General features: G+C 73.4%; 40 protein-coding genes. 27 read left to right on the top strand and 13 right to left on the bottom strand.

The window, feature by feature from the left end; all coding sequences use genetic code 11:
- Positions 1-28: 28 nt before the first annotated feature.
- Together ACIQUR_RS27355 and ACIQUR_RS27350 are read right to left on the bottom strand one after the other, a co-directional pair.
- Positions 29-730, bottom strand: a complete 702-nt coding sequence (locus ACIQUR_RS27355; RefSeq protein WP_403669468.1) for a YoaK family protein — start codon at positions 728-730, stop codon at positions 29-31.
- 93 nt (positions 731-823) lie between these two features.
- Positions 824-2845, bottom strand: coding sequence for a serine hydrolase (locus ACIQUR_RS27350; protein ID WP_403669465.1), 2022 nt, complete (start codon positions 2843-2845; stop codon positions 824-826).
- A 146-nt stretch (positions 2846-2991) separates the two neighbouring features.
- Between ACIQUR_RS27350 and ACIQUR_RS27345 the strand changes: the two genes are divergently transcribed.
- The 7 genes from ACIQUR_RS27345 to ACIQUR_RS27315 all read left to right on the top strand — a co-directional run bounded on the left by ACIQUR_RS27345 (position 2992) and on the right by ACIQUR_RS27315 (position 16618).
- Positions 2992-4098 carry an NAD(P)H-dependent flavin oxidoreductase gene (locus ACIQUR_RS27345; RefSeq protein ID WP_403669462.1) on the top strand — a complete coding sequence of 369 codons (1107 nt, stop codon included), beginning with the start codon at positions 2992-2994 and terminating at the stop codon, positions 4096-4098.
- A 12-nt stretch (positions 4099-4110) separates the two neighbouring features.
- Positions 4111-5679, top strand: a complete 1569-nt coding sequence (locus ACIQUR_RS27340) for an acyl-CoA synthetase (RefSeq protein WP_403669459.1) — start codon at positions 4111-4113, stop codon at positions 5677-5679.
- Between the two features lie 59 nt (positions 5680-5738).
- Positions 5739-6842 carry a calcium:proton antiporter gene (locus tag ACIQUR_RS27335; protein ID WP_403669456.1) on the top strand — a complete coding sequence of 368 codons (1104 nt, stop codon included), beginning with the start codon at positions 5739-5741 and terminating at the stop codon, positions 6840-6842.
- Between the two features lie 264 nt (positions 6843-7106).
- Positions 7107-7985, top strand: coding sequence for a helix-turn-helix domain-containing protein (locus ACIQUR_RS27330; RefSeq protein WP_403669453.1), 879 nt, complete (start codon positions 7107-7109; stop codon positions 7983-7985).
- A 122-nt stretch (positions 7986-8107) separates the two neighbouring features.
- Entirely contained in the window at positions 8108-9853 is a 1746-nt protein-coding gene (locus ACIQUR_RS27325; protein ID WP_403669450.1) for a hypothetical protein, read from the top strand.
- Positions 9850-11454: a hypothetical protein gene (locus ACIQUR_RS27320; protein ID WP_403669447.1), complete on the top strand. Its 1605-nt coding sequence runs from the start codon at positions 9850-9852 to the stop codon at positions 11452-11454. Before ACIQUR_RS27325 ends, ACIQUR_RS27320 begins: the two co-directional genes overlap by 4 nt.
- Positions 11435-16618, top strand: a complete 5184-nt coding sequence (locus ACIQUR_RS27315; RefSeq protein WP_403669444.1) for an FtsK/SpoIIIE domain-containing protein — start codon at positions 11435-11437, stop codon at positions 16616-16618. The genes ACIQUR_RS27320 and ACIQUR_RS27315 overlap by 20 nt, the downstream gene beginning before the upstream one ends.
- A gap of 364 nt (positions 16619-16982) precedes the next feature.
- Here the strand turns inward: ACIQUR_RS27315 and ACIQUR_RS27310 are convergent, their stop codons facing one another.
- The 3 genes from ACIQUR_RS27310 to paaK all read right to left on the bottom strand — a co-directional run bounded on the left by ACIQUR_RS27310 (position 16983) and on the right by paaK (position 20131).
- Positions 16983-17807, bottom strand: coding sequence for a sulfurtransferase (locus ACIQUR_RS27310; protein WP_403669441.1), 825 nt, complete (start codon positions 17805-17807; stop codon positions 16983-16985).
- Between the two features lie 59 nt (positions 17808-17866).
- Positions 17867-18739 carry a YhjD/YihY/BrkB family envelope integrity protein gene (locus tag ACIQUR_RS27305; RefSeq protein WP_403669438.1) on the bottom strand — a complete coding sequence of 291 codons (873 nt, stop codon included), beginning with the start codon at positions 18737-18739 and terminating at the stop codon, positions 17867-17869.
- 99 nt (positions 18740-18838) lie between these two features.
- Positions 18839-20131, bottom strand: a complete 1293-nt coding sequence (gene paaK / locus ACIQUR_RS27300; RefSeq protein ID WP_403669435.1) for a phenylacetate--CoA ligase PaaK — start codon at positions 20129-20131, stop codon at positions 18839-18841.
- 228 nt (positions 20132-20359) lie between these two features.
- Here paaK and ACIQUR_RS27295 point away from each other — a divergent pair, with 228 nt between their 5' ends.
- Positions 20360-21283 carry an alpha/beta fold hydrolase gene (locus tag ACIQUR_RS27295; protein ID WP_403669432.1) on the top strand — a complete coding sequence of 308 codons (924 nt, stop codon included), beginning with the start codon at positions 20360-20362 and terminating at the stop codon, positions 21281-21283.
- Positions 21284-21469: 186 nt separating this feature from the next.
- Here ACIQUR_RS27295 and ACIQUR_RS27290 read toward each other — a convergent pair whose 3' ends face one another.
- On the bottom strand, positions 21470-23101 hold the full coding sequence (locus tag ACIQUR_RS27290; protein WP_403669431.1) for an acyl-CoA synthetase: 1632 nt from the start codon (positions 23099-23101) through the stop codon (positions 21470-21472).
- A gap of 186 nt (positions 23102-23287) precedes the next feature.
- Between ACIQUR_RS27290 and ACIQUR_RS27285 the strand changes: the two genes are divergently transcribed.
- The 5 genes from ACIQUR_RS27285 (at position 23288) to ACIQUR_RS27265 (ending at position 27662) form a co-directional block, all read left to right on the top strand.
- On the top strand, positions 23288-24088 hold the full coding sequence (locus ACIQUR_RS27285) for a crotonase/enoyl-CoA hydratase family protein (RefSeq protein ID WP_403669428.1): 801 nt from the start codon (positions 23288-23290) through the stop codon (positions 24086-24088).
- A gap of 44 nt (positions 24089-24132) precedes the next feature.
- Positions 24133-25104 carry an OB-fold domain-containing protein gene (locus ACIQUR_RS27280; RefSeq protein ID WP_403669425.1) on the top strand — a complete coding sequence of 324 codons (972 nt, stop codon included), beginning with the start codon at positions 24133-24135 and terminating at the stop codon, positions 25102-25104.
- Positions 25104-26165 carry a thiolase domain-containing protein gene (locus ACIQUR_RS27275; RefSeq protein WP_403669422.1) on the top strand — a complete coding sequence of 354 codons (1062 nt, stop codon included), beginning with the start codon at positions 25104-25106 and terminating at the stop codon, positions 26163-26165. Before ACIQUR_RS27280 ends, ACIQUR_RS27275 begins: the two co-directional genes overlap by 1 nt.
- On the top strand, positions 26158-27324 hold the full coding sequence (locus ACIQUR_RS27270; protein WP_403669419.1) for a thiolase domain-containing protein: 1167 nt from the start codon (positions 26158-26160) through the stop codon (positions 27322-27324). The genes ACIQUR_RS27275 and ACIQUR_RS27270 overlap by 8 nt, the downstream gene beginning before the upstream one ends.
- Positions 27325-27434: 110 nt before the next feature.
- On the top strand, positions 27435-27662 hold the full coding sequence (locus ACIQUR_RS27265) for a DUF397 domain-containing protein (protein ID WP_403669416.1): 228 nt from the start codon (positions 27435-27437) through the stop codon (positions 27660-27662).
- Between the two features lie 38 nt (positions 27663-27700).
- Here ACIQUR_RS27265 and ACIQUR_RS27260 read toward each other — a convergent pair whose 3' ends face one another.
- A complete protein-coding gene (locus ACIQUR_RS27260; RefSeq protein WP_403669413.1) occupies positions 27701-28063 on the bottom strand; it encodes a carboxymuconolactone decarboxylase in 363 nt (120 codons plus the stop codon).
- A 520-nt stretch (positions 28064-28583) separates the two neighbouring features.
- On the opposite strand from ACIQUR_RS27260, the gene cseB reads away from it, so the two are divergent.
- The 4 genes from cseB (at position 28584) to ACIQUR_RS27240 (ending at position 34530) form a co-directional block, all read left to right on the top strand.
- Positions 28584-29315, top strand: a complete 732-nt coding sequence (gene cseB, locus ACIQUR_RS27255; RefSeq protein ID WP_403669410.1) for a two-component system response regulator CseB — start codon at positions 28584-28586, stop codon at positions 29313-29315.
- A gap of 5 nt (positions 29316-29320) precedes the next feature.
- Entirely contained in the window at positions 29321-30613 is a 1293-nt protein-coding gene (locus ACIQUR_RS27250) for an ATP-binding protein (protein ID WP_403669407.1), read from the top strand.
- A gap of 582 nt (positions 30614-31195) precedes the next feature.
- Positions 31196-31975, top strand: coding sequence for an ABC transporter ATP-binding protein (locus ACIQUR_RS27245; RefSeq protein ID WP_403669405.1), 780 nt, complete (start codon positions 31196-31198; stop codon positions 31973-31975).
- Positions 31969-34530 carry an ABC transporter permease gene (locus ACIQUR_RS27240; RefSeq protein ID WP_403669402.1) on the top strand — a complete coding sequence of 854 codons (2562 nt, stop codon included), beginning with the start codon at positions 31969-31971 and terminating at the stop codon, positions 34528-34530. Before ACIQUR_RS27245 ends, ACIQUR_RS27240 begins: the two co-directional genes overlap by 7 nt.
- A 652-nt stretch (positions 34531-35182) precedes the next feature.
- Here the strand turns inward: ACIQUR_RS27240 and ACIQUR_RS27235 are convergent.
- Positions 35183-35773 carry an HAD family hydrolase gene (locus ACIQUR_RS27235; protein WP_403669399.1) on the bottom strand — a complete coding sequence of 197 codons (591 nt, stop codon included), beginning with the start codon at positions 35771-35773 and terminating at the stop codon, positions 35183-35185.
- Positions 35770-36660 (bottom strand): epoxide hydrolase family protein, encoded by an 891-nt coding sequence (locus ACIQUR_RS27230; RefSeq protein ID WP_403669396.1) that lies wholly within the window; start codon positions 36658-36660, stop codon positions 35770-35772. Before ACIQUR_RS27230 ends, ACIQUR_RS27235 begins: the two co-directional genes overlap by 4 nt.
- 179 nt (positions 36661-36839) lie before the next feature.
- On the opposite strand from ACIQUR_RS27230, the gene ACIQUR_RS27225 reads away from it, so the two are divergent.
- The 4 genes from ACIQUR_RS27225 (at position 36840) to ACIQUR_RS27210 (ending at position 41919) form a co-directional block, all read left to right on the top strand.
- Positions 36840-37817, top strand: a complete 978-nt coding sequence (locus tag ACIQUR_RS27225) for a threo-3-hydroxy-L-aspartate ammonia-lyase (protein WP_403669393.1) — start codon at positions 36840-36842, stop codon at positions 37815-37817.
- A gap of 10 nt (positions 37818-37827) precedes the next feature.
- Positions 37828-38232: an ACT domain-containing protein gene (locus ACIQUR_RS27220; RefSeq protein WP_403669390.1), complete on the top strand. Its 405-nt coding sequence runs from the start codon at positions 37828-37830 to the stop codon at positions 38230-38232.
- Positions 38233-38444: 212 nt separating this feature from the next.
- On the top strand, positions 38445-41318 hold the full coding sequence (locus tag ACIQUR_RS27215; RefSeq protein ID WP_403669388.1) for an ATP-binding protein: 2874 nt from the start codon (positions 38445-38447) through the stop codon (positions 41316-41318).
- A gap of 100 nt (positions 41319-41418) precedes the next feature.
- A complete protein-coding gene (locus ACIQUR_RS27210; RefSeq protein ID WP_403669385.1) occupies positions 41419-41919 on the top strand; it encodes a hypothetical protein in 501 nt (166 codons plus the stop codon).
- A gap of 85 nt (positions 41920-42004) precedes the next feature.
- Here the strand turns inward: ACIQUR_RS27210 and kstD are convergent, their stop codons facing one another.
- Together kstD and ACIQUR_RS27200 are read right to left on the bottom strand one after the other, a co-directional pair.
- On the bottom strand, positions 42005-43765 hold the full coding sequence (gene kstD, locus ACIQUR_RS27205) for a 3-oxosteroid 1-dehydrogenase (protein ID WP_403669381.1): 1761 nt from the start codon (positions 43763-43765) through the stop codon (positions 42005-42007).
- Positions 43766-44023: 258 nt separating this feature from the next.
- On the bottom strand, positions 44024-45148 hold the full coding sequence (locus ACIQUR_RS27200) for an aminoglycoside phosphotransferase family protein (protein ID WP_403669378.1): 1125 nt from the start codon (positions 45146-45148) through the stop codon (positions 44024-44026).
- 252 nt (positions 45149-45400) lie between these two features.
- Between ACIQUR_RS27200 and ACIQUR_RS27195 the strand changes: the two genes are divergently transcribed.
- On the top strand, positions 45401-46894 hold the full coding sequence (locus ACIQUR_RS27195; protein ID WP_403669375.1) for a hypothetical protein: 1494 nt from the start codon (positions 45401-45403) through the stop codon (positions 46892-46894).
- Positions 46895-47048: 154 nt separating this feature from the next.
- On the opposite strand, the gene ACIQUR_RS27190 is transcribed toward ACIQUR_RS27195, so the two are convergent.
- Both ACIQUR_RS27190 and ACIQUR_RS27185 read right to left on the bottom strand, forming a co-directional pair.
- Positions 47049-48473 carry a PP2C family protein-serine/threonine phosphatase gene (locus ACIQUR_RS27190; RefSeq protein ID WP_403669373.1) on the bottom strand — a complete coding sequence of 475 codons (1425 nt, stop codon included), beginning with the start codon at positions 48471-48473 and terminating at the stop codon, positions 47049-47051.
- A gap of 215 nt (positions 48474-48688) precedes the next feature.
- On the bottom strand, positions 48689-48940 hold the full coding sequence (locus ACIQUR_RS27185; protein ID WP_403669370.1) for an SCO4226 family nickel-binding protein: 252 nt from the start codon (positions 48938-48940) through the stop codon (positions 48689-48691).
- Between the two features lie 400 nt (positions 48941-49340).
- Between ACIQUR_RS27185 and ACIQUR_RS27180 the strand changes: the two genes are divergently transcribed.
- The 5 genes from ACIQUR_RS27180 to ACIQUR_RS27160 all read left to right on the top strand — a co-directional run bounded on the left by ACIQUR_RS27180 (position 49341) and on the right by ACIQUR_RS27160 (position 57028).
- Positions 49341-51557, top strand: a complete 2217-nt coding sequence (locus ACIQUR_RS27180) for a molybdopterin cofactor-binding domain-containing protein (RefSeq protein WP_403669367.1) — start codon at positions 49341-49343, stop codon at positions 51555-51557.
- 100 nt (positions 51558-51657) lie between these two features.
- Positions 51658-52116 (top strand): (2Fe-2S)-binding protein, encoded by a 459-nt coding sequence (locus ACIQUR_RS27175; RefSeq protein ID WP_403669365.1) that lies wholly within the window; start codon positions 51658-51660, stop codon positions 52114-52116.
- Between the two features lie 371 nt (positions 52117-52487).
- The gene (locus tag ACIQUR_RS27170) at positions 52488-54167 is read left to right on the top strand and encodes a helix-turn-helix domain-containing protein (protein WP_403669362.1); all 1680 of its coding nucleotides are present in this window, start codon (positions 52488-52490) and stop codon (positions 54165-54167) included.
- A gap of 319 nt (positions 54168-54486) precedes the next feature.
- Positions 54487-56406 carry an APC family permease gene (locus ACIQUR_RS27165; protein WP_403669359.1) on the top strand — a complete coding sequence of 640 codons (1920 nt, stop codon included), beginning with the start codon at positions 54487-54489 and terminating at the stop codon, positions 56404-56406.
- 76 nt (positions 56407-56482) lie between these two features.
- A complete protein-coding gene (locus tag ACIQUR_RS27160; RefSeq protein ID WP_403669356.1) occupies positions 56483-57028 on the top strand; it encodes a hypothetical protein in 546 nt (181 codons plus the stop codon).
- Positions 57029-57671 lie beyond the last annotated feature (643 nt).

The following is a 57671-nucleotide window of genomic DNA, read 5'->3' as shown; positions in this document are numbered from 1 at the left end:
GGCCACGCCCCCTGGCGCCCGTACGCCGTCAGCGCGTGTACACCCTCGGCACGCGCAGGCCCGCCAGCCCGGCGGTCAGCGCCAGGGCCGCCGCCACGAGGAGCGGGACGTGCAGCGGGAAGCCGGCGCGGACGAAGGCCGCGCCGGCCAGCCCGCCGGCGAACATCGAGGCGACCGACAGGGCGCGCCGGGCGGTGGCCCGCGCCGTGCCGAAACTCGGGTCCCGCCCGATCAGGGAGCCGCTGAGGAAGCCGGTCATCGCCCGGGTCACCAGCGTGGTCGGCATCCCGGGCACCGCGACGCGCATGGCGGTGACGTTGCGCAGTCCCATGGCGGCCGACAGGACGGCGATGGCGGCCAGGTGACGCCCCGAGGGGGCCGACCGCACGGGCTCCAGGTCCCAGGCGACGGCCGCCGCGACGCACACCAGGACGGCCTCGGTCAGCATCGCGATGATCATCCACCGCAGCCGGTGGGCCTCCAGCCGCCACTCCACGCGCGCCGCGAGGACCGCGCCGAAGACGAAGGCGCCGAGCGAGGTGGTGGGCGCGACGACCGACAGACCGCCCTCGCCGAGGGTGCCGAAGGCGAGGAAGAGCACGTTGCCCGTCTGCATGCCGGTGAACACCGGGCCGAAGCCGAGCAGGCTGGCCGCCTCCACGACGCCCGTGGCGACGGTGAGCAGTGCCAGCAGCGGGGCCAGCCCGGCCGTCGGCCTCGTCGTGTCCACCTTCGCCCTCCCGGCCGGGGTTTCGGTGCCGACAGTCTCGGGCCGGTGCCGGGCCGGGCGGGGCCGCGGGGGCGGCGGCACGCCGCCAGCCGCTCAGTCGGCCGAACGTGTCCAGCCGGCGGCCCGGATCCGGGCCGCGTCGGCCGGGCGGTCCTCGGCGAAGAGCGTTCGGTCGCCCGCGCGCACGCGCAGGCCGTCCAGGTACACCCCGCGGCCCACGTACCGTCCCTCGGCGGAGTGCCGGAAGCGCAAGCGCAGTTCGCGCCCCGCCCAGGCGTCCAGCGGGGCGGCCAGCCGGTGCCAGACGCGGCCGGACCAGCCGCCTACCCGGCCCCCGGGCCAGGCCTGGGGGCCGCCGCCGGCCGCGGGCGTGGTGCTGAACGGCACGGGCGCCCAGGTGCGGCCGCCGTCGGCCGAGCCCTCCAGGAGACACCAACCGTCACGCGGGACGGTGTCCCACCACAGGTCACATTGCAATTGCACCCCCACCGCACCCGTCGCACCCGCGCCCGTACCCGCCCCCGGGGGCAGTGCGACCGCCGGCACCGCGACCGCCGGCAGTTCCAGCGTCCCGGTGCCGCCCGTCGCCATGCCGGAGAACCACGCCGGTCCGCCGTGCCGGGTGCGCACCGGCACCGCACGTGCCACCTGGTTCGCCACCGCCACCCGCGGCGCGCTGCCGGCCCGCCAGGTCCGCACCGGGTGCACGGAGTTGCCCAGCAGGATCAGGAAGCTGTCCGTGGACGGGTCCAGCACCATCGAGGTCCCGGTGAACCCGGTGTGCCCGGCCGCGTGCGGCGTGGCCATCGCCCCCATGTACCAGTGCTGGTAGAGCTCGAAGCCCAGCCCGTGGTCGTCCCCGGGGAAAGCGGTGTTGAAGTCGGTGAACAGCAGCTCCACGGAGGCGGCCGACAGGATCCGGGTGCCGTCGTACGTCCCGCCGTCGAGCAGCGCCCGGGCCAGCACCGCCAGGTCCCACGCGGTGCCGAACACCCCCGCGTGCCCGGCGACGCCGCCCAGGACGTGCGCGTTCTCGTCGTGCACCTCGCCCCACACCAGACCCCGGTCGAGCCCCGACCACGGCGGCCGCGCCACCTCCGTGGCCGCCGTCAGCGGCCGCCACGACCGCGGCGGACGGAACCGGGTGCGCCGCATCCCGAGCGGCGCGGTGATCTCCCGGCGGAGCTGGACGTCCAGCGGGCGCCCGGTGACCCGCTCCAGCAGCAGGTGCAGGGCGATGAGGTTGAGGTCCGAGTAGCGGTAGACGCTGCCCGGCGGGTCCTGCGGCCGCACCGCCCACAGCAGCCCCAGCCGCCCTTCCGGCGTCGTCTCCCGGTAGAACGGCACCCACGACCGCAGCCCCGACGTGTGGGTCAGCAGCTGCCGTACGGTGATCCGCTCCTTCCCGCTGCCCGCCGCCTCCGGTCCGCAGAACTCCGGCAGGTGCTCCACCACCGGCGCCTCCAGGTCCAGCGCCCCGCGCTCGATCTGCTGCACCGCCAGCACCGAGGTGAACAGCTTCGTCAGCGAGGCCAGGTCGAAGACCGTGTCCCGGGTCATCGCGATCCGCTCCTGGTACGGGAGTTCGCGCGCGGTGTCGGCCCGCCCGTCGTAGTCCCCGTACCGCAGCGCGTCCCCGACCGCCTCGTGCAGCGCCACCGTCCGGCCCCGCCCCGCGAGGACCACGGCACCCGCGTACCAGGGCCGCTCCGGCGAGGGCCCGAGGAACCTCCGCGCCTCCTCCGACGCCCGCTCCAGGTACGCCTCCAGCAGCCCGGCCTCGCGGGCCGACCCGTAGCGCAGGCTGCGCCAGCTCGCCCCGCCCCGCCAGCGCGCCGACGCCGTGCCCGGCAGTGACTGGAGGGCCAGCAGCCCGCCCAGGGCCAGCAGCCGCCCGCCCAGCGCCCGCCGGCTCACCCCCCGGCCGACACCGCCCCGCCCCGCACCGCCCGCGCCGCGACCGTCGACCCGGATCTCACCGCCCCGGCGTTCACCGCCCCGGCGTTCACCGCCCCGGAGTTCACCGCCCCGGCGTTCATCACCCCCGTGACCGTCGACGCGCCCCTCACCGCCGCCGGAACCGGTTCCTCCGGACGCCCCCGTGTCCACACCCATGACCGGTCCTCCTCGTCCGCCGCACAGCCTCACCCAGTATCTGCCCGCCCACCGCGCCGGGCCCGCCCCGACCGGGCCGCAAAGAATCTGACACTGCATCAGAAATTCTCTTCCCTCGGCCGCCGCCCTGCGGCATCCTGCCGCCCATGAAGACGGAGCTGAGCACCACACTGGGAGTCGAGCACGCCATCTTCGGCTTCACGCCCTTCCCGGCGGTCGCCGCCGCCATCACCCGGGCCGGCGGCTTCGGGGTGCTCGGCGCGGTCCGCTACACCGCCCCCGACGACCTCGCCCGCGACCTCGACTGGATGCAGGACCACACCGACGGCAAGCCCTACGGCCTCGACGTCGTCATGCCCGCCAAGAAGGCCGTCGACGGCATCGGTGAGGCCGACATCGAGGCGATGATTCCCGAAGGCCACCGGGCCTTCGTCCGCGACACCCTCGCCAAACACGGCGTCCCCGAGCTCGCCGAGGGCGAGGCCTCCGGCTGGCGCATCACCGGCTGGATGGAACAGGTCGCCCGCAACCAGCTCGACGTCGCGTTCGACTACCCCATCAAGCTCCTCGCCAACGCCCTCGGCTCCCCGCCCGCCGACGTCATCCGGCGCGCCCACGACCACGGCGTCCTCGTCGCCGCCCTCGCCGGCAGCGCCAAACACGCCCGCCGCCACGCCGAGGCCGGCATCGACGTCGTCGTCGCCCAGGGCTACGAAGCCGGCGGCCACACCGGCGAGATCGCCTCCATGGTCCTCGTCCCCGAGATCGCCGAAGCCGTCGCCCCGCTCCCCGTGCTCGCCGCCGGCGGCATCGGCAGCGGCGAACAGATCGCCGCCGCACTCGCCCTCGGCGCCCAGGGCGCCTGGCTCGGCTCCCTCTGGCTCACCACCACCGAAGCCGACCTCCACTCCCGGGCCCTCACCCAGAAGCTGCTCGCCGCCGGCTCCGGCGACACCGTCCGCTCCCGCGCCCTCACCGGCAAACCCGCCCGCCAGCTGCGCACCGAGTGGACCGACGCCTGGGACGACCCGGACGGGCCCGGCGCCCTGCCCATGCCCCTCCAGGGCCTGCTCGTCGCCGAGGCCGTCTCCCGCATCCAGAAGTACGAGGTCGAACCCCTGCTCGGCACCCCCGTCGGCCAGATCGTCGGCCGCATGAACACCGAACGCAGCGTCCAGGCCGTCTTCGACGACCTCACCCGCGGCTTCGAGAAGGCCATCGACCGCATCAACCGCATCGCCGGACGAGCCTGAGGAGCGCTCCCCATGACCGCCCCCGCCACACAGCAGCAGCCGCCCAACGGCTTTTGGGCCCAGGCCGCCGCGGACCCCGGCCGCACCGTCCTCGTCACCCCCGACGGCGAGGAGTGGACCGCCGGACGCCTCCACGCCGCCGTCAACCGCCTCACCCACGGCCTGCGCGCCGCCGGCATGGAACGCGGCGACTCCTTCGCCGTCGTCCTCCCCAACGGCGTCGAGTTCTTCACCGCCTACCTCGCCGCCTCCCAGGCCGGCTTCTACCTGGTCCCCGTCAACCACCACCTGGTCGGCCCGGAGATCGCCTGGATCGTCGCCGACTCCGGCGCCAACGTGCTCATCGCCCACGAGCGGTTCGGCCCGGCCGCCACCGCCGCGGCCGACGAGGCGGGCCTGCCCGGCAGCCACCGGTACGCCGTCGGAGACGTCACCGGCTTCCGCCCGTACGCCGAACTCCTCGACGGACAGCCCGAGTCGGCGCCGGACGACCGCACCCTCGGCTGGGTGATGAACTACACCTCCGGCACCACCGGCCGCCCCCGCGGCATCCGCCGCCCCCTCCAGGGCAAGCTCCCCGAGGAGACCTACCTCGGCGGCTTCCTCGGCATCTTCGGCATCCGGCCCTTCGACGACAACGTCCACCTGGTCTGCTCGCCGCTCTACCACACGGCCGTCCTCCAGTTCGCCGGCGCCTCGCTGCACATCGGCCACCCGCTGGTCCTCATGGACAAGTGGACCCCCGAGGAGATGCTGCGTCTGATGGACCGCCACCGGTGCACGCACACCCACATGGTGCCCACCCAGTTCCACCGGCTGCTCGCCCTCCCGCAGGCCACCCGGGACGCGTACGACGTCTCCGCCATGCGGCACGCCATCCACGGCGCCGCGCCCTGCCCGGACCACGTCAAGCGGGCGATGATCGACTGGTGGGGGAGCTGCGTCGAGGAGTACTACGCGGCCAGCGAGGGCGGCGGCGCGTTCGCCACCGCCGAGGACTGGCTCAAGAAGCCCGGCACGGTCGGCAAGGCCTGGCCCATCAGCGAGCTGGCCGTCTACGACGACGACGGCAACCGGCTGCCCCCGGGCGAACTCGGCACCGTCTACATGAAGATGAGCACCGGAGGCTTCAGCTACCACAAGGACGAGGGCAAGACCCGGAAGAACCGCATCGGCGACTTCTTCACCGTCGGCGACCTCGGCCTGCTCGACGAGGACGGCTACCTCTTCCTGCGCGACCGCAAGATCGACATGATCATCTCGGGCGGGGTCAACATCTACCCGGCCGAGATCGAGTCCGAGCTGCTCACCCATCCGGCCGTCGCCGACGCCGCCGCCTTCGGCATCCCGCACGCGGACTGGGGCGAGGAGGTCAAGGCCGTCATCGAACCCGCCGAGGGCTTCCAGCCGGGCGAGGCGCTGGCCGCGGAGATCCTCGACCACTGCGCACGCCGGCTGGCCGGCTACAAGCGCCCCAAGTCCGTGGACTTCGTCGAGGCCATGCCCCGCGACCCCAACGGCAAGCTCTACAAGCGCCGGCTGCGCGACCCGTACTGGGAGGGCCACGACCGCGCGATGTGACATTCCATCAAGGGCGCGTGATGTGACAATCCGCCATCAACCGTGACAGCGTGGACCGTATGAGTACGGCAACGCGCAGGTCACCCGTCACCGACTGGACCGTGGTGGTCCCGCTCCTCGCCCTCGTGGCGCTGATCCTCAGCTGGGGGCGGGACCTGCCCGGGGTGGCCGTGACGGTGGTCGCCCTCTGCCTGGCAGGCGCGGTCCTCGCAGCCGTCCACCACGCCGAGGTCGTGGCACACCGGGTCGGCGAGCCCTTCGGCTCGCTCGTCCTGGCCGTCGCGGTCACCGTCATCGAAGTCGCCCTCATCGTCACCCTGATGGCCGACGGCGGGGACAAGACCGCCACGCTCGCCCGCGACACCGTCTTCGCCGCCGTCATGATCACCTGCAACGGCATCGTCGGCCTGTCCCTGCTCGTCGGCGCCCTCCGCAACCGCGTCGCCGTCTTCAACGCCGAGGGCTCCGGCGCCGCGCTCGCCACCGTCGCCACCCTGGCCACCCTCAGCCTGGTGCTGCCGACCTTCACCACCAGCAAGCCGGGCCCCGAGTTCTCCACCGCCCAGCTCACCTTCGCCGGCGTGGCCTCCATCTCCCTGTACGGGCTCTTCGTCGCCGTCCAGACGGTCCGCCACCGCGACTACTTCCTGCCGGTGGCCACCGGCGGCGACCGCGGCACCGAGGAGGACCACGCCGAACCGCCCACCGCGCGGGCCGCCCTGACCAGCCTCGGCCTGCTCGTCGTCGCCCTCGTCGCGGTGGTCGGCGACGCCAAGGCCGTCTCGCCGACCATCGAGTCGGCCGTGGCCGCCGCCGGCCTGCCGCACGCCCTGGTCGGCGTCATCATCGCCCTGCTGGTGCTGCTGCCCGAGACGCTCGCCGCGGTACGGGCCGCCCGCCGCGACCGGGTGCAGACCAGCATCAACCTCGGCTACGGCTCGGCCATCGCCTCCATCGGCCTCACCATCCCGGCCATCGGCCTCGCCTCCATCTGGCTCTCCGGCCCGCTCGTCCTGGGCCTCGGCCCCACCCACATGGTCCTGCTGACCCTCACCGTGATCGTCGGGGCGCTCACCGTCGTCCCCGGCCGCGCCACCCTCCTCCAGGGCGGCGTCCACCTGGTCATCCTCGCGGCCTACCTGTTCCTCGCCGTCAGCCCCTGACCCGCCCCGGACCGCCCCGCACACCCCGGTGCCGTGGCCCCCCGAGGGGAGCCACGGCACCGTCACACGTCACAGAGCAAGGGCACGCAGCGGCGGAGTCCGGCCGTCACGGAGCGGCGAGGCCCGGCCCCCGCCCCCGCTCACCGCCGCTCCCGCCGCCGAGTCGGGGTGCCGGAGGTCTCGCGGCACCTTGCGTCCCTTCGTGCGCAGCCCGGGCGGTGCATCGTGCGTTCGGGACCTGCCACGACACTTGAGGGGCGAGTGTTGCAGTTGCGCAACATGCAACAGGCCTTGATGGCGTTTCCGCTGAATGGAAGTCTTACCTCCGTGACGGAAATAGTGATGTGCGGCCCGCTCGGGGCGGCACTCCGCGCGGCGCGCAAACAGGCTGGCGTCAGCCTGCGTGCCGCCGCTGAGGGGTCGGGGATCTCTTACTCCACGCTCTCGCGGATCGAGAACGGGCACCCTGTGTCATCACTAGACGCTGCCATAGCCGTGGCCCGGAACATAGGGCTTGACGAGCGAGAAGTACTGCGTCTGGCGGGCGAGCTGGCCCCGCCTGGCGCTGCCGTCCTGGCCGAGCCCGGGCTGAGGCGTGCCCTGCCCGGCGGACGGTTCAGCCCCCGGGCGATGGCTGCTCTGAGACGCGTGCACCTGCGGGAGCTCGCGTCTGAGTTCTCGGCCGGTCTGGGCGGCGGCAGTCCGGTTGACGTGCGGTTAGCCGCGAAGCAGCTGGGGCTCGCCCTCGCTCAGGCTGGGCGCCTCGAATCGGGGTTTGACAGCAGGGGCAAGACGTACCGCATTCCCGCGACAGCGCACGACGACGGTATGGCGCAGAGGCTGTGGAGTGCCCATGGCATCGCCCACCGGCTGATCGCCGAAGACAGCGGTACCGCGCCGCAGTGTCTCCCGCAGCAACGGGCGTTGCCGGACGAGCGGGAGGCGGTCTACGTGGCTTCCTGCGTCCTGGTACCGCCGGCGCTGTTGGCCGCCGAACTCAGGAAGGGTCCGTTGTCCCCTGCGCTGGGATCCCCAGCTGCTTTCAACGCTGCCCTGGAGCGGGTGGCGTCACGTTTCCGCGTCCCCGCTGTCTGGGCGGCGGCGCGGCTGGCAGAAGACAGGACAGGAGAGCTTTCCTGGTGATGAACACACCATCGGCTTTGCCGGACAGCGGGTACCCCAGCCCTCTGGCAGCCATCCGTCAGATGAGGGCTGATGCACAGGACGCCGTAGTGGCGGTGGGAGGACAGACGGGAACGCAGGCAATGGCCTACGTCCACAGCACGGTGGACACGGGGATCACCGGTATGGCCTCATCGCCACGTCCGCCTCATGCGATCTTCGTGACCGGCAGTGCAGGCGGCGGCAAGAGTGGCGCGGCTGAGTACCAGCGCCAGGTGCACGGCGACCTCTTCAGCCAGATCGTTGAGGACGCCACCCACGCGGACAACCCGGGGGAGGACCAGGCCGACAGTCTCGCGCGCAAGCTGGCACCGCTGGCCGACGATGCGCCCTCCCGCCCGGACAAGCCCCTGCTGGTGGCCGCGAACATCGGCATGCTGATCCAGCTCGCTCCGATGTGGCAGGAACGCGGATACAAGTTCACTGGTCTGGTCCGCGATCTTTTCACCCGTCTGGGTCTTCCGGTGCCCGATCCTGCCGCCCCGATGGTGCACCCGCTGGAGATAGCGGTTCTCAACCTTGACCACCGCCCCACGGCCGGGCCCGGCGGCCTGCTGCCGGCCATGCTGAAGCGGCTGTCTCCTGGCGGAAAGTCAGACCTCTTCGACGCCAGGAGGTGTGGGACATGCCCTGCGGTATCCCACTGCCCCGCATACACGAACGCCGTGCTGCTTTCCTCGAAGCCCGGGGCGGACTTCGACCGGCTCGCGCGGCGTGCCGCGGTAGAACGCGGACGCAATGACACTCCTCGCGCGCTGTGGGACCTGCTCAGCAGGGTCATCATGCCGCCGCACCTCTACGACGCCTTCGCTGATCCCTGTCAGGCCAGTGTGAAAGCCAAAGAGGAGAACGACATTGCGTTCGTTATGGATGGCCTGCTGCCGGTAACGGCCTTTGCAGCGGACGGCGAAGTCGGTCCCCGCCTTCGAGCGCAGTCACCCGCCCTGGCCCCGACGCGCGAAGCCTACGAGGCATTCGCCAACGCCGGGCTGGACCCTTCCTTTGACGCCGCACCGCTCTGGAAGCTCGTTCAGGACGTCGGGGGAAGCGGAGGGGATGCGCCGGCCCTGCGGACCGCAGCCGAGGCGCTTGAGGGCGCATCCGTCCGCCCCGACGCGGCACAAGAGCGGGCCTGGCGCCAGAAGATAGGCCGCACGGTAATCGGGGCGCGCTACTTCCTCGGCGAACTGCCAGACTTGCAAGGCAGCGACGAGAAGCCGTTCCTGCGTGCGCTCGAAGCCTACGCCCGCTGGCAGACCGCAATGGTGTCGGGGACCGTGGATACCTCCCTTGAAGAGCAAGTTGAGCAGCACGTCAACGAGATGGTGACGGAACTCGCGGACGGCTTTGCAGCCCTCTTCGGTGTCCGGGCCAGCGGTGACACGTTTCTTCCCGTGCACAACTACGATGCTCGTGAACAGACACGTGCCCATGTGCGGTTCAGACTCACACTGACCGAAGCGCCCCCGCGGCCCGACAGGCCAACCACAAGCAACCCTGAAGGCACGCGGCAAGTCGGATACCGCCCCATGGCGGTCACGTTGCTCCTCGAACCGGCAGGGGACGGCACGCCTGCCGTAGAGCTGGCAGTGGATCTGCCTTCCTACCGGATCCTCAGCGGAGCCAAGCGCGGTATGGCCAGCAGCGGCGACGCCGAGCGCATCTACGCACTTCGCCGCGCGGCCGGAAACCTGTCGCGGCTCGCCGCGCAGCAGCCGGACGTGGCGATGCTCGTCGATGATCCTGGGTCTGGCTGTCGCTACATCGTCGAGCCCAGGACGAGCTTCAGCGGAAAGCTTGCCCTCACGGCCAGGATGGTGACCGAGTGAATTCCTCCGAAGAACTCCGCCGCACGGTGGCTGACCTCGCGCAGGCACGGGGAGCCGACGCACATCTCCTTCCCGACGGCCGGACCTTGCGGGCCTTCTTCAAAGGCCGGCAGGCGGAGTTCGTCCTTCCTGTAGACCGGGGCACCAGCCTCGACGCCCATGCCCATATTCCCAGCGCCCTGCCGTCAAGGGCGCGCGGTGACGTACGGGAGAAGGCCCTCTACAACATGCTGCAGGACATGACGGCCAGCCCGGGTGCCCGCGCGGGGGACTCGCTGCTGCGCGACACACTGGCCTCGCACCTGCCAGCAGATCCGAACTACCGCCAAGTGCTGGCGCAGGTCGCTGAAAGACAGTACTGGATCCATCCGAGTGCCAGGCACCGTGGCAATAGTGCCTTCCTCGCCCCGTTCCACAGTGACCTTCCCCGCGGCTTTGAATACCAGGGCCGGTACAAATCCTTCCGGGGCAGCCTCCTGCTCTTCCTGTGCTGGGACGGCCAGGGCTTCGACTTGGCGCTGCCGCGTGAGATTCTGGAATTCCTCAGCAGCGACGATGGTCTCAACCCGCTCGACCAGGCGTTCCTGACAGCGGCCCGGGCTGTGTCCGAGCTGCCTGCAGCGGCAAAGGCCGACCCCACGCGGCTGGTCGACCAGTTCGGTGCCTCGCTGGCGAAAGACCTTGCGCACGGGGCCTTCGACCAGGAAGGCCTGAACCGCATTCGCCACGACCTGCGAGCTGTCGTGCAGCTGCAGCTGCCCCGCCACGAAAAGGCCCACGCCCTCATCGTGGCCTTCAGCCTCCACATCGCCCTCTACTACTACCGGCTTGCCTTCCGGCTGGGTGAGGGCATCAACTGCCTTGCACAGTTTCTGGACGGCAACAGCCTGCCTGCGCGCCCCGACTTCGAGGGGCGCATCCGCTTCCGCGTGGGCAGCGCGGGCGACCGGCCAGTCAGCGCGTCGGATCCGTGCGCACGGTCCTGGATGGCCCTTGACGAACAGCACCTGCTCGCCCTGCCCGCCAGCATGGCCGTCGCGAACCTGGTCCACCAGGCAGCGCTGGCCAGTGGAGCTGCCTGCGGCCCGATTCCGGATCCGTACGAGTGCGCGCGGTCCCTGGACGGGGACGCTGCTGGCGCGGTCCTGACCGACCTCCTGTGCGCTGCCGCAGCAGCTGCGCTGCACGACGTCCAGACAGGCCTCTCAGCGGCCGGGCCGGGCACCGGTGCCTACGCCCTCAGAGAGGCTGTGCTCGCCTCGTTCCGCGGCCGTGGCAGCGCGCTGAAGCAACGAGGCCGGGACATAGTGAACACCCTCGTGGGCGGCTTCGGAGGAGAGCTGAAGCGAAACCGCGGACGCGTGCGCTTCTTCGAGCTGGACGAACAGGTCATCTTCCTCCTCGTCAAACTGATCCTCGCTGCTGCCCAGCAGCAGCAGCTGGCTTTCCGGATGGAGTTCCTGCCCGCGCTGCGCAAGTACGGGCTTGCGCCCCAGAGTGCCGAGGAAGAAGAACTCCTCTCCCAGGCCCTTGGCCGTCTGGGGCTCCTAGAACGTTACAGCGATGCCGGGGAGGCACTTTATGTCCGCCACGTTCTCTGAATCTGCTGCCCGGCAGCGGTTTGCGGCCCTGGCCGCCAGTGCTCTCAAGAATGCGCTGGCGAAGCCGCAGTGGGCCGGCCGCCGTCTGCTGCTGCGTGGCCTGCACGGCCTGGCACCCGCCGATCTCCTGCCCGCCCTGCTGGATCCCGCAGCCCCCACAGTGGCCGTCTACCCAGAGGGCGTCAACGGGAAGCGTCATGACATTGCAGCCACCCGTCTGGCTGACGGATCGCTTCTGATCCCCTACTACGTCGACCCTTCGGCAATGCCTTCCGCAAGCTCCAACACAGGGGGAGACGGGTTTGCCGCAGCACTGCGCACGCATTTCCTCGCTGGCGCAACCGAGCAGCGGATCCTGTTGATTCTGGACCAGCAGCCTCCTGAGACGGTCCTTTCTACAACCGAGGATGCCGCGCTCCTCCCCGAACTTGCATGGCCGGCGCTGGCCCGGGCAGCAGTGTCCGAAGAGCGCCCATCTGCAGGCACGCTGGTGCGTTCCGTTGTAGAGGACTACCTCGAGCGCTGCATCAAGGACGCCCGCACTACCTGGCTGGAGGCACAGCGCCTCTGGGATTGGGCGGCCTCCACTAAAGAGCAGACGGAGGCTCAGGCCGGTCTAGACCTGCCCAACTTGCGCTACTACGTCGCCGACGACACGCCGACCCCACGGCGCCTGGCCAAGTCCGCTGACTGGCGGCGGAACCTAGATGACTGGGTCGTGTCCCCCTCGCAGGACCTCGCGCGAAAGCTAGCTGCCAAGAAGATTTCCCCAGCAGGCGCGGCCAAGGTCCTGGACTCCCACAGCCTGCGTGGCCTGGATTACAGTGGCTTCACCCTGGAAGATCTCGCACCGGGCAGCGGTGGGGCAGCGCTGGCCTTGGACAGCTTCCAGCCTGTCTCCGGAGGCTTCCTGTCTCTCAGCGGGCCCAGCAGTTTCATCGTCTGGCTGCCCGCCGATGGGGGAGAACTCCGCTTCCGGCTTCTCCGGCCCGCGGGCACGGATGAGTCCGTAAGCCTGCGCTGGCAGCACGAAGGCTACGGTGCGCTGCACACCAGTGGACGCGAGGCCGTGGCCGACATCGCTCCTCCGGCTGGGCAGCGCTGGCTCTTCGGCACTGTCAAGCTGTCATCCCCTGGCGGCGCAGTTCAGGAATTCCACCTCGCCGTGTTCTTCAGCGACGACGGGATCGCCGGGTTTGAACAGGAGCTCGAGGTTGACCCGGACGCTGGCGGCTTCATCTGTGCAGATCAGCCGCAAATCGGGGTGTGGGCGAGGAACGGAGCGGAACTCGGTACCGCCCAGCTTGAGAATTCGGACGCTGGCGAAAGCGGCGAGGGCCCGCAGTACGTCACCGGCCTGTGGGACGGCTCGCCGGTGGGACCCGTGCCGGTCCTGCCGCGAGGAGCGGATGAGCCGGGCCAGGACGACGATTCGTCAGATCCGGACACGGTAGAGCCGGACGGCATTTCCGAACCGATGAGCAGCGCTGAAAGGGAGCGCGAAGAGGACGAGACGCTCGAGGAGGCCTGGGATCCGCTCCTGGAACTGCACACCAGCGGACGCGGCTCTGCCGTTCTGCTGACCGCCGACCAGCCCACCCTCGTGCACGCCATGCTGGCCCTGCGCCAGGACGTCTGGCCCGAGAGCGTGAGCATCCCGGGGTACACACAGCCCTCTGAGGCCCGAGTGTCTGCCAGACACGGGACACGGCGCCTTTCCGTTCGCCCGCAGTTCGGCAAGACCAGCCTGCTCGAGCCCGAGCAGCTGATCCTGAAACACCCGCAGGGGGCGGCCTACCGCATCCAGGACGGGCACCTGGAAGTGTGCGAGCAGCTGCCCCGGCCTGAACCTTCATGGGCGCGGGAGATGGCGGCCTTCGCCGACGCGCGACACCATTTCTTCGAGCTGGCGGCAGCCGCGGGCAGCGTCTACGCGTTGGACCCTCACTGCCATGAGGTAGCTGAGTACGTCCGTGCCTACCGGGAGCTGCTGAACGCCCTTCCCCGTGAGGGCACCTCGCGCACCGAGTACGAGCAGCTGCTGCGGATCGACACCGCAGAGATCTCCGGCATTCCCGACCTGTTCGTGGCCCCCACCAGCCCGCTCACCATGGCTTACTACGCCGCACTGCGAACCCGGTTCGCCACGCTCGTCCGCGACGGCGCAGAGGATGTCGACCAGGCCGACGTCAGGGCATTCTCACCCCAGTATCTCCTCCCCTTGCTCAAAACGGACTCCGGTTGGCACGAAGCAGTCCCATGCCCCACCGCCTTCCTGTGGCGCCGGTACTCCCCCCTCGACGGGCACACTCCCGGTGCCCTCGAGCGCAACTGCAAGTTCATCGCCGGCCGCATCGCCTTCTTTCTCGACGTCCACCCGGGGCTGAACAACCCGGACGCGACCGTAGCTGTCACGTTCGCCGAACCAGGCGCAGCGCCGGCACTTGGCGCGGTCAGGGAGTTCTACCGCAAGGATCTGACGGGCGAGACGTACAGCCGCCCGAAGCTACAGGTCGTGCTTGATGGGGACACCGAGGAAACCCGGCAGGCGATCGGGGACTTGGTGGCTTCTGCCAGCTCAGATCCGCTCGACCGCCTGGTGTGCACGCGCACGGTGCTCCGGCACCGTCCCGTGGAAGGGCAGGATTTCTCCCACCTGACCTTCCTCTTCCGCAGCCCGGGTGAGCGCAAGGTGCGGCCGGTCAGCTTGCAGGGGCGGTCCGGGACCGCCTACGCGGCCTCCCTGGCCTGTTCTCCAGGCCGTGTCGTGATCCCCGACTCCGACCCCGTATTCGCCACCGGCATCTTCGCGCCGGAACCCGGCCCGGATGCCACTGACCTGGAGGCTATTCAGTACCGCTGCCTGGAACTGGTGGGCGGGCAGGGTGGCGAAGTTCTCGCCCCTGGCCAGACACGCATGGTAACCGTCCGGACCTCCGAGAAGGCTCTTTCGGAGTGGTACGGCAAGTCCGCCTGGGTGGTACACCTCGACCGCCTCGTCGGTCTGGAAGCCTTCACCACTGCCGGCCCGTCACGACGCACCGTCTTGGAATACGAGGAGGGAGCCGACCCTGATTCCTATGGCTACGACGGCATCACTGGCACCGAATCCGTGGGTCCCTATGTCGCAGCGCTGAACAAAGCACTGGAAGGCATCGCCACGACCGACCCGCAACAGTCCCGAGCGCTGATGGCACTCCTCGAGAGCGTCTCAGGCCGATGGGCGCTGCAGATCGTCCAGCGTCCTCAGAACAAGGTCCTCGAACGGGCCGGCACCGCTTGCGCCATCCGCTACGCGCAGACCGTGGAGCAGGCGCTTGACCCCGCTCACGGACTTCGAGGCGTGGTCTCCCTCGAGGAACTCATCCCTTCCTTTCCGCAGGCGGGAATACCACGCCGGCTCGCCGCGACCCGGAGGGGCCGCGACGCGATGTGCGACGACCTCCTCCTGGTTAGCGTGCTGCCCCGGCCAGGCCAGCCGCCGCTCGTGCAAATGAGCGTCATGGAGATCAAGTTCTGGAGCGAAGCCCCGGACTACAGCGCGGCCGCCGAGCAGGTCGAGGAGAGCAACAAGTGGCTGGCGAGCCGGTTCCAGAACCCTGGTGCGCTCAGAGACCTCCGAGGACGCGAGCTTGCCGAGATCATCCGGTCCGCCGTCGCGCGCAACGCCGCTTTCGGCCTGGCCAGCTCGCCACGCCGCGACGCTGAGGAACTCCTGCAGCGGGTGGCGGACGGCGACTACGAGCTTGGCTTTGGCCACTGGCGCAACGGCTCCTACCGACGGGGCATGGTCGTGTCTGTGGAACGGAACCGGGCAGGCAGCCTCAGCCTCGCCCAGCTCAACGGCACAGGAGGGCCGGTCGACGTAGTGAGCGTCGGTGCCGATGCTGTCCGCAATGCACTGCACGGCGACACCATCTCCGCTCCCGGAGGCTGGCACCCCCTCGACCCGGTCCCTCCCGCAGCGCCGCCTTCCCACCCGGCCGCTGCCGAGAGCTCGCTCAGCGGGGAGCAGGTCACCGCTCTTCCACAGCATCGGGAGCGGGCAAGCGAAGATGACCGCCGTTCCTTTTCACAGGGTGTTGCGAGTGAGCAGGACGATGGCCATGAGGTCGCCACGGCAGCTCGAAGCCTGGACGGTGCGTTCGCCAAGTACGGACTTGCGGTGGAACCGTTCGAGGTAGCACGCGCTCACTGCGGACCCAGCGTCATCCGCTTCCGCACGCGGACCCTGGGCAAACTGTCCATCACAGAAATCGAACGCCGGTCCAGGGACATCACCCGTGAGGTCGCAGCTGCTGGCGAAGTGTCCGTCGGGACTGAGCTGGGCTTCGTCACGGTCGACGTCCCAAGGCAGAACCGGCGGCCGGTCCAGCTGGCTGAGGTCATCCACGAAGTCGACAGTCCGGCGAGAGCCGGAGCACTGCCGTTCATTGCGGGCATCTCACCCAGCGGGTCAGTACAGGTGGCTGACCTCTCGCGGCTTCCTCATCTGCTCGTTGCCGGTGCCACGGGATCCGGAAAGTCCGTCTTCCTCAGGGGGCTGCTGATCGAGCTGCTGCGCGCCCGCACGCCTGAGCAGCTGCAGCTCGTGATCGTGGACCCGAAACGGCTCGACTTCACCCCGTTCGCTAAAGCGCCCCATCTGCGCGATGGACGGATCATCAGCGATCCCGACATCGCACTGGAGACGTTGCGTCACACCCTGGAAAGTGAACTCGACCGACGTCAGCCCGTCCTGGAGTCGGCGGGCGTCAGCTCCGCCGCGGAGTTCTATGAGTCAGGGGGCAGCCTTGAAGAGCTTCCCCAGCTGGTCATCCTGGTGGACGAGTTCGCTGACCTCGTGCTGTCCGGCAGCGACCGGAAAGGCTTCAGCGAGCTGATCCAGCGGTACGCCCAGCTGACGCGGGCCTACGGCATCTTCCTCGTTCTCGCCACGCAGCGTCCCAGCGTGGATGTCATCACCGGGAGCATCAAGGCCAACCTCAGCGCCCGGATCGCCTTCTCCTTGCCGAGCGCCCGGGACTCCATGACCGTGCTCGACCAGGGAGGAGCGGAGGACCTCCTTGGTGACGGCGATCTGCTCTTCTACCGCAATGGAAAGGTACAGAGATTGCAAGCGCCCTTTACGAGCCTCGCCGATGTGAGAGCGGCCTTGTCGTAGTTCCCTCAGGGGTTCAGCCCTAGCCAGCCGCGGCGCGCGTTGCGATCAGGCTCCACGGCAGCTTTTGCCGCGGCTGGCAATCAGCGTCACCTCATCGGTCGCGACCGATGAGGTCGTCGCCGACCTAGTGGCGGCCGCCTGCAAGAAGTAGTGCGCGTGCCGAGCAGCCGTTCCTCGCGGGTCCGCTGCTTCCGGCCGGAGCGTTGGACCCACGTCTGGCCCGTGTGATGCCAGGCGTTTACGGCTGGCCGGTCAGCACCGGAGGACCATCGCAAGCACGGCAGCGCAGCGTCCTGCGAGGGGCCGTACCCGATTGCGCCCAGAGCGGCCCCCACCGGTCGGGACCCGGTCCGGAGCGTGCCGGCTACGCGCCCGTCGTCACCGGGAGGTCCGAGGGCAGGCCCCACTCGCTCCACGAGCCGTCGTACACCGCCAGCTCCCCGTACCCCGCGAGCTCGGCGCCCAGCGCCAGCACGCACGCCGTCACCCCCGACCCGCAGCTGAAGTAGAGCTTCTCCCGGTCCCCGGCCAGTTCCGCGAACCGCTCGCGCAGCCGTGCCGCCGGCAGCATCCGGCCCCCGTCCTGCACCTCGCCGAACGGCAGGTTCAGCGCCCCCGGCATGTGCCCGCCGCGCAGCCCCGGGCGCGGCTCCGGCGCCGTACCGGCGAACCGCTCCCGGGTCCGCGCGTCGAAGACGGCCGAGCCCGGGTCGGCGAGCGCGGCCCGCACCTCCGCGGCGCCCACCAGCACCCCGGGCCGCGGCCGCGCCGTGAAGTCGCCCCGCCGCGGGGCGGGCGCCGGCACCCCGGTCTCCACCGGCAGCCCGGCCGCCTCCCACGCGGGCAGCCCGCCGTCCAGCACCGCCGCCCGGTCGAAACCCATGGCCCGCAGCATCCAGCGGGCCCGGGCGCTGGAGTACACGCCGGCCGCGTCGTAGACCACCACCGAGTCGGCGTCGTCCACCCCGAGGGCCCGCAGCTCCTCCGTGAAGGCGTCCGCGCCCGGCATCGAGTGCGGCACCGGGTTCGAGTGGTCGGAGAGGGCGCCGTCGATGTCGAAGGGCCGGGCGCCGGGCACCCGGCGGCCCACGCCCCGGTGGACGCCCACCGACGCGTCGAGGACGACGAGGTCCGGGTCGCCCAGGTGGGCCGAGAGCCAGTCGGGGTCGATCAGAGGGCCAAAGGGCATGGCGCGCAACCTTCGTTCGAAGACCGGACGATCAAGATCGCAGCGCCCCGCGCGCACTGTCAACGGTCGTGGGGGTGCTCGGCATCGGCCAGCACACCGGCCGACCGGAGCCGGTTCAGCGTGCGGTGCTCGTGGACCAGCCGGCCCACCAGCGCGCCGCCGTAGACCACGAACCCCACGCCGACCAGCCAGGACTGCACCACCAGCAGGGTGCCGAAGGCCCCGTACGTCACGGCGTTCGAGGCGATCAGGGGGGAGAACACCAGCTGCGAGAACACCCGGAGCCCCAGCAGCCCGAGCGTGGTGGCCACCGCCCCCGGCAGCAGGGCCCGCCACTTCACCCGGCCGCCCAGCAGCAGCCGCTGCGAGGCCCAGAAGAACAGACAGGTGCTCAGCGTGTCGGCCGTACCGGCCAGCAGCGTGCCGGCGAGCCCCTGGGTGGGCGAGGACACCGCGATCAGCACCCCGAGGAAGGCGATCAGCAGCGCCAGCCAGACCACGTGCCGCCACATGGTGTGCCAGCGGGCGGTGGGCAGGTCCCACACCTTCTCGTACCCCGTCTGGACGGCCGAGCCGAAGGTGAGGCCGAAGACCGTCAGGGCCGCCAGACCGAAGGCGGTGGTCCGCTCCAGGGCCTGGCCGCCCGCCCCGAAGAGGAGCTCCACCTGCCGGCGCGACCCCTCCGAGACGCCCAGGGCCTGGGCGAGCCACCGCCCGAACCCCTGGAAGCTGTCGGGCGCGGCGGCCGCCACGACGATCAGCAGCGGGATGAGCGTGAGGAACCCGAGCGCCGCGAACCCCATGGCCCGGTGCATCAGCTCCATCTCGCGGCCCCGGCTCCAGGCCAGTCCGGCGGGGGAGGCCACCACCCTGTCGTGGAGGCGCCGGAGCCGGTGCGGGTGGTCCGCGGCGCCCGACGTCTTCGAAGTCACGACACCTGACTACCCCAAACCTCCCCATACCTGGCCGAACGCGCAGCCGTACGGGTGGATCACGGCGGCGCCCGCTCCCGTCGCCGGCCCCTCCCGCGCTCACCCCTGGCGGCGCAGGTCCACCAGCCGCCTGATCTTCCCGACCGACCGCTCCAGCGTCTCGGGGTCCACGATCTCCACGGCGACCGAGACGCCCACGCCCTCCTTCACCGCGTGCACCACCGAGGCCGCCGCGGCCGCCCGCTCGGCCGCCGTCGCGTCCCGCCGCGCCTCCGCCCGCACGGTCAGCGCGTCCATCCGGCCCTCCCGGGTCAGCCGCAGCTGGAAGTGCGGGGCGACACCCGGCGTACGCAGCAGGATCTCCTCGATCTGGGCCGGATAGAGGTTCACCCCGCGCAGGATGATCATGTCGTCGCTGCGACCGGTGATCTTCTCCATCCGGCGGAACGCCGGCCGTGCCGTGCCCGGCAGCAGCCGCGTCAGGTCCCGGGTGCGGTACCGGACCACCGGCATGGCCTCCTTCGTGAGCGAGGTGAACACGAGCTCCCCGTGCTCGCCGTCCGGCAGCACCTCGCCGGTGACCGGGTCGACCACCTCGGGCAGGAAGTGGTCCTCCCAGACGTGCAGCCCGTCCTTGGTCTCGACGCACTCCTGCGCCACGCCGGGGCCGATCACCTCGGACAGCCCGTAGATGTCCACCGCGTCGATGGCGAGGCGGTCCTCGATCTCCCGGCGCATCTCCTCGGTCCACGGCTCGGCCCCGAAGATGCCGGTCCGCAGCGAGGTGGCGCGCGGGTCGACGCCCTGGCGCTCCATCTCGTCGAGCAGGGTCAGCATGTAGGAGGGGGTGACCATGATGATCTCGGGCCGGAAGTCCTGGATCAGCCGGACCTGGCGCTCGGTCATGCCGCCGGAGGCGGGGATCACGGTGCAGCCGAGCCGCTCGGCGCCGTAATGCGCGCCGATGCCTCCGGTGAAGAGCCCGTAGCCGTACGCGACGTGCACCTTGTGGCCGGGGCGGCCGCCCGCCGCCCGGATCGAGCGGGCCACCACGTCGGCCCACATGTCCAGGTCCCGCTCGGTGTAGCCGACCACGGTCGGCTGCCCGGTCGTGCCGCTGGAGGCGTGGATCCGGCGCACCTCCGACTCGGGGACGGCGAACATCCCGAACGGGTAGTTCGCCCGCAGGTCGGCCTTGGTGGTGAAGGGGAAGCGCGCCAGGTCCGCCAGGGACCCCAGGTCCTCGGGGCGCACCCCGGCCTTGTCGAAGGACTCGCGGTAGTGCGGCACGCGGGCGTACGCGTGGCGCAGCGTCTCCCGCAGCCTCGTCAGCTGGAGGGCCTCCAGCTCCTCGCGGCCGAGCCGCTCCGCCGGGTCCAGCAGATCCGTCATGGAGGACGTCTCCCATCGAAAACGGACGACCGATCATTCGGTACGGGTCGTGGAGGCCCAGTAATCCAGCCGCCCGCGCCCCCTGGCAAGGGGTGGTCGGGCGGTACCTGAAGTCGGCGCCCCCCGCGGCCGCGGCGACAGCCGGACGGCCGGGGCCGGCGTGACGGCGGCCGGGGCCACCGAACCGCCTGTTGCGGCCCGCGCACCGCCCCGGACAGGATGACCGGCATGATCGTCCCCACCTCCCACGACCACCGGGCCTCCCACGAGCCCCAAAGCTCCCACGACCCCCAGCCCTCCCACGGCGCCTACGCCTCGTACGCCTCCTGTGACGGCACCCGGCTCGCGTACCGCGCGGCCGGCGCCGGCGACCCCGGCCGGCCGCTTGTCTGCCTGCCGGGCGGCCCGATGCGGGCCGCCGAGTACCTCGGGGACCTGGGCGGCCTCACCGCGCACCGGCGGCTGGTCCTGGCGGACGCCCGCGGCACCGGCGGCTCCGAAGTGCCGGCCGACCGGGGCACGTACCGGGTGGACCGCCAGGTGGCCGACGTCGAGGCGCTCCGGGTCCACCTCGGCCTGGAGCGGATGGACCTGCTCGCGCACTCGGCCGCCGGGAACCTGGCTCTGCTGTACGCCGCCGCGCACCCGGAGCGGATCCGCCGCCTGGTCCTCGTCACCCCCAATGCCTGGACCGTGGGCCTCGGCGCCACGCCGGAGCAGCGGCTGGAGGCGGCCCGGGAGCGGCGGGGCGAGCCGTGGTTCGAGGAGGCGTACCCCGCCTTCGAGCGGCTCTGGGCCGAGGGCGCGTGGTCGGACCTGGTGGTGCCGTTCTTCTACGGGCGCTGGGACGCGGCCGCCGCCGCCCACGCGGAGCGCGAGGAGGAGCAGTTCAACGAGGAGGCCGCGGAGGTCTACCGCGACGGGGCCGCGTACGACCCGGCGGCGGTCCGCGCGGCGCTCGCCCGCCTGGGCGCGGAGGTCCTGGTGCTGGCGGGGGAGCGCGACGGCGCCCCGCGCCCCGCCGTGGCCCGGGAGCTGGCCTCGCTGTTCCCCGCGGGGCGCTGCGAGGTGCAGCCGGGGGCGGCGCACTTCCCGTGGCTGGACGACCCGGAGTGGTTCGCCGGCCGGGTCGAGGCCTTCCTCGCGGGCTGACGCGCGCCCCACGCGCACCGCGCGCCCGGCCCGCCCGCCCGACGCGCCCCACGCCGACGTGTGGCCCCGGCACCGGCCGGGGGCCACACGTGGTCACGGGAGTCGGGAGTCGGGAGCCCGGAGTCAGCCGTCCGGCATGAAGAGCCCGGCGTCACGGCGCCCCGGGCCCTGCGTGAGCAGCCCGCGTCACCCCGCCGCGTCCGCCGTGGTCGCCACCTCGCGCGCCCAGCGGTAGTCGGCCTTGCCGCTCGGGGAGCGCTGGATGGTGTCGGTCACCACCAGCTGGCGGGGGATCTTGTAGCCGGCCAGCCGGGTGCGGCAGTGGGCCTGGATGTCGTCGAGGGAGGGCACCGGGGCGCCCGCCCGTACCTGCACCACCGCGGCCACGTGGCTGCCCCACTTCGGGTCGGGCACCCCGGCGACCAGCGCGTCGTACACGTCGGGGTGGGACTTCAGGGCCTGCTCGACCTCCTCGGGGTACACCTTCTCGCCCCCGGTGTTGATGCACTGCGAGCCCCGGCCCAGCACGGTGACGATGCCGTCCTCGTCGACGGTGGCCATGTCGCCCAGCAGCACCCACCGCTCCTCGCCGCGCCGGAAGAAGGTCTCGGCGGTCTTGGCCGGGTCGTTGTAGTACCCGAGCGGTACGTGGCCGCGCTGCGCCAGCCGGCCGACCTCGCCCACCGCCACCGGCTCGTGGCCGACCGGGTCGACCACCATGGTCCGTTCGTTGACCTCCAGCCGGAAGCCCTTCTCCGGGCTGGAGTCGTCCGTCGCCCGGCCGTTGGAACCGGACTCGGAGGAGCCGAAGTTGTTGAGCAGCAGCACGTTCGGGACGAGCCGCTGGAACTCGGCCCGCACCGAGTCCGACATGATCGCGCCGGACGAGGAGACGCTGAAGAGCGACGACAGGTCGGTGCCCTTGAGCGGTCCGTTCAGGGCGTCGATCAGGGGGCGCAGCATCGCGTCGCCCACCAGGGAGACGCTGGACACCTTCTCCTTCTCGATGGTGCGGAGCACCTCCTCGGGCACGTACTTGCGGTGGATGACGATCCGCTGCCCGTAGTTGAACGCCACGAAGGAGGTGAGGGTGGAGGTGCCGTGCATCAGCGGGGGAGCGGGGAAGAAGGTGAGTCCGGCGCCCTTGGCGGCGACCCGCTTGGCCAGCTCCTCCGGCCGCTTGACCGGCTCGCCCGACGGCTCGCCGCCGAACAGGCCCGCGAAGAAGAGGTCCTCCTGGCGCCACATCACGCCCTTGGGCATGCCCGTGGTACCGCCGGTGTAGATGATGAACAGGTCGTCGGGGGAGCGGGGCGGGAAGCCGCGGCCGGGCGCGCCGGCCGCCTCCGCGTCCGGGTACGACACGGGCGCGACGGCGGGCTCCGGGGCGCCCTCGGGGGCGTCGCCCACGCGGATCAGGTGCCTGAGCTTCGTGGTCTGCGGCAGCGCGGCCGCCACCCGCCCGGTGAACTCCCCGTCGAAGACGAGCGCGGCGAGGTCGGCGTCCTTGTAGAGGTAGACCAGCTCCTCCTCCACGTACCGGTAGTTGACGTTCACCGGCACCAGGCGGGCCTTGAGGCAGGCCAGCACGGTCTGGAGGTACTCGACGCCGTTGTAGAGGTGCAGGCCCAGGTGCTCGCCCGGCCGCAGGCCGCTGTCGATGAGGTGGTGGGCGAGGCGGTTGGCCGCCGTGTCCAGCTCGCGGTAGGTGAGGCGGCGCTCGACACCGGTGCCGGGGTGGTCGACGTACACGAGCGCCTCGCGGTCCGGGACCACGTCGACGACCGACTCGAACAGGTCGGCAAGGTTGTACTCCACCGTTCCTCCTGACCCCGGAAATGGCGTGGGCGGTGCTGTCTGTGGGCTGCTCGGCGGACATTAGAGCGCCGGTCACCCCAAGTGGGAAGGGCACCGGGCAAGAAATCTGACTGCCTGTCAGAAAACCCTTGCCCCCGACCCCGCCCTCCTGCAACCTGTTCTAGGTCTTGAGACGGGAGGACGGCAATGGGTGGGACGGAACACCTCACCGTGGAGCGGCGCGGCGCCACGCTGGTGCTCACGATGAACCGGCCGGAGGCGAAGAACGCGCTCTCGCTGCCGCTGCTGGTCGGGCTCTACGACGGCTGGCTGGCGGCCGACGAGGACGACGAGGTCCGCTCGGTCGTCCTCACCGGCGCGGGCGGTGACTTCTGCGCCGGCATGGACCTGAAGGCCCTCGCCGGCAGGGGAATGGCGGGCGACCACTACCGCGACCGCCTCAAGGCCGACCCGGACCTGCACTGGAAGGCGATGCTCCGCCACCACCGGCCCCGCAAACCGGTCATCGCGGCCGTCGAGGGCTACTGCGTGGCCGGCGGCACCGAGATCCTCCAGGGCACCGACATCCGCGTCGCCGCCGCATCCGCCACCTTCGGGCTCTTCGAGGTCAAGCGCGGCCTCTTCCCCATCGGCGGCTCCACCGTCCGCCTCCAGCGGCAGATCCCCCGCACCCACGCCCTGGAGATGCTCCTGACCGGCCGCCCCTACAGCGCCGCCGAGGCCGCCGCCGTGGGACTGGTCGGACACGTCGTCCCGGACGGCACCGCCCTGGACAAGGCCCTGGAGATCGCCGAGCAGATCAACGCGTGCGGCCCGCTCGCGGTCGAGGCCGTCAAGGCCTCCGTGTACGAGACCGCCGAGCTGACCGAGACCGAGGGCCTCGCGAGCGAACTCACCCGCGGCTGGCCCGTCTTCGACACCGCCGACGCGAAGGAGGGCGCCCGCGCCTTCGCCGAGAAGCGCCCCCCGGTCTACCGCCGCGCCTAGGCCGTGTCCGGATCCGGCCGTCCCCCAGAAGGAGCCCCGCCACCGTGACCGAGATACTCAGCGCACCGCTCGTCGTCGAATTCCCCTTCACCCGCTCCCTCGGGCCCGTCCAGAGCGCCTTCCTCACCGGACTGCGCGAGCGGACCGTGCTCGGCGTGAAGGCCTCCGACGGCACCGTCCTCGTCCCGCCCGTGGAGTACGACCCCGCCACCGCCGCCGAGCTGCGCGAACTGGTGGAGGTCGGCACCACCGGCACCGTCACCACCTGGGCCTGGAACCCCGCACCCCGCCCCAACCAGCCCCTCGCCACCCCCTTCGCCTGGGTGCTGGTCCGCCTCGACGGCGCGGACACCGCCCTGCTGCACGCCCTCGACGCGCCCGGACCCGACGCCGTCTCCACCGGCATGCGGGTCCGCGTCCGCTGGGCCGCCGAACGCACCGGCGCCATCACCGACATCGCCTGCTTCGAGCCGTACGAGGACGGAGCCGCGGCCCCGGAAACGGACACCGGCACCACCGCCGGAGCCACCCCCCACACCGGCGCCTTCGACGACCCCGTCACCGGCATCGTCGCCGAGGCCCGCCTCGACTACACCTACAGCCCCGGCCGCGCCCAGACCGCCTACCTCGCCGCCCTCTCCGAGCGCCGCACCGTCGGCGAACGCTGCCCCTCCTGCACCAAGGTGTACGTGCCGCCCCGCGGCGCCTGCCCCACCTGCGGGGTCGCCACCACCGACCGCGTCGAGGTCGGCCCCCGCGGCACCGTCACCACCTTCTGCATCGTCAACATCAAGGCCAAGAACCTCGACATCGAAGTGCCCTACGTCTACGCGCACATCGCCCTCGACGGCGCCGGCCTCGCCCTGCACGGCCGGATCGGCGGGATCCCGTACGACCAGGTCCGCATGGGCCTGCGGGTGGAACCCGTGTGGACCGACGGCGGCCGCTACCCCGACCACTACCGCCCCACCGGCGAACCGGACGCCGAGTACGACGCCTACAAGGAGCTGTTGTGATGCCCGACGCCACACGTGACATTGCAATAGTGGCCTTCGCCCAGAGCGACCACCGGCGCCGCACCGACGACCTCAGCGAGGTCGAGATGGTGATGCCCGTCCTCCACGACGTGCTGGCCCAGACCGGCCTCACCGCCGGCGAGATCGGCTTCACCTGCTCGGGCTCCAGCGACTACCTCGCCGGCCGCGCCTTCTCCTTCACCATGACCCTCGACGGCGTCGGCGCCTGGCCGCCCATCTCCGAGTCCCACGTCGAGACGGACGGCGCCTGGGCCCTCTACGAGGCCTGGGTCAAACTCCTCACCGGCGAGGCCGACACCGCCCTCGTCTACTCCTACGGCAAGTCCTCGCCCGGCTCCGTGCGCGACGTCCTCACCCGCCAGCTCGACCCCTACTACGTCGCCCCCCTCTGGCCCGACTCGGTCGCCCTCGCCGCCCTCCAGGCCCAGGCCCTCATCGACGCGGGCGACACCGACGAGCCGGCCCTCGCGGCCATCGCCACCCGCAGCCGCACCGCCGCCGAGACCAACCCGCACGCCCAGCTCCGCGGCCCCCGCCCCGCCGGCGACCGGCAGGCCGGCCCGCTGCGCACCGCCGACTGCCCGCCCATCGGCGACGGCGCCGCCGCCGTCATCCTCGCCGCCGGCGACACGGCCCGCCGGCTCTGCGCCCGCCCCGCCTGGATCCGCGGCATCGACCACCGCATCGAGGCCCACTCCCTCGGCGTGCGCGACCTCACCGACTCGCCGTCCACCCGCCTCGCCGCCGAGCGGGCCGGCGCCTTCGACCGCCCCGTCGACACCGCCGAACTCCACGCGCCCTTCACCTCGCAGGAGGTCGTCCTGCGCAAGGCCCTCCGGCTGGACGACGCGGTGACCGTCAACCCCTCCGGCGGCGCCCTCGCCGCCAACCCGATGATGGCCGCCGGCCTGATCCGGATCGGCGAGGCGGCCGCCCGCATCCAGCGCGGCGAGTCCCACCGCGCCCTCGCCCACGCCACCTCCGGCCCCTGCCTCCAGCAGAACCTGGTCGCGGTCCTCGAAGGAGACCCCGGTGAGTAAAGAACCAGTGGCCGTCGTCGGGATCGGCCAGACCAAGCACGTCGCCGCCCGGCACGACGTCTCCATCGCCGGCCTGGTCCGCGAGGCCGCCCAGCGCGCCCTCGACGACGCCGAGCTGACCTGGGCGGACATCGACGCCGTCGTCATCGGCAAGGCCCCCGACTTCTTCGAGGGCGTGATGATGCCGGAGCTGTACCTGGCCGACGCCCTCGGCGCGGTCGGCAAGCCCATGCTCCGCGTCCACACCGCCGGCTCCGTCGGCGGCTCCACCGCCCTGGTGGCCGCCAACCTGGTGGCCGCGCGGGTGCACCGTACCGTCCTCACCCTCGCCTTCGAGAAGCAGTCCGAGTCCAACGCCATGTGGGGCCTGTCCCTGCCCGTGCCCTTCCAGCAGCCGCTCCTCGCCGGCGCCGGCGGCTTCTTCGCCCCGCACGTCCGCGCGTACATGCGCCGCACCGGCGCCCCCGACACCGTGGGCTCCCTCGTCGCCTACAAGGACCGCCGCAACGCCCTCAAGAACCCCTACGCCCACCTCCACGAGCACGACATCACCCTGGAGAAGGTGCAGGCCTCCCCGATGCTCTGGGACCCCATCCGCTACTCGGAGACCTGCCCCTCCTCCGACGGCGCCTGCGCCATGGTCCTCACCGACCGCGCGGGCGCCGCCCGCGCCCCGCACCCGCCGGCCTGGATGCACGGCGGCGCCATGCGCAGCGAGCCCACCCTCTTCGCCGGCAAGGACTTCGTCTCCCCGCAGGCCGGCAAGGACTGCGCCGCCGACGTCTACCGGCAGGCCGGCATCACCGACCCCCGCCGCCAGATCGACGCGGTCGAGATGTACGTGCCGTTCTCCTGGTACGAGCCGATGTGGCTGGAGAACCTCGGTTTCGCCGAGGAGGGCGAGGGCTGGAAGCTCACGGAGTCCGGGGTGACCGAAATCGACGGCGACCTGCCGGTCAACCCGTCCGGCGGGGTGCTCTCCACCAACCCGATCGGCGCCTCCGGCATGATCCGCTTCGCCGAGGCCGCCCTCCAGGTCCGCGGCCGGGCCGGGGAACACCAGGTGGACGGGGCGCGGCGGGCCATGGGCCACGCGTACGGGGGCGGCGCGCAGTTCTTCTCGATGTGGCTGGTGGGGTCCGAACAGCCCACGAGCTGAGGGCGGTCGGCGTGTGGGGGGCGTGCGGGCGGCGTCCGGCGGCGGCCTGTCCGCCGCCGGACCCGCTCGCTACCCTGACCCCCGGGACGACGCGACCGGAGGGAGCCAGCATGACCACGCAGCCGCTGACCGGGTGGGACAAGCCGGAGCTGGACCTGAGCAACGCGCACTGGCGGTCGGGCAGCCAGGGGGCGGGCGACGTCCAGATCGCGTTCGTCGAGGGCTTCATCGCCCTGCGCAACAGCGAGCGGCCCGAGAGCCCGTCGCTGATCTTCGCCCCGGACGAATGGCGTGCCTTCGTCCGGGGCGCGCAGGAAGGCGAGTTCGACCTGACGTGATGTGACGTGACGTGACCCCGGGCGGTCCGCCCGTGGCCTCAGGAGGCCGCGCGGCTGGCCGCCTCGGCCTGGGCGATGGCCTCGGCGTCGCTCTCCGCGAGGGCGAGGGCGACACCGAAGGCCTGGGCGATGTGGCCGGCCGCGGACATGACGCGTGCGGTGCCCACGACGGGTGCGATCGCGACCAGGAGGTCCTGGAGCTGCTCGACCGTGAACCCGGCCTTCGCCGCGGGGTCGATGTGCGCCAGGTACGAGATGGCCGGCGCGTCCATGGCCACCAGCGCGGCGATGCGGCTGAGGATCAGCGTGTGCCGGTCCATGTGGCAGTGCTCGATGGAGTCGATCGTCATCGCGGCGATCGTGTCGAGTACGGGGGTGTCGAACTCAGGTGCAGTGGCCATGACGGGACCGCCTTCCGGTTCCGGTGCGGGGGAGGGGAGAGGGGAGAGGGGAGGGGGAGGGAGGGGGGAGGACGAGCCGGACGGCCACCCGCAGCGCGGGGTCTCCCCTCGTGTGCCCGGCGGTGACCCGTCAAGCGTAGGCACCGTCACGCGGTGACGCGCGCCGAGACGGTGTCCCGTCCGGGGGGGCTGCCCGGTCTGCCGTCCGGGGTGCGGCCGGGGTGCGGCCGGGGTGCGGCCGGGGTGCGGCCGGGGTGCGGCCGGGTGTGGCGGGTGTGGCGGGTGTGGCGGGTGTGGTGTCCGGGGTGTGCCGGGTGTGCCGCCGATGTGCCCGTTCGGCGTGCTGCCGGGTGTGGCGTCCGGGGTGTGCGGCCGGGTGTCGTCCGCCGCCCCCGGAGGCGTACCGGACGCGGCGTTCGTATCCGTCGTGTATCGGCGGGCGCTCGGTCACCCATCAGCCCGTACCGCCGGGCCCCGTGGCGGGCTGAGCGCGTCCCTCACCTGCCCTATCGTTCCTTCCATGTCCGCACCCACCCCGGCCCCGGCTCCTCCCGTACGCGTGCTGCTGGTCGAGGACGACGACCTGATGCGCCGGTCCTTCGGCGTCGCTCTGGAGCGCTACGGGTACGAGGTGCGGGCGGCCGCCGACGGGCTCACCGGGCTGGAACTCTTCCGCGAGCACCCGTTCGACCTGCTGATCCTGGACGTGATGCTGCCCGGCCTGGACGGCATCGGCCTGTGCCGCCGGGTCCGCGAGACCAGTCTGGTGCCGGTGCTGATGATGTCCGCCCGCGGCGACGGCCTCGACGTGGTCGCCGGCCTGGAGTCCGGCGCGGACGACTACGTGGTCAAGCCCGTCGACACGTACGTCCTCGTGGCCCGCATCCGCTCGCTCCTCAGACGCGCCACCTACGCGCCCGCCCCCGTACCCGGGGCGAACCCGGGCGACGCGGCCCCTCCCGAGGACGGCCTGCTGGAGTTCGGGGACCTCACCGTCGACACCGCCGGCATGGAGGTGGCCGTCGCCGGGCAGCCCGTCGCCCTGACTCCGACCGAGCTGAAGCTGCTGCTGGAGTTCGCCGCGCACCCCGGCGTCGTCCTGGAGCGCCACACCCTGCTGCGCAACGTCTGGGAGTACGGCTGGGACGGCGACAGCCGGGTGGTGGACCTGTGCGTGCAGCGGCTGCGCAGGAAACTCGGCCGGGACCGCATCGAGACGGTCCGCGGCTTCGGCTACAAGCTGAGGCGCTGACCGCCGTGCCCGCGTACGACCCTCCGCGCCGCGGCCGCGGCTCCCTCCGCTGGAAGATCGCCGCCCTCGCCACGGCCGCCGCCTGCCTGGTCGCGGCGGCCGTCGGCGTCCTGGTGCACCTGTGGACCGCCCGGGACATCCGCGACCGGGCGCACCGCGAGGCCTTCAACGGCGTGTACTCGGCCATGCAGGTGTACCGGCGCACCGGCACCCTCGCCGGCGGCGCCGAACTCGACCCGGACGACCTCCCCGCCGCGCTCCGGCGGCCCGCCGACGCGGAGCGGCACACCGCCGTGGACGAGACCGTCGACGGGAACGCCGGGCCCACCGTCTGGGCCGCCCAGCGCACCGGCGGCCCCGGCAGCCCCGTGCTCGCCGTCCAGGTCAACCTCAACCCGGAACTGCACAACCTGCGCCGCCTCGACCTCACCGTCGCCGTCGCCTCGCTGATCGCGCTCGCCGCCGCCGTCCCCCTCTCGGTCTACGGGGCCGGCCTGCTCGCCCGCCGGCTGCGGGCGGTCTCCGAGACGGCGGGCCGGATCTCCGCCGGGGACCTCGACGCCAGGACCGGACCCGTCAAGGGCGGCGACGAGGTGGCCGAGATCGCCGCCACCGTCGACCTGATGGCCGACAGCCTCAGCCGCCGGCTGCGTACCGAGCGCCGCTTCACCGCCGACGTCGCCCACGAACTGCGCACGCCCGTCGGCGGCCTGCTCGCCGCCGCCGACCTGCTGCCGGCCGGCGAGACCGAGGACCTCCTGCGGGCCCGGGTACGGGACCTGCGCGGCCTGGTCGAGGACCTGCTGGAGATCTCCCGCCTTGACGCCGGCGCCGAGCGGCCCGTACGCGCCCGGGTGCCGCTCGGCGCCGTGGTCGCCGAGGCCGTGGGCCGTACCGGCCTTTCCGCCGAGGTCGTGGTGACGGGGGGCGGTGGGGGTGGGGGTGCGGGTGCTGGTGCGGGTGTGGGTGCGGGTGGTGAGATCGTCGAGACCGATCCGCGGCGCCTGGAGCGGATCGTCGGCAACCTCGTCGTCAACGCCCACCGGCACGGCGGCACCCCGGTGCGGGTCACGGTCGAGGGCCGCACCGTCGTCGTGCGGGACCACGGCCCAGGCTTCCCCCAGCAGTTGCTGCGTGACGGCCCGCGCCGCTTCCACACCGGTGCGGAGGAGCGGGGCACGGGCCATGGCCTGGGCCTCACCATCGCCCTGGGCCAGGCGGCGGTGCTCGGGGCCCGGCTGGTCCTGGACAACGCCGGGGACGGCGGGGCTGTGGCCACCTTGACGTTGCCGGGGTGAGGGGCGGGTGGTCTGGTGCCTTGTCGGGGTGGTGGGCGGGTGGTCTGGTGCTTTGTCGGGGTGGTGGGCGGGTGGCCTGGTGCTTTGTCGGGGTGGTGGGCGGGTGGCCTGATGCTTTGTCGGGCTGGTGGGCGGGTGGCCTGGTGCCGGCTGGCTTTGTGCCCTGACGCCTGGTGCCGGCTCGCCTCGTGCCCTGGCGGCCGGGTGCCCCGGCGCGGGGCCGCCTCGTGGTGCGTGGGTCCCCTCGGTGCTTGACGGGGTGCGGCCTGCAGGCCCAGCGGCAGGCCCACCCCTGGGGCTTCGGGGCTTCGCCCTGGCCTTCGGCCACCCCAGGCCCGGGCCTGCCTCCGGACCAGCCTGCCACACCCCGTCAAGCACCTCCCCCACGCACCACGAGGCGGCGGCGGTGGCGAGGTGCTCAGCCCGGATGACCTCACCCTCGGCTTTCTTTACTGCCGGGCACGTTTCCGCGGAGGCGATACACGGCTGAGCGTGGGGCGATACGCGGCCGCCCAGGTTTGGATACATCCCCCCGACACCCTTCGACGTGCACACCCACCGCACGTCCGAAGAGGAGTCCCCGTGACCGCTGGCGCCTTCGCCCCGCACCCGACACCCGGGATCGCCGCCGCAACCACCGACCTGTCGAAGGTCTACGGCACCGGGGATGCCCGCGTCGTCGCCCTGGACCGGGTCAGCATCTCGTTCAGGGAGGGTGAGTTCACGGCGATCATGGGCCCCTCCGGGTGCGGCAAGTCCACACTGATGCACTGCGCCGCCGGCCTCGACCAGGCCAGTTCGGGATCCGTGCGCATCGGTACCACCGAACTCGCCACCCTTGACGACCGCCGCCTCACCCGGCTGCGCCGGGACCGGATCGGCTTCATCTTCCAGGCGTTCAACCTGATGCCCACCCTGACCGCCCTGGAGAACATCACGCTCCCGATGGACCTCGCCGGCCGCGCCCCCGACCGGCGGTGGCTGGACCGGGTGATCGGCATGGTCGGCCTGTCCCAGCGGCTGGACCACCGGCCCGCCCAGCTCTCCGGCGGCCAGCAGCAGCGCGTCGCGGTGGCCCGCGCCCTCGCTTCGCGGCCCGCGATCGTCTTCGGCGACGAGCCCACCGGCAACCTCGACTCCCGGTCCGGGGCGGAGGTGCTCGGCTTCCTCCGCGACTCCGTGCGCGAGCTCGGCCAGACCGTCGTCATGGTCACCCACGACCCCGTGGCCGCCGGGTACGCCGACCGCGTCGTGTTCCTCTCCGACGGCCGGCTCGTCGACGAGATCTCCCACCCCACCCCCGACCGGGTGCTGGACCTGATGAAGACCCTCGACCCCCGCACGGAAAGCACCCCATGCTGAAGACAGCCCTGCGCAACCTGCTCGCGCACAAGGCGCGCCAGCTCATGACCGTCCTCGCGGTGTGCCTCGGCGTCGCACTGGTCACCGGCACCCTGGTGTTCGCCGACACCACCGCCGAGGCCCACCGCGCCGCCCAGTCCCGCAACTTCGCCGGTATCGCCGTCACCGTCACGGCGAAGGATCCCGAGCCCGGCGCCCCCGCGGAGCCGGGGGGCAGCGCCCTCGACGACGCGCTCGTACGGAAGCTCTCCGCCGTGCCCGGAGTCGCCGCGGTACGCCCCTCCGCCGACGGCGCCGCCGTCCTGAACGGCGCCGACCGTGCCCCGCTGCGGGTCCGCACCGGAGCGAACCTGGCCGCCGGATACGTACCCGGCACGGACGGCACCGACGACCGCTACCCGCTCGTCGAGGGCCGCGCCCCGCGGAACTCCGGCGAAGTGGCCCTCGACCGCGCCACCGCCGCCGCGGGCGGGCTCAAGACCGGAGACACCGTCACGCTCGCCGTCGACGGGCCGGTCCTGCGCAAGCGGCTCGTCGGCACCGTCACCACCACCGAACCCCGGGTCACGGCCGGCGGCACCCTCGCCCTGTTCGACAAGGCCACCGCCCAGGCGCTGTTCGCCGCCCCCGGCCGCTACACCGCCATCGACCTGACCGCCGCGCCCGGCACCGACGCGTACGAACTCGCCCGCCGGGTCGGCGAGGTGCTCCCGCCCGGCCGGGCCGAGGCCACCACCGGCACCGCGCAGGCCCAGCAGCAGGCCGTCCTCGTCGACACCCTCACCCGCGGCTACCAGAAGGTGCCGCTGGTCTTCGCCGGCGTCTCGCTCTTCATCGCCTCGTTCCTGATCGTCAACACCTTCACCATGGCCGTGGCCCGGCGCACCCGGGAGATCGCGCTGCTGCGGGCCGTCGGAGCGTCCCGCCGCCAGGTCGCCCGTACCGTCCTGCTCGAAGCGCTCCTGGTCGGACTCGCGGCCTCGGCCGCCGGCTTCGTGCTCGGCCTCGGCATCGCCGCCGCCCTGCCCACCGTCCTGAGCACGGCAGGCAACACCCTGCCCGAAGGCCCGCTGGTGATCGGGCCGGCCCCGGTCGCCGCCGCGCTCGCCGTGGGCGTCGGCGTCACCCTCCTCGCCGCCTGGCTGCCGTCCCGGCGCGCGGCACGCATCGCCCCCGTCGAGGCACTGCGCACCGCCGGGCAGCCGCCGTCCGCCGGCCGCTCCCGGGTCCGGGCCGCGACGGGATTCGCGCTCCTCGTGCTCGGCGGCGCCCGGCTGGCCTCCCTCTCCGGAGCGAAGGACGCCTCCGCCGACAACCTGGACGCGGCGATGCTGGGCTGCGGCCTGTTCATGGCCGGCCTGATCGTCCTCGCGCCGACGCTCGCCGCCCCCGTGATCCGCCTCACCGGGCGCCTGACCGGCCGCTTCGGGATCACCGGCCGGCTCGCCAGGGAGAACGCGCTGCGCGACCCGCGCCGTACCGCGGCCACCGCCGCCACCCTCCTGACCAGCACCGCCCTCGTCGCCGGGCTCGCCGTCACCGGCCACTCCGCCGGGCAGGCCCTCGACCGCCAGGCCGCCGCCGGCCTCGCCGCCGACTACGTGATCGGCTCCCGCACCCCCACCACCGGCGTGGACCCGGCGGCCGTCGGGCGGGTGGCCGGCGTACCCGGCGTACGCACCGCGAGTCCCGTCAGCGACGCGAACCTGACCGTCGGAGGCCAGGTACGGCAGATCTCCGGCGTCGACCCCGCCACCGTCGGCCAGGTCATGACGCTCCGCTTCCGCAGCGGCTCCGCCGACGACCTGGGACCCGGCCGCATCGCGGTCTCCGAGAGCCTCGCCCGCTCGGGCGGTCTGACCACCGGCGGCACCCTCACGGCGAGCATCGGCTTCCGCCAGGAGCCCCGGACGTACACGGTCGTGGGCGTCTACCAGGACAACCCGGTCGCCCAGGACGCGCTCGGAGCCCGCACGGAGGTCGCGCGCCAGGCCTTCAGGCCGGGCTCCGTCCAGCGGCTCCTCGTCCGCACCGACGCCGGCGCGGTCTCGGCCACCACCGAGGACCGGCTGCGGGCCGCGGTCGGCGACAGCCCGCTGCTGAAGGTGCAGGACCGCCGGGCCCTCGTCGACGAGGCCGCCGGCAGCATGGGCGACCTGCTCGACGTCATGTACGGGATGCTCGGCATCGGCCTGGTGATCTCCGCGCTCGGCATCGTCAACACCCTGGCCGTCTCGGTCGCGGAACGCACCCGTGAGATCGGCGCCCTGCGCGCCCTCGGCATGGACCGCGCCGGGGTCCGCCGCATGATCAGGCTGGAGGCGGTCACGGTCGCCGCGTACGGCACCCTCCTCGGCCTGGCGGGCGGCCTGGTCTGCGCCTGGGCGGTCGCGCCGCTGGCGAGCGGCGCGCTGGAGCACTACGCACCGTCCCTGCCCTGGGGGACCCTGCTGCTGGTGTGCGTGGCCTCCCTGACGATCGGCTGGCTCGCCGCGGCCGCACCGGCCCACCACGCCGCCCGCCTGCGCCCGCTGGAAGCAGCATCGGACACCTGACCGACCGTCCGGCTCCGACCGGCCCGTCCCGGACACGCCGCCACCGGCCGGGTCCGAAGGCCCCGCGACCCCGCCCCGCCCCCGCCATCGGCCCTGTGGCCGGCCCGCCCCCCGCCGGCCCGGTTCCGAGTGGCTGCGGCCGGGTGGGCGTCGGCCGCCTCAACGGGCGTGGCTCTGAGCCGGCCTGGCTGGGAGCGAGCACCGCTCCGATCGGCCCTGCGGCGGCCCGCCCCCGCCGGCGGCTCCGACTGGCCCGGACTCGACCGACGACCTCGACTCGCCCGGCCCGGGGTGTCCCGCTCGGGCGGCCGGGCGCCGCACGGCGGGCTGGGGCTGCCGGCCCCAGGCCGCCGGGGGCCGGTTGGAGGTCGAACGGGGTCAGGGGCCGCAGCCCGGGTGGACCCAGGGCTCCGGCCGGCCTCCACCGGCCGGAGCCCGCACCCCAGGCGGGCCGGCTCCTGGCAGGGCCGCCGGGCGCCGTGCACGGTGGGCGGGCAGTCGGCTGGCGCGGGTCACCCCGGCACCCGCGCCGCGCCCGGCCCCCGCGCCGCGCCCGGCCCCCGCGCCGCGCCCAGCACGCGCCGCGCCCGGCACCCGTGCCGCGCCCGGCACCCGTGCCGCGCCCGGCACCCGGGCACCCGCGCCGTGCGCCTCATCCCAGCAGCCTGGCCAGGTCCGCCGGCTCGCGGTAGTGCAGCCCGGTCATGCCCGCCCGCACGGCCGCCTCGACGTTCTCCTCGCGGTCGTCCACGAAGAGGCACCGCCCGGCCGGTACGCCGGCCCGCTCCAGGGCGATGGTGTAGATCTCCGGATCCGGCTTGGCCACGCCCACCTCCGCGCTGCTGACCACCGCGTGCGCGAGGTCGTCGATGCCCAGCGCGGCCAGGTCCTCGCGCAGCCACGGCGTGGCGTTCGTGACCAGCACCAGCGGGCGCACCGCTCGCGAGGCCCGCAGCAGCGCCACGACCTCGGGGTCGATCCGGGAGGGCGCGTACGCGAAGGCCCGCGCCAGCTCCGCCGGCACGTGCCGCGCGATGGCGTCGGTCCACTCCTCCCGGGTGATCCGGCCCAGCAGCAGCGGCAGGTCGACCTCCGGCGAGAACGCCACGGCGGCCGTGGTGCCCTCGGGGAGGCCCGCGGCCCGTTCCATCGCGCCGATGCCGTCCTCGTCGTAGAAGCGGATCACGCCGTCGAGGTCGCACAGCACCGCGTCGAACGCCCCGGCGGGCGGCCCCGCGGTCACCGGAGCCCCGCCGGGCCGGCGGCCGGACCGCCGGCCAGGCCGGCGAAGAACGCCCGTACGTTCGCGACCAGCAGGTCCGGGACCTTCAGCGCGGCGAAGTGGCCGCCCCGGTCGTACTCCGCCCACCGGACGGAGCGGTTCGTCCGCTTCGCGAACTTCGCCGCGATCAAGGCGAGTTGACCGGCCGGTGAGTCGGTCGGCGCGTACGCCGGCGTCGGCGGCCGGGTCGACTGGAGATCGGCGTAGCCCTGCCGCCCGCGCAGCCGGCCCCCGGTGCGCTCCCAGGAGGCCAGGGCACGGGCCCGTTCGCCCGGCGCCAGCGCGCCCGGCAGCAGGTTGAGGTGGACGCCCACCACCTCGTCCGGCCGGGTCCGGCCCAGCTCGCGGGAGATCGCGGCCCCCCGGTCCCCGCCCTGGACGCCGTACCGTTCGTACCCCAGCCGCCGCATCAGCTCGCCGAACACGGCCGCCACCCGCTTGAACTCCCGGCCCGGTGCGGTGGTCGGGCCGGAGAACCCGAAGCCGGGGATGCTCGGCAGCCCGGCCACCTCCTGGAATCCGACGATCGACGCCGGCCGGCCGTGCGTCATCGGCAGCGGCAGCGCGTCCGGCTCGGGGGAGCGCGGGTGCGCGAAGTGCACACGGGTCCCGTCGACGACCGTGGTGTACTGCGACCAGGCGTTGAGCCCGGCCTCCGCGGCCCGCCCGTCGTACGCGTGCCGCCAGTACGAGACGAGCGACCGCGGGTGTTCCCGCGGCACCCCGTACTCCCGTCCCACGTCCGAGAGTTCGTCCGGCCATCGGGTGAGGTCGAGGCGTTTGCGGAGGTCGTCCGGCACGGCCTGCGGGACGTCCACCCGAAACGGCAGGACGCTGTCGTTGATCATGATCGGATGCTAGACCGGCCACCGTCCCCGAGCGAGCCCCGGGACGGCGCCACCGCGGCCCCGCCGACCTGCCGCGCGAACGCGTCGACGGCCGGGCCGGGGGACGGCGCCTAGACTCGCCTGCCAAGACCGGCGAACAGGAGCCCGGCCCGGCGGGCCGGCGACGGAAGGGACTCCCCATGGCCGCGGTTCCCACCTACGACGACGTGGCGGCCGCCGCCGAGCGCATCGCGGGACACGCCCACCGCACCCCCGTGCTCCGCTCCCGGCTGGTCAACGAACAGCTGGGCCTCGACGTGGTGTTCAAGTGCGAGAACCTCCAGCGGATGGGCGCCTTCAAGTTCCGCGGCGCCTTCAACGCCCTCTCCCGCCTCACCCCCCACCAACGGGCCGCCGGCGTCGTCGCCTACTCCTCCGGCAACCACGCCCAGGCCATCGCCCTGGCCGCCCGCCTGCTGTCCGTGCCGGCCACCATCGTCATGCCCCACGACGCCCCGGCCGCCAAGGTGGCCGCCACCCGCGGCTACGGCGGACGGGTCGTCACGTACGACCGCTACACCGAGGACCGCGAGGAGATCGGCCGCACCCTCGCCGGGGAACGCGGGCTCACCCTCATCCCCCCGTACGACCACCCCGACATCATCGCCGGCCAGGGCACCGCCGCCAAGGAACTCCTGGAGGAGACCGGCCCCCTGGACGCCCTGTTCGTGCCCCTGGGCGGCGGCGGCCTGCTCTCCGGCACCACCCTCGCCGCCCGCGCCCTGGCCCCCGCCTGCCGGCTCGTCGGCGTCGAACCCGAGGCGGGCAACGACGCCCAGCGCTCCCTCGCCGAAGGCCGCATCGTCCACATCGACACCCCGAAGACCATCGCCGACGGCGCCCAGACCCAGCACCTCGGCGAACTCCCCTTCGCGATCCTGTCCCGCGAACGGCCCGAGATCGTCACCGCCACCGACGACCAACTCGTCGCATGCATGCGGCTGTTCGCCACCTACCTCAAGCTCGTCGTCGAACCCACCGGCTGCCTCGGCCTCGCCGCCCTGCGCACCATGGCCGACGGACTCCGCGGCGCCCGCGTCGGCGTCATCGTCTCCGGCGGCAACGTCGACCTCGACCGCTACGCCCGCCTCCTCACCGAACACCCCGCCCGCACGTAAGCTGCCCGCCATGAGCGGCGAACGCGACCTGACCACCCTCCTCGGCGGCATGCGCCCCGAACTCAACCCCGGCCAGTACGTCTTCTGCACCATCCCCGGCCGGGCCGTACCCCCCGGCCTGCACCCCGTGGCCACCGTCCGCGAGTCCGAAGGCCTCACCCTCGTCCTGCCCCGGTCCGAGGCCGACGAGGAGCACCTGCCCTACGACTACGTGGCCGGCTGGATCACCCTGCGCGTCCACTCCGCCCTCGACGCCGTCGGCCTCACCGGCGCCTTCGCCCGCGAACTCGCCACCGCCGGAATCAGCTGCAACGTCATCGCCGGGTACCACCACGACCACCTCTTCGTCCCCGACGACCGCGCCGCCGAGGCCGTCCGCGTCCTCGAAGCCCTCGCGGCCCGCTCCACCCCGTAGCCCCCACCGCCCCACCCGCGGACGGCCCCCGAACGCTCCTCGAAGGCACCACGAACGACCCACGGACGACCCGCGGACGGCCCGCCCGAAAGAAGATCAGATCTTTCCGCGACAGTGGGCTCCCCCCACGCCCCCACGCGCGTACGCTGAACCACCTGAACAGCCCGCGTGTCGGGCGCACCGGCGCACGACCCGGCGTGGGGGGTACCACGATGACGCAGCACACGAGCCGCTTCCGACGGGCACTCTTCGAACGCGAGGTCGAACTGGCCACCGTGGACGAGGCACTGGACCAGCTCCTCGGCACCGACGGCGCACCCACCGGCGCCCTCCTGGCCTTCGCCGCGCCCGCCGGACTCGGCAAGACCACCCTCCTCGCGGAAGTACGCCGCCGCGCCCACGCCCACGGCTGCACCGTCCTCTCCGCCCGCGGCGGCGAACAGGAACAGGGCAGCGCCTTCCACGTCGCCCGGCAGCTCATCCAGCCCCAGCTCGCCGGCCGCACCGAAGCCGAACTCCGCGCCACCCTCGGCAGCTGGTACACCATCGTCGGCCCCGCCCTCGGCCTCTGCGCCCCCGAACACGGCGCACCCCCCGACCCCCAGGGCCTCCGCGACGGCCTGGACTGGGTCCTCACCCACCTCGCCGTCCAGCGCGCCCCCATGGTCCTCGTCTTCGACGACGCCCACTGGGCCGATCCCGAATCCCTCGGCTGGCTCGCCGCGTTCGCCCCCCGCACCGAACACCTCCCGCTCCTCCTCGTCGTCGCCTACCGCCCCGACGAACTCCCCCCGGACGCCGCCACCTTCCGCTCCCTGCCCGGCCGCTCCGGACAGCGCGCCCTCGGCCTCGAACCCCTCAGCCCCGAAGCCGTCGGCGCCCTCGTCCGCCAGACCGTCGGCCCCGACGCCGACGACGCCTTCTGCCAGGAGGCCTGGGCCGTCACCGAGGGCAACCCCTTCGAGGCCGTCGAACTCGTCGCCAAGGTCCACGACCGCAAACTCGCCCCCACCGGCTCCAGCGCGCCCCTCCTGCGCGACCTCGCCGCCGCCCAGCGCGGCAGCGGCCTCGTCGCCCGCCTCGAACGCCTCGGCCCCTCCACCGTCCGCTTCGCCTGGGCCTGCGCCGTCCTCGGCATCGCCATCCCCCAGGACCTCGCCGCCCGCGTCGCCGGACTCGGCACCGAAGAGGCCGCCGACGCCACCGACCGGCTGCGGGACGCCCGTATCCTCTCCGGCGCCACCACCGGCGACGACCGCCTCGAATTCGTCCACCCGCTCATCGCCACCGCCCTCTACCGCGCCATCCCCGACGCCGTCCGCGTCGCCCTGCACGGACAGGCCGCCACCGCCGTCGCCGACGGCGGACTCGGCGCCACCGCAGCCGCCCGCCACCTCCTGGAGACCCACCCCGAAGGCGACGACCGCGTCGTCGCCCTGCTCCGCGAGGCCGCCCGCGAGAACCTCCGCGCCGGAGCCCCCGACGCCGCCCGCCGCCAGCTCGCCCGCGCCCTGCGCGAACCCCCCTCCTTCGACGACCGCGCCGCCGTCCTCTTCGAACTCGGCTGCGCCTCCCTCCTCACCGAACCCGCCACCACCGTCAACCACCTGCGCGCCGCCCTCGACGAACCCGTCGACAACCCCGTCCTCCGCCAGGGCATCGTCATCCGCCTCGCCCAGGTCCTCGCCCACAGCGACCGCCTCGCCGAAGCCTCCGAAACCCTCGGCCGGGAAATCCGGCACACCACCGACCCCCGCACCCGGCTCCGCCTCCAGTCCGAACAGTTCATGTGGGACGCCTTCCGCGCCGACGAACCCGACTCACCCGCCCGCTCCCGCCGCCTCGCCCGGCTCGCCGACCGCCTCACCGGCCGCGACCTCACCGAGCGCTACGTCATCGGACTCCGCGCCTGGGACGCCACCCTCCGCGGCGAACCCGCCGACACCGTCCTGCACCACGCCCAGCGGGCCCTGGGCAACGAATTCAGCTGGGCCTACGCCGACCGCGGCTTCGAAGTGCCCGTCCTCACCGCCCTCACCCACATGTACGCCGACCGGCCCGGCCGCGCCGAGGAACTGTTCGCCGCCGGCACCGCCGAGTTCGAACGCCAGGGCTGGCGCGGCGCCCACCTCTCCTTCGCGTACAGCCTCCTCGCGTACATCCGCTACCGCCGCGGCCGCCTCGTCGACGCCGAGGAGTACGCCCGCTCCGGCCTCCGCCTCGCCGAACGCGTCGGCCCCGGCACCCCCGTCATGTGGTACGCCGTGACCATCCTCATCGAGGTGCTGCTCGCCCGCGGCCGCCTCGACGAGGCCCGCGAACTCGCCGCCCGCCACTCCTTCGGGGCACCCTTCCCCGCCGCCGTGGTCTTCCCCGACAGCCAGACGGTCCACGCCGAGCTGCTCCTCGCCGCCGGCGACCGCACCACCGCGGCCGCCGAGCTGGAGGCCGTCGGCCGCCGCCTCACCCCCCGCGGCATCCAGAACCCCTCCTGGTGCCCCTGGCAGCTGCACCTCGCCCGCGCCCTCGCCGACCGGGAGCCCGACCGGGCCGCCGAACTCGCCGCCGAGGCCGTCCGCCGCGCCCGCGGCTTCGGCGCCCCCTCCGCCGTCGGCCAGGCCCTGCGCATGGCCGCCGAGGTCACCACCGGCACCGACCGGGTGAAACTCCTGGACGAGGCCGTCCAATGGCTGGCCGCCTCACCCGCCGGATACGAGCTCGCCTGCGCCCAGGTGGCCCTCGGCACCGAGCTCCGCAGCACCGGCCAGGACCCCGGGGCGGTACGCCTCCTCGCCGAAGGGCTGGAGACCGCCGTCGAATGCGGCGCCGACGGCCTCGCCGACCGGGCCCGCGCCGCGCTCACCGCCGCCGGACAGAGCCCTCTGCCCGCCGCCCGCGCCGTACCCGAGCTCACCGTCCGCGAGGACCGGGCCGCCCGCCTCGCCGCCCGCGGCGCCACCACGGCCGAGCTGACCGCCGCCCTGGACGCCGACGAAGCCACCGTGGCCCGCCTGCTCTCCGCCGTCTACCGCAAGCTCGGCACCGACCGCGCCGGCCTGGCCGAAGCCCTCCACGACACCCTCTGAGCGGCCCCCCGCAGCACCCCCGCCGCCCGCCCCGGCCCCCGGGAGCCCCGGAACCTCACCCGGCACCCGGAAAGCACCTTCCGCCACGTACCATGGCCGCATGTCCTTCCTCCGCCGCCGCAGCGCCGCCACACCCGCGGGCCCGGACTTCGACGTCCTGGCCATGGACCCGGGGGACTGGCCTGGCAACCTCGGAGCCGGCCTGCTGCCGGCCCCCGACGGCAGCTGCCAGGGTGTCTTCCTCCGCTACGACCTCTTCGGCGGCCGCGGCCCCGCGATGATCATCGGCAACCTCCCCGAGGGATCGCCCGCCCGCGAGCTCGCCGACCGCCAGGTCCCCTTCGAGGTGGCCCAGCTCCTGGCCGCCCTGGAGAACGACGAGGACGTCGAGGTCACCGGCACCGAGGACGTCCCCGTCATGCAGGGCGACAACCTCCTGATCGTCCGCCGCATCAAGCTCTCCGAGAGCCGCATCTCCTGCGTCCAGTTCGACCGCAGCGACAACGTCCTCGTCACCATCGCCAGCTGGGACCGGCCGATCACCGACGACCTGTACGCGCTGCTCAAGCCGCTCCCCGCGGAACTGTTCCAGCAGGGCTGAGCCCGGCCGCACGAGGGTCCGGCGGGGACGCCGCACCGCACGCCCCGCCGCACCCCGGGCCCCGCCCCGCCGGAACCCGGACCGGCTACGCCCCCGCGATGTCGTTCGCGGCGATGTAGCCGAAGGTCATCGCGGGACCGATGGTCGAACCCGCCCCCGCGTAGCTGTGCCCCATCACCGCCGCACTCGCGTTCCCCGCCGCGTACAGCCCCCGGATCACCGAACCGTCCGCCCGCAGCACCCGGGCCCGCGCGTCCGTCACCATCCCGCCCTTCGTGCCCAGATCACCCGGCACGATCTTGAACGCGTAGAACGGCGGCGCCCACAGCGGCGCCAGACACGAGTTCGGGTGCACGCCCGGGTCCGTGTAGTAGTGGTCGTACGCCGTGTCGCCCCGGCGGTAGTCCGTGTCCGTACCCGTCCACGCCTGCCCGTTGAACCGGTTGACCGTGGAACGCAGCGCCCCCGCCGGCACCCCGATCCGCTCCGCCAGCGCGTCGAAGGTCCACGCCTTCGCCACCGCCCCCGACTCGTACCACGCGTCCGGGAACACGAACGTCGGCGCCACGTCCTTGAACAGGTACTTGTTCCGGTAGTTCTGATCCACGATCAGCCAGGCCGGGATGTGCCGCGACGTGCGGTCCTTCTCGTACATCACGTGCACCACGTCGCTGTACGGCGCGGCCTCGTTCACGAACCGCGCCCCCGCCTGGTTCACGATCAGCCCCCCGGGCAGCGTCCGTTCGGCCAGACAGAAGTACGGCTCGCCCGGCAGCGGGATCGCCGGCCCCCACCAGGCGTCCTCCATCAGCCCCAGCGCCGCCCCCGCCCGCTCCCCGGCCCGGATCCCGTCACCGGTGTTCTCCTTCGCGCCCACCGTCCACGCCGTGCCGATCGGCTGCTGCTGGTACTGGGCGCGCATCGCCGCGTTGTGCTCGAAGCCCCCCGAACCGACCACCACGCCCCGCCGGGTCCGTACCAGGCCCCGCGCGCCGTTCCGCTCGACCAGCACCCCCGTCACCGCCCCGGACGCGTCCTTCACCAGGTCGGTCAGCGGGGTCTCCAGCCACACCGGCACCCCCGCCCGCTGGAGCCCGGCCCGCAGCCCCGCCGCCAGCGCCTGCCCCATGGTGAGCGGCTTCTCCCCGCACAGCGCCGCCTTCGTGCCCCGCGCCAGGCACTCCGTCGACACCGCGAGGCCCTTCGCGTTCACCGCGGCCAGCGTCAGCCACTTGTAGTCGGCGCTGAACACCACCATCCCGGCGGGCACCGGCATGTACGCCGGGTTCAGCCGCGCCAGTTCCGCCCCCAGCACGTTGCCGTCGAGCTGGTCCGGCTCGATCGACCGGCCGCCCGGCAGACCCCCCGGCAGGTTCGGGTAGTAGTCGCTGTACCCCTCCATGTACCGGAACTTCAACGGACTGTTGGCCATCACGAAGTCCAGCATCCGCGGCCCGTTGTCGAGGAACGCCCGCTGCCGGTCCGCCGGCACGTCGGGACCCACCACGGCCGCCAGGTACGTCGCCGCCTTCGCCGGCGTGTCCGGCACCCCGGCCGCCAGGATCACGCTGTTGTTGGGCAGCCAGATGCCCGCCCCCGACCGGGCCGCGGAACCCCCGAACGTGGCCGCCTTCTCGACCACCACGCAGCTCAGGCCGCGCTTCGCCGCGGTCAGCGCGGCCGTCATCCCGGCCGCCCCGGAACCGACCACCACCACGTCGTACTCGCCGAGCACCGGAGCGTCGTCCGCGCGGGCGGCGGCGGCCGGCAACCCGGCCGCGAGGACCCCGGCACCCGTACCGGCGAGCACGGCACGGCGGGAGGGACGGGAAGCACGTGCAGACATGAGCAGCTCCGAAGGCGAGGACGGGAGGGGGAGTTCGGTGCTGATGCGGCGTCAGAAAGGTGCTCGCGGGGTCATGTGATGTCAAGGCATACGCCGTCACCGCGCCCGCCCGCACGCCACCCCCGCCCACCGCCCCGCCACCCCCGCACAAGACGGAATCCCGTGGCGCGCCCACTCGGTGGACACACCACGGGATTTCGCTCGTGCAACCGTCCGCGGCCCGTACGGCCCTCCCCGCCGCCCGCGGACCGGCCGGCGTCAGCGCGTGCCGACCGCCGCCCTCACCGCCCTGCGGGCCATCCCGCAGTCGTCGTGCAGCCGGCGCAGCAGCAGCCGCTGCTCCTCACCGGAGGACGGCGTGCCCGTCCCGCCCGGCACCCCCGCCATCGACCGCTGCACCGCCAGCTCGTACGTACGGATCTCCCGGGTCAGCACCAGCATCAGGTTCACCAGGAACGCGTCCCGCGAGAGCGGACCCGCCGACTGCGCCAGCTGGCTGATCTGCCGCCTCGCCGCGGGGGCGTCCCCGAGCACCGTCCACAGCGTCGCCAGGTCGTACCCCGGCAGGTACCAGCCCGCGTGCTCCCAGTCGAGCAGCACCGGACCCGCCGGCGACAGCAGCAGGTTCGACAGCAGCGCGTCGCCGTGGTTGAACTGGCGCGGCAGCCGCCCGCCCGGCCCGGCCAGCGCCAGCCCGTGCAGGAGCTTCTGCAGGTCACCCAGATCGCGGTCGGTCAGCAGCCCCAGCTCGTGGTACCGGGCGATCCGGGAGGCGTAGTCCAGCGGACGCCCGAACAGCTCGGCCGGCGGCCGCCACTGGTTCACCCGGACCACGGCGCCCAGCGCGGCCCGTACGTCGGCCCGCGGCGGGGCCTCCACCGGATGCCGCTGCAGGGCCGCCACGCGCCCGGGCATCCGTTCCACGACCAGGGTGCAGTTCTCCGGGTCGGCGGCGATCAGACGCGGCACCCGTACCGGCGGACGATGCCGGACGAACGCGCGGTACGCAGCTATTTCGTGCCGGTACCGCTCGGTCCACTCCGGCGAGTGGTCCAGTAAAACCTTGGCGACCGCGGTCGTCCGCCCGGTCGTGCCCACCAGCAGGACCGACCGCGCGCTGCGGCGCAGCACCTGGACCGGCGCGAACTCCGGACAGATCCGGTGCACCGAGGCCAACGCGGCCCGCAGTTGGGCCCCCTGGGGACCGGACAGGTCGATTCTCCCGCTGAGCGGCTGCGTCACGGTCCCCGGCATCCGCCGCAGAGGGGCGGCGCCCTGCGCCGGGGCCGCGGGGCGGCCGGGGGCGAGGTAGGGGCCGCCACCCGCCTGGAAGGCGCGGTGCGGCCGGGTCGGGGCGGACACGGAGGACGATGCTGCGTACATGACGGATACGTATCCCTTCGTGCGCCGACGAGTTGCGTACGCCTTCCCGCCCCGGTCCTCACGGACCGGCCGGCACCCTGGGGAGTGCCACCCGATCCGTCGCTGCGGACCGGGTCGGGGAGGCGCCTTCTTACCTGACACCCGCGCGGGTGTTGCGTACCATCTGGCGCACCCTGGCGAACCCTGGCGAATAGTCGCTCGGCACCTGACCGGGGGTTAGTGTCAAGTCAGCCGAGAACCTGGGGGCTTGACGTGAGCAGAGGACCCAACACCCGCCTGAGCGACCTGTTCGGCCTGGCCGGCTGGTCCAAGGGTGAACTCGCGAGGATGGTCAACCGGCAGGCGGCGGCCATGGGCCACCACCAGCTTGCCACCGACACCTCGCGGGTGAGGCGCTGGATCGACATGGGGGAGACCCCGCGAGAACCGGTGCCGACGGTGCTGGCCGCCCTGTTCACCGAGCGACTCGGTCGTGTCGTGACCATCGAGGACCTCGGGTTCGCAAGACCAGGGCGTACGAACAGACGGCAGCCGGGCGGGGCGAAGGACAACCCCGACGGGCTCCCGTGGGCGCCGGAGCGGACGGCCGCGGTCCTCACCGAATTCACGGGAATGGACCTCATGCTCAACCGACGCGGACTGATGGGCGCGGGTGCCGCACTGACCGCCGGCTCCGCCCTCAGCAGCCACATGTACGACTGGCTGCACCGGGACCCGGCCCTCACGGCGGACGCCCCCCGCTTCACCGACCCCCTCCACGCCGAACCCGCGGGATTCGACCGGTACGAGGCCGCGCCCATCGGCTCCCAGGAGATCGAGGCGCTGGAACGCTCCGTGGAGGTGTTCCGCGCCTGGGACGCCTCCCGGGGCGGCGGACTCCAGCGCAAGGCCGTCGTGGGCCAGTTGAACGAGGTGGGCGGCATGCTCGCCTACCGCCACCCCGACCACCTCCAGCGCCGGCTCTGGGGCGTGGCCGCCAACCTGGCGGTGCTCGCCGGCTGGATGTCCCACGACGTGGGCCTGGAACCCACCGCGCAGAAGTACTTCGTCATCGCCGCGCACGCGGCCCGCGAGGGCGGCGACCGGCCCCGCGCCGGGGAGGCGCTGTCCCGGGCCGCCCGCCAGATGGTGCACCTGGGCAAGCCGCACGAGGCGCTCGACCTGATGAAGCTGGCGCAGTCCGGCGCGGGCGAGCAGACCCTGCCGCGCACCCGCGCCATGCTCCACACCATCGAGGCCTGGGCGCAGGCGGCGATGGGGCGGGGGCAGGCGATGCGGCGGACCCTCGGCGAGGCCGAGGAGCTCTTCGTGTCGGACAAGGACGACGTGACCCCGCCGAGCTGGATGCAGCACTTCGACGAGGCCGACATGCACGGCATGCAGGCGCTGGCGTACCGCACGCTGGCCGACCACGACCCGTCGGCGGCGCCGATCGCCCAGCGGCACGCCAAGGAGGCCCTGCGGCTGCGGGGGGCCGGCTACCAGCGGTCGCAGATCTTCGACTACATCTCGATGGCATCGGCCTGCTTCATCGCCGACGACCCGGAGCAGGCCGACCGGTACGCGCGGCTGGCGCTGGTGTCGATCGGCGAGACCTCCTCGCACCGCACCTGGGACCGGCTGCGGGAGATGTACCGGCTGACGGGCCAGTACGCCGGGTACGCGCGGATCGAGGACCTGCGCGAGGAGATCGAGCTGGCGCTGCCGCGCGGCCCCTCGCGCGCGCCGCGCACGTCGGAGGTCTGACCCGCCCGCACCACGCGGCCGTACGGTCCGACATCGCCGGACACGACGGATCCGGACACGACGGAGCCGGACACGACGGAGGGGGCCGCGCCCGTCGGCGCGGCCCCCTCCCGTCCGTTCTCCTCGCCGTCCGCGTTCCCTGTCTCGGGGTGCGTCAGGCGCCGATCCTGGCGACCAGCACGCAGGCGTCGTCCTCGCGCCCGGTCTCACCGAACTCCTCCAGCACCAGCCGTACGCAGTCCTGCGCGGAGCGGGCGGCGGTGAAGCGCGGCGCCAGGGCGAGGAGGCGCTCGGCGCCGTCGGTGCGGCTGAACTCGATGCTGCGCGGGGAGAGCCCGTCGGTGTGCAGGACCAGGACGTCGCCCGCCTCCAGGCGCTCCTCGGCCTGCCCGTACGCCGCTCCGGAGGTGGCGCCCAGCAGCACGCCCTCCGGCGGCTGGAGGGCCCGCCCGGAGCCGCCGCGGAAGAGCAGCGGCGCGGGGTGGCCGGCCTGCGCCCAGGACAGGGTGCGGGTGGCGGGGTCGAAGCGGCAGCACACGGCACTGCCGAGGGCCGGCTGCACGGAGGTCTCCAGCAGCTGGTTGAGCCAGCCCATCAGGGGGCCGGGCTCGATGCCGGCCATCGCCATGCCGCGCAGGGCGCCCAGCATCATCGCCATGCCGGAGGTGGCGGTGACGCCGTGTCCGGTGAGGTCACCGACCGTCAGCATCGAGGTGCCGTCGGGGAGTTCGAGCGCGTCGTACCAGTCGCCGCCGATCAGGGCGCTGGTGGCGGACGGCAGGTAGTGCGCGGCGAGGTCGAGCGCGCCGGTGCTGCCGTGCGGGAACCGCAGGGAGCCGCGCCACGAGGGCAGCACGGCCTCCTGGAGCTCGACGGCGAGGCGGTGTTCGGTCTGGGCGATCTGCCGCTGGCGCTGGAGGGAGTCGCGGGTCTCGCGGACCGCCCGCTCGCTGCGCCGCAGTTCGCTGACGTCCCGCAGCACCGCCCACATGGAGGCCGTGCAGCCGTCCTGGTCGAGGACGGGCTCGCCGCGCATGTGGAGGGTGCGCACGCAGCCGTCGACGCGCACGATGCGGAACTCGCCGTCTATGGCCTTGCCGTCGACGAGGCAGTCCGTGACCATCGAGGTCAGCAGGGGCTGGTCCTCGGCGAAGAGCGTGGAGCCGAGCTCGTCGAGGGGGAGCGGGCCGCTCTCGGGCGAGCGCCCGAAGATCTGGAAGAGCTCATCGGACCAGGTCACCTCGTCGGTGAGCAGGTTCCATTCGGCGCTGCCCACCCGGGTCTGCTGGGCCTCGGGGCCCGCCTCGGGGGCGGGCGCCGGGAGGTCGAGCTCCTCGGGGGCGGGCGGCATCCCCTCCTTGAGCTGGCCCAGGTGCTCGCCGAGGTCGTCGAGCTGGTGGACCGCCAGGTCGCAGAGGGCGCGCTGCCAGCGGCCCTGGGCGTCGTCGTCGTCCACGACGGTGTCCCGTCGTACCGCGTCCACGTCTCCTCGGAGGCGCCGGGTCTGCGAGATCAGCGCGTCCACCGACCCTGGCTCGGGTGGCTGTGAGGGACGGTCCGCGTAGGTGTGGGACGGCATGGAGAACTCCGATACAGGCGCGGCACGGCCAAGTCTGATGGAAGGACCGGTTACGACTGTTGCACAGGCCGCGACGGCCCGTAAGGGATTTGGCAACATCCGTTACGGGGTTGCATGGGGCATATGCCAAGGGCCTCGCTTGTCCTGATTCTTGTGCGAATGTTTCCGGTCAGAAGCTACTGCCGCGTACCTCGGAGCGATTCGTTCCGCGCGGGTCAGGAGACGCTGAGCGGCACCGGGTGGATCTCGTCGTACGGGTGCCCGGTCCGGGTGTGGACGCTCTGCACGGCATCCGCCGACGGAGCCTCGGACAGGCAGTACACGACCCCGGACTCCGGGTCCGCCCAGGCGCGCTCGAAGTGCACGCCGGCCTCGGCCTCGATCGCCAGGTCCGCCTGGTGCGCGGCGGAGAGCTGGGCCGCGGTGATCCCCATCATCCCGCGGTGGACATCCATGAACTGGGGCATGTCCGCACACCTCCTCGACAAGGTGGGTTCCCCTCCATCCTGACCCCGCCGGGCCGCCGCGTCGACCGGGAAGGCGCCGCGGCGGACCCCGGGGCGACGGACGGCGACGCCGAAGCGGGGGGGGGGTCCGCGGACGGGTCGGAAGGAGCGGCCGAAACCGACCCCTGGAACCCCGGCTTTCGATCAAGCGCCCGACCCGTACGGGACCACCCTTTCGCCGTACCCGAAGAGGCACGAAGACGACCGGGGCCGCCCCGGGCGGGCCCCGGGGCGCCCCCCGACCCGCGCCGGGTCGGCCGGAGGCCGCTGGATCCGGGGGGTTCCGCCGGGGCGGAGCGGTGGCTACCCTACGTGCCGGTAGCCACTCGGAGAGAGCCGGCATCGGCGGGGCAGGGGAAACGTGGCGGAACAGGGCAGGCGCGCCTTCCTCACCCAGTTGGTCGCCGCACCGACGCTGGCCCTCGCCACCCGCGCCGCAGCCGACGCCCTGGCACCCGCCACCGCCCACGCCGCGCCCGCCGTGATCCCCTCCCTGCCCGCGCCGGCCGACCTCGTCGACCTGGGCGAGCTGTTCATCCTGGCCGGCGCCCCCACCGCGCACCTCCTCGTGCTCCGGGTCGACACCGACGGCACCATCGTCTTCCGGCTGCCCCGCGAAGAGGTCGGCCAGGGCCTCACCACCGCCGTCGCCATGCTGGTGGCCGAGGAACTCGACGCCCCCCTGGACCACGTACGCGTCGAACTCGACGACGCCCGGCCCGAGCTGCTCTTCAACCAGCTCACCGGCAGCTCCAACAGCATCCGCTCCCTCTACGGGCCGGTCCGCCACACCGCGGCCGCCGCCCGCGCCCGGCTCCTCGCCGCCGCCGCACGCCAATGGGACCTGCCCGTACGCACCCTGACGACCCGTGACGGCGCCGTCCACGCCCCCGACGGCCGCACCGCCCCCTACGGCGACCTCGCCACCGCGGCCGCCGACCCCGCCCTCACGGTCCTCGCCGCCACCCCCAAGCCCGAGTCCGCCCACACCCTCGTGGGCCGCCCCACCGGCCGCGTCGACGCCCGCGCCATGGTCACCGGCCGCCAGCGCTACACCCTCGACCTCGACGTACCCGGCGCCAAACCCTGCGTACTGCGCCGCCCGCCCACCCTCGGCGGCACCGTCACCGCCGTCGCCAACCGCGACGCCGTACGCGCCATGCCCGGCGTCCTCGACGTCGTCACCGTGCCCACCGGGGTCGCCGTCGTCGCCGAGACCTTCGGCCAGGCCCTCGACGCCCGCGCCGCCCTCCGGGTCACCTGGGGACCCGGCCCCGCCGACGCCCTCTCCGACGCGCAGATCCGCACCAGGCTGCGCGCCGCCACCCCGCCGCTCCTGGTCCCGCCGCTGCTCACCCCGTACCTCGACGCCGAGTTCGACTTCGCCTTCGTCAGCCACGCCCCGATGGAGACGAACTCCGCCGTCGCCGACGTACGCCACGACCGCGCCGAGATCTGGTCCGGACTCAAGTCGCCGATCGTCGCCCAGCAGACCATCGCCGCAGCCCTCGGCCTGCCCCTCGACAAGGTCACCGTCCACGTCGTGCAGGCCGGCGGCTCCTTCGGGCGCCGGCTGTTCTTCGACGCCGCCCTGGAGGCCGCCCTCGTCTCCCGCGCCTGCGGCCGCCCGGTACGGCTGATGTGGACCCGCGTGGACGACACCCGGCACGGCCGGATGCGCCCCGCCACCCACCACCGCATCCGCGCCACCTGGGCACTCGGCGAGGTGCTGTCCTTCGAACACCGGGTCGCCGCCGTCGAGACCGACTTCCGGCACGGCCTCGGCGAGATCCTCACCGCCACCGCCGCCAGCCTGCCCGCCGGCATCGGCAACGCCGGCTTCGCCCAGACCCTCTTCCTCACCACCGTCAAGTCCCCGTACCACTTCGGCCTCACCACCCAGACCCTCACCGAGGTCCCCACCGGCATCCCCACCGGCTCCTGGCGGTCGGTGTACTCCGCCAACACCCGCGGCGCGGAGGAGATCGTCGTCGACGAGATCGCCGCCCGGCTCGGCAAGGACCCCGTGCAGTTCCGGCGCACCTTCCTCAAGGAGGCCGCCCAGCGCGCCGTACTCGACAAGGCCGCGACGGAAGGCCAGTGGGGCAGGACCATGCCCCCCGGCTGCGCCCAGGGCATCGCCTTCCACGAGGAGTACGGCTCCCGCACCGCCTGCCTCGTCGAGATCGACACCCGCGACCCCGAACACGTCCGGGTCACCAAGGCCGTCATCGCCGCCGACGTGGGCCGCCCGGTCAACCCCAGGGGGCTGGAGGCCCAGCTGCTCGGCGGCCTCACCGACGCGATCTCCACCACCCTGCGCGCCGGCCTGCACCTCGACAAGGGCCTCCCGCTGGAAGGCAGTTACAGCCAGTTCCACTACGCCCGCCAGCGCGACACCCCGCGGGACGTGCGCATCCACATCATGCCCGCCACCGGGGAACCCGGCGGCGCCGGCGAACTGGGCGTGCCCGCCGCGGTCGGGGCCATCGCCAACGCCTACGCCAGGGCCACCGGCACCCGGCCGCGCAGCTTCCCGCTCGACTTCGACGTCGACTTCACCCCGTACCCGCGCTAGAACCCCGGGACCCGCGGCCCCCCGCGGCGTCCCCGCCTCCCGAAGACCCACCGGCCCCACCCGCCACGCCCCCGACACCGTCCCAGCCCAGGAGCCCGCCGTGCCCACGCACACCTTCACCGTCAACGGGCGCAGCGTCAGCGTCGACGCGCCCGACGACCTGCCCCTGCTGTGGGCGCTGCGCGACCTGCTGGGCATCCGCGGGCCCAAGTACGGCTGCGGTGTGGACGTGTGCAAGGCCTGTACGAGCCACCTGGACGGCGCGGAGATCCGGCCCTGCGTGGTGCCCGTGGCGGCGGCCGCCGGGCGCGAGGTGACCACCATCGAGGGGCTCGCGGACGGCGACACCCTCCACCCGGTGCAGGAGGCCTGGCTCGAACAGGACGTGGCGCAGTGCGGGTTCTGCCAGCCAGGCCAGATCATGGCCGCGGTCGCTTTGCTGCGACGCACCAGCGAACCGACCGACGAGGACCTCGACGCCATCGCCAACATCTGCCGCTGCGGCACGTACTTCAGGATCCGCGAGGCGATCAGGAGCGCGGCGGCCCGCATGAAGTGACGGCGGCCCGCAGTACATGACGGCGGCCCCCCATGACGTGACGGTGTGACATGTCACCGTGCCATGTCACCGGTGACCGTGCGCCCCACCGTCTCGTCCTCACGTCTCCGCCCCCACCGGCCCGCTCCCGCCCCCCCCGCGGGCGGCAGCGGCACGGCGGCCGGCGAGGGCCCGGCGCTCCCCTGTTCGCGCCGGGACCCCACCGATGGTGCCGCCGGAGGGACACGCCGGGTGCACCCCCAGGCGCAGCCGTTCCCGCCGTGCCCCGGCGGTGCACCCCAACGTAGATCCGCCCGGGGCGCGGGGGAGGGTTCGATCTGCCCAGTGGGGTGAAGAGACCGGTATCACAGCGCACAGTCGGCACCGGATGGTTGAATGCCCCGCCCCCGGACGGCGGTCCGCCGCCGGCGGGGAAGGCCAAGCGGGTACGAGCGCCCGGCCGTTGGGAACGAAGGGGACGACCGATCCAGCACCAGCCCGCCGACGCGTCCCCCGCCCCGGCCACCCCGCCCGCCGCCGTCTCCGCCCTGGCCGGCCGCGCCGACGACGTGCTCAGGGCCCACCGCCTGGCCCACACCGGCGGCTCACGCGCCCTGCTGCGCTGGCTCTCCCTCCGCCTGGACGCCTGGACCGCACTGGTCCGCGCCGACGGCCGCGTCCTCGACTCCTGGCCCGGACCCGCCGACCCCGCCACCGCGGGCCTGGCCGCCCGCGGCGCCGCCGAGATGCACTCCCGGGGCGTACGGTCCGCCGTCCTCGACGACACCGACCGCGCCGTCCTCCTCTACGCCCTGGACGAGCCCGGCGCGGACCGCGCCGCCGGCACCGGCCGCGCCCTGGCCGCCGTACTGCCCCGCCCCTGCCCCGCGGGCGTCCGGGCCCTGCTCGCCGACGCCGCCGTACCCCTCGCCCTGACCCTGCGCGCGGAGGACGCCGAGGACCGCCACCGGCACGCCGCCCTCGCCGAGTCCCGCTCCCGGGAGGCCGTCCTGCACCTGCTGATGAACGGCCGCCTCTCCACCGCCCACCAGATAGCCGAGGCCCTCACCCCCTCCCTGCCGGACCCCTTCCGCATGTACGTCGTGGAGTGCGGCACCGGCCGGCGCGAGGCCGTCACCCGGCTCTGCGAGGAACTCACCGACGCCAGCGCCTGGATCGTGCGCTGCCCCGTCTACGTCCGCCACCTCATCGTCCTCGTCCCCACCGGCCGGGCCGCCACCTCCGGCGGCCACGACCCGCTCGCCGAGGCCCTGACCGCGGCGGCCCGCGACTGCGTGGTCGGCGTGAGCGAGGAGGCCCGGCTGCGGGACTGCCCCGCCGCCTACACCCAGGCCTTCCACGCCCTCGCCGTGGCCCGCGGCCGCACCGGCCGGCACGCCCGCTTCGGCGCCGGACCCGAACTCGCCCTCGCCGCCCACGCACCCGGCGCCGCCTGGGCGGCCGCGCTGCTGGCACCCCTCCACGCGTACGCGCCCCGCCGCCCCCAGGACCCCGGCGCCCAGGAGCTGCGCGCCACCGCCCACGCCTGGCTCGACTTCGCCTCCCACGCCACCCGCCTCCTGAAGGTCCACCGCAACACCCTGGCCACCCGGGTCCGCCTGGTGGAACAGATCCTCGGCCTGGACCTCGGCACGCTCCCCGACCAGTCCGCCCTCTCCCTGGCCCTGCGCCTCACCCCGCCCACCCACCCGGCCCCGGCCGCCCCGGCGCCGACCGCCCCGGCCCCCACCCCGGACAGGACCCCCGCCGCCCCGGCCCCCACCCTGGACCGGGTCCTCGCCGACCCGGCACTCACCCGCTGGGCCGCCGACCACCTCGCCCCGCTGACCGGCCCGGCCGCCCCGCCCGGCGCCCGCGACACCCTCCGCACCTGGCTCGACCACGACGCCCGGCTGGCCCCCACCGCCGCCGCCCTGGGCATCTCCGTACCCGGCGCGCGCAAGCGCCTGACCCGCCTCGAAGCCCTCCTCGAACGCTCCCTCCTCCAGTCGCCCAGTGCCCGCCACGACCTCTGGCTGGCCCACCGCGCCGAATCCCTGGCCGCCCCCTGACCACCTCGCCGACCGCCCGGTGCCGGTCCTCGGCGGACTCCTCACGGGCAGCGGCGAGTTCCGCGCACCCCGCCGCGGCCGGCGCCCCACGACGCCCGCATCCGGGTCATCGCCTCCGGCCGGCTGCCGTCGGGCGAGGCGTGCCGCAGGGCCGTGACCAGGAGGCCGGCGGCAGCCACCGGTACGCTCAACGCGGTCCCGGCGCCGAGGACCCGGAACGACGCTTGGTGGGGGCCGACGGCGGCCCCTGCGCCGGGAGTGGTGGTCTCCGGCCGTGTCACACCGCCCCATTCGTGCAAAAACCGCAGATCATGCCCGAATGAGGCGAATCAACCCGAAGAGGGTGCTGGTCGGTGAGCCGCTCGACACCGCACGCCTGGGCGAGACCCTGCTCCCCAAACGGCTCGCGCTGCCGATCTTCTGCAGTGACCCCCTCTCCTCCGTCGCCTACGCCACCGAGGAGATCCTGCTGATCCTCGCCCTCGGCGGCGTCACGCTCCTCCACCTCGCCTGGTACGCGGCCGCCGCCATCGTGTTCCTCCTCGTCGTCGTCATCGCCTCCTACCGCCAGACCTGCCACGCGTACCCCGGAGGCGGTGGCGCGTACGTCGTCAGCTCCGAGAACCTCGGCCAGACCGCCGCCCTCACCGCCGCCAGCGCGCTCCTCGTCGACTACGTGCTCACCGTCGCCGTGTCCGTCGTGTCCGGCGTCTCCGCCATCACCTCAGCCATCCCCGCCCTCTCCGACCACGAAGTCGTGCTCTCCGTCGGCTTCGTGGTCCTGCTCACCGTCCTGAACCTGCGCGGCGTCCGCGAGTCCGGCCGCATCTTCGCCATCCCCACCTACGGGTTCGTGCTCGTCATCTACGTGATGTTCGCCATCGCCGCCGTCCGGCTGCTCTCCGGCGAGACCATCCGCGCCGAGTCCGCCGACCTGCCCATCCACGCCACCGCCACCTACACCGGCCTGGCCCTCGTCTTCCTCGCCCTGCGCGCCTTCGCCTCCGGCTGCACCGCCCTGACCGGGGTCGAGGCCATCAGCAACGGCGTCCCCGCCTTCCGCAAGCCCAAGAGCCGGAACGCGGCCACCACCCTCGCGATGATGGGCCTGCTGTCCGTCACCATGTTCGTGGGCATCACCGTCCTCGCCCTGGTGTACGAGGTCCACGTCGCCGAGGACCCGACCGAACTCGGCCTCGCCCCCGGCACCCCGACCTCCACCGCCCTCGCCCAGATCGGCCGGGCGACCTTCGGCGACTGGCACTTCCTCTTCTACCTGCTCCAGGCCGTCACCGCCGGCGTGCTGATCCTGGCCGCCAACACCGCCTTCAACGGCTTCCCGATGCTGGCCTCGATCCTCGCCAAGGACCGGTACGCGCCCCGCCAGCTCTACAACCGCGGCGACCGCCTCGTGTACTCCAACGGCGTCATCCTGCTCGCCCTCGCCGCCATCGGCCTGATCGTCGCCTTCGACGCCCAGCTCACCCGCCTCATCCAGCTCTACATCATCGGCGTGTTCGTCTCCTTCACGCTCTCCCAGGCCGGCATGGTCGTCCACTGGCGCAGGGAACTCGCCGACCCCGCCACCCCGGCCGCCGAACGCGTGCACATCCACCGCCGCCGCGCCATCAACGCGGTCGGCGCCACGATGACCGCCCTCGTCCTCGTCATCGTCCTCCTCACCAAGTTCACGCACGGCGCCTGGCTGGTCGTCATCGCCATGCCGGTCCTCTTCCTCGGCATGAAGGGCGTACGCCGCCACTACGACCAGGTCGCACGGCAGGTGGCGGTGCCCCCCGACACCCGGCCCCGGATGCCCGCCCGCCACCACGTGGTCGTCCTCGTCGCCAACGTCCACGCCCCCACCCTGAAGGCGCTCGGCTTCGCCCAGGGCCTGCGCCCCACCACCCTCACCGCCCTCACCGCGGCGGCCGACGAGGACGCCGACCGGCTGCGCGAGGAGTGGGAGCGGCACGACCTCGGCATCCCCCTGCGCATCCTCCACTCGCCCTACCGCGAGGTGGTCGGACCGATCGTCTCCCACGTCCAGACCATGGCCGCCGAGGACCCCGGCTCGGTCGTCTCCGTGGTCATCCCCGAGTACATCGTCGGCCATTGGTGGGAGCAGCCCCTGCACAACCAGAACGCCCTCCGGCTCAAGGCCCGGCTGCTCTTCACCCCAGGTGTCACCGTCATCGACGTCCCGTACCTCCTGGAATCGGCCCGTGCGGAGGCCTGACCGGGGCGCCGGAATCCCGCCACCCCCGGCCCGCCGCCCCAACCGGCCCGCCCGCAACCGGGGTTAGGATCACCGCATGGTCACGCCCCGGTCGCAGGCCGGCACGCTCCGGAACCGCCACCGCGCGGCCCCGTGGTACGTCCTGCTGGCCCTGTGCGGACTCCTCCTCGCCCACACGGGCCCGGAAAGCACCACCGCCCACGCGTCCCTGACCCCGGTGCCCTCGGCCCGGGCGCTGCTCGGAGAGCCGGGCGCCGGACCGGCGGTCCGGGCGGTGGCCGAAGAGCCCGGTGCCGGATTGCCGGCGCGGGCGGCCGGCGGAGGCCCGGGTGCCGGACATCCGGCCGGCCCGGACGCGGCTCCGGCCGGTGGACACGCCGTCCACCACGACTGGCCGGGCGGCGCGGGGCACGGCAACGACCACCCGCACGCGTCCTGCGCGCTCGGGCAGCCCCAGCCGCCCCCCGGTCCCGGCCTGCCCACGCCGTCCGTCCTGCCCTCGGCATGCCGCGACGGCGCCACGGTGCCCGCACCCACGCCCCGTTCCCTCGTGCCCGCGGCGATCGGCGGCTTCGTCGTCCCGATACCGTACGCGGCGCAGTCCGCGGTCCTGCGTCAGTAGGCCCGCCCCATGGAGGGGCCGCCCACCGCACCCCGCCGTGCGCCCGGCGCGCCGGGAACCCCCGGGTCACCGCTGTCCCCGGCCCCCACGGCCGTACCGGTCCGAACCATCCGGCCGTACCGGCCACCACCAGGCCTCCGTGGCGCTGCCCCCCGTACCGAGGGGGCCGGCCTCCGGGGGTCCGGCCACGGCCGTCCGGTCGCCGGGCGGCGGGGCCCGTCCCCTCTGCCGGTGCCGGGCGTGTCCGCGCCCGTTGGGTACGGGCGGCCGCGGCGGCCGCTGCGCCCAAGGTCTGCCGGACGGCCGGTCACCGGGTGCCGCAGGAACGGGTCACGCCGTACCGGGGCCCCGGCGGCCGTGGGTCTTGTGGCCGACGGTGGCAGGGCCGTCAGGTGGCGCGCGAGCCGTGCGCGGTCCGGTCACCGGACGGCACCGCACCGGGCGACCGGCAGCCGCACCGGCGCGAGCGCCGGTTGCGGGGCGGCACGCGGTGCCCGCCGCGGGCGACCCGTACGCCGTCCCCGGCGGTGCACCATCGCCGGTGGCCCGGTGGCCCGGTGGCCCGGTGGCCCGGTGGCCCGGTGGCCCGGTGGCCCGGTGGCCCGGTGGCCCGGTGGCCCGGTGGCCCGGTGGCCCGGTGGCC

It is taken from the genome of Streptomyces sp. NPDC101132 (assembly GCF_044759225.1).
Taxonomy (GTDB): Bacteria; Actinomycetota; Actinomycetes; order Streptomycetales; family Streptomycetaceae; genus Streptomyces.
The sequence above is the reverse complement of the archived record's forward strand: the minus strand, read 5'-3'. Positions and strand labels throughout refer to the sequence as shown.

Coding starts and splice junctions, on each gene's coding strand:
- ACIQUR_RS27350 (WP_403669465.1), bottom strand. CDS start 2,845: ATGGGTGTGGACACGGGGGCGTCCGGAGGAACCGGTTCCGGCGGCGGT.
- ACIQUR_RS27345 (WP_403669462.1), top strand. CDS start 2,992: ATGAAGACGGAGCTGAGCACCACACTGGGAGTCGAGCACGCCATCTTC.
- ACIQUR_RS27340 (WP_403669459.1), top strand. CDS start 4,111: ATGACCGCCCCCGCCACACAGCAGCAGCCGCCCAACGGCTTTTGGGCC.
- ACIQUR_RS27335 (WP_403669456.1), top strand. CDS start 5,739: ATGAGTACGGCAACGCGCAGGTCACCCGTCACCGACTGGACCGTGGTG.
- ACIQUR_RS27325 (WP_403669450.1), top strand. CDS start 8,108: ATGGCCTACGTCCACAGCACGGTGGACACGGGGATCACCGGTATGGCC.
- ACIQUR_RS27315 (WP_403669444.1), top strand. CDS start 11,435: ATGTCCGCCACGTTCTCTGAATCTGCTGCCCGGCAGCGGTTTGCGGCC.
- ACIQUR_RS27310 (WP_403669441.1), bottom strand. CDS start 17,807: ATGCCCTTTGGCCCTCTGATCGACCCCGACTGGCTCTCGGCCCACCTG.
- paaK (WP_403669435.1), bottom strand. CDS start 20,131: ATGACGGATCTGCTGGACCCGGCGGAGCGGCTCGGCCGCGAGGAGCTG.
- ACIQUR_RS27295 (WP_403669432.1), top strand. CDS start 20,360: ATGATCGTCCCCACCTCCCACGACCACCGGGCCTCCCACGAGCCCCAA.
- ACIQUR_RS27285 (WP_403669428.1), top strand. CDS start 23,288: ATGGGTGGGACGGAACACCTCACCGTGGAGCGGCGCGGCGCCACGCTG.
- ACIQUR_RS27275 (WP_403669422.1), top strand. CDS start 25,104: ATGCCCGACGCCACACGTGACATTGCAATAGTGGCCTTCGCCCAGAGC.
- ACIQUR_RS27265 (WP_403669416.1), top strand. CDS start 27,435: ATGACCACGCAGCCGCTGACCGGGTGGGACAAGCCGGAGCTGGACCTG.
- ACIQUR_RS27260 (WP_403669413.1), bottom strand. CDS start 28,063: ATGGCCACTGCACCTGAGTTCGACACCCCCGTACTCGACACGATCGCC.
- cseB (WP_403669410.1), top strand. CDS start 28,584: ATGTCCGCACCCACCCCGGCCCCGGCTCCTCCCGTACGCGTGCTGCTG.
- ACIQUR_RS27240 (WP_403669402.1), top strand. CDS start 31,969: ATGCTGAAGACAGCCCTGCGCAACCTGCTCGCGCACAAGGCGCGCCAG.
- ACIQUR_RS27230 (WP_403669396.1), bottom strand. CDS start 36,660: ATGATCAACGACAGCGTCCTGCCGTTTCGGGTGGACGTCCCGCAGGCC.
- ACIQUR_RS27225 (WP_403669393.1), top strand. CDS start 36,840: ATGGCCGCGGTTCCCACCTACGACGACGTGGCGGCCGCCGCCGAGCGC.
- ACIQUR_RS27220 (WP_403669390.1), top strand. CDS start 37,828: ATGAGCGGCGAACGCGACCTGACCACCCTCCTCGGCGGCATGCGCCCC.
- ACIQUR_RS27215 (WP_403669388.1), top strand. CDS start 38,445: ATGACGCAGCACACGAGCCGCTTCCGACGGGCACTCTTCGAACGCGAG.
- ACIQUR_RS27210 (WP_403669385.1), top strand. CDS start 41,419: ATGTCCTTCCTCCGCCGCCGCAGCGCCGCCACACCCGCGGGCCCGGAC.
- kstD (WP_403669381.1), bottom strand. CDS start 43,765: ATGTCTGCACGTGCTTCCCGTCCCTCCCGCCGTGCCGTGCTCGCCGGT.
- ACIQUR_RS27200 (WP_403669378.1), bottom strand. CDS start 45,148: ATGTACGCAGCATCGTCCTCCGTGTCCGCCCCGACCCGGCCGCACCGC.
- ACIQUR_RS27190 (WP_403669373.1), bottom strand. CDS start 48,473: ATGCCGTCCCACACCTACGCGGACCGTCCCTCACAGCCACCCGAGCCA.
- ACIQUR_RS27185 (WP_403669370.1), bottom strand. CDS start 48,940: ATGCCCCAGTTCATGGATGTCCACCGCGGGATGATGGGGATCACCGCG.
- ACIQUR_RS27165 (WP_403669359.1), top strand. CDS start 54,487: ATGAGGCGAATCAACCCGAAGAGGGTGCTGGTCGGTGAGCCGCTCGAC.
- ACIQUR_RS27160 (WP_403669356.1), top strand. CDS start 56,483: ATGGTCACGCCCCGGTCGCAGGCCGGCACGCTCCGGAACCGCCACCGC.